Here is a 56449-nt window from a genome sequence, read left to right as displayed (position 1 = left end):
TCTATACCTCTTTACATGTTTGGAATTCGCGATCGATGTTGGAAGGCATGGTTCGGGAGCTAAGAGAACCGATCCATCGCGTAGGGACGCGGGTCTGTGAAAGAGACCCGCCCCGTCATCATTTCAGCCAACAGCCGTCCAGTAACCGGCCCCAACGTCAGACCGTGATGGTTATGACCAAATGCAAACCATAAGCCCTTATGTCGTGGCGCTTTTCCAATGATCGGACGCATGTCAGGAAGACAAGGTCTGGACCCCATCCATGGCTCCGATTCAATCCTGCCTTGGAGCGGAAAAGTTCGTCGAGCGAGCGGTTCGACAAAATCTAGTTGGGAGAAATTCGGGCGACTGTCTCGGGGCGCGAACTCAATTCCGGTGGCCAATCTAACGCCTTGGCGCATGGGCGACAGGACATAGCCTCCATCCGCGTCGAATACCGGGTGGTTTAGCATCGCGCCGTCTTTTGCCGAGTAGTGGACGTGGTAACCTCGCTTAACGACAAAAGGCAGCCGATAACCGAACCGTCGCGCCACATCGTCCGACCAAGGACCCAGCGCAACAACCACCTCCTGCGCGAACAGACCCTGGCTCTCCAGATTCAGGCGCCATCGAATCCCGTCATTCACGAGATTTGATGCGTCTGCCTTGTGGAACTTACCGCCCCGCTGGAAGAACGTCTTCGCATAGCTTTTTACCAGCCCTCCGGGATCACGCACCGATGCGGGATCGAGCCAATGGACACCTCCGACGAACTCGTTCGAAAGATGTGGCTCGCGTTCCCTCAGCGAATCCGCGTCGAGCACTTCATACCGGACGCCAAAGGGAGCGAGCTCGCCGACCGCTGCCTTGGCTTTTGCAAGTGACCCCGGCTTCCGGAAGGTTTCAATCCAACCTGAACGATGTAACTCGGAAGTCACGCCCGCTTCGGACGCCAACGCTTCATGTTCCGCCACGGAACGGCTGATCAGCGGCCACATGTCCGACGCCGCCTTCATCAACCGATTTGGAGCGGACTCGCGCCAGAACCTCCAGAGCCATGGTGCGATTTGGGGCAAATACGACCAGTCGAAACGCACGTCTGCCGAACGGTTCAAGCCATACCGGAGCAAGGTCCCAAGCTCTCGCGGCGCCCCGTAAGGCATCACACTCGAGCATTCGATCAACCCCGCGTTCCCGTAACTCGTCTCCTCCCCCGGCTCCTTCCGGTCGACCAGAACTACTGACTTGCCACGCTTTTGTAGATGCAGGGCGATGCACACCCCGACGATCCCGGCGCCGAGTACGATAATGTCTGATTGCTGTGCGGCAGATTTAACAATCACGCCATGCTCCGTAGTAAACATTGTTTTCACTTTGGCGTTCCGAGGAACGCTGAGTTCGGTTTTCAAGCCAGTCGAACAACACAGGGCGCTCCGCATGAGGGAGAGTTCGCGCCAAGACCAAGGCTGCTAACAATTTCCGGAGGCTCTTCGGAGAACTCGGTCCAGGACAGCGCCTCAGCCGCAGCTTAGCCCTGGTCGTGGGAACGTCCTCAGAACGCGTCGAGCGGGTAGATTGGGCGAGGCACATTCCGATAAGGTATCTTTGAGTAGTCCATGGTGCAGAGTGCCCCGCTGTCGCAGACGATAATCCGGCCAGCAATCTGTTCGAAATCGGCGCGAAAGTGCTGCATGGATTTGACGACGATCACCCGATAAGCTGTCGGCTCGATGCCAAAAGCTCGGAATTGCTGTTGGTCGCGCAATTGTGAGCGTTCAGTCACCACAAGTACGACGATTCCATCGATCTGGATGACGGCGGTTGGTCCGAACGAAAATTCGAGTCCACCGAGTTGTGCGCCGGTCCCTATCAGTTTTCCGTCGCTGAGGTGCAAGACTTTTGCATTCACCTCGAGCGGCGCGCCACCAAACCGGGCATCCGATTTTCCGCCAAGAAAAATTGACGCGCTATCGCCAATGTTCATCTGCGACAGGATCCGCGCCGCTTCGGGATCCACCATCGGCCCGAAGCATGCATCAGCGACCTTCGCGCTCAGCAAAGCGTCTAGGAGAGCCGTCGCATCACCGTACGCTCCAGCTCCTGGGTTGTCCGCATACTCAGCGATGATGAGCGGCTGCTCGCCCTCGTAGACCGAGGCTAACTGCGCGGCTTCTGCCGGCGTATGAAACGTGTTGAGGATGTTGGCCCGGTTGCTCCACATTTCTTCGGCAATGCGCTCAGCAAAGGCCTGGTGCGGCGCGAGGTCACCTTCGTATGTCACCAGGATGGTGGGCCCCACTTCAGCTATGTCAGCGTTCGGAAAAGCGCCATTGATGCTGGCCGCCAGCGCTCCGGGCGTTTTTTCGTGTCGTCTTGCTTCGGCAATCCACTCGATCATTGGCCCCATGTCGGTACGCCCGGCATTGGCTTCTTCCAGCATTGGGCACCGCACGAGGAGGGTCTTCGGCGTGACTACGCCTGCCATTGCTTGCTGCAATAAATCCGCCGCGTGACGAGCTGTCTCGCGCATGTCGACGTGAGGATAAGTTTTGAACGACATGAGGATATCGGCGTGCTCGCACATTTTGGCGGTCACATTCGCATGTGGATCCAGAGTGACGGCGATCGGAATTCGGCGCGGGAGTATTTGCCTCAAACGCTCCAGCAGCTCGCCCTCGCCGTCTTCCGAGAACTCGGTGACCATCGCGCCATGAAGGCCGAGCAGGATGCCATCCAGACCACTCCCGAGCTCTTTTGCCTTATCAACGATCTTGCCGGCAATATGATCGAAGGCAACTCGGGTGACAGGACCCGCAGGCTCGGCATCCGTACTGATCGTGTGCACGACGTCCCAACCATACTCGCGGCTTCGATCCAGGAAGCCGGCGAGTTCAGTGTTGGCGTCGCCACGCGCCTCGATCGCCGCGGCACCTTCATAGAGGCCATGGGCGACGAATGCGTCGAGATCGGTCTTCCTAATGTTGAACGTGTTTGTTTCATGGGCGAACTCGGCCGTCAGGACACAATAGCTCATTGTGTTCTTCTCCTTCAGAACAGGTGTGATGTCTGCTGCTACAATTCCGCTCCGCTAAGCTCCCACGAACTCCTTGTTGGCTTCACGGAAGTAGTGACAAGCAACTTGATGGTCTTCATCGAATAGCTGCAACACAGGATCGTCGCGGCCACACATTTCCGTCGCCTGCGCACAACGTGCTGCGAATGAACAGCCACGCGGTAGGTTGTAACCGCTCGGCGCTTCGCCGGTTAAACTTGAAATCTCACGCCGATTGCTTGGATCAGGCTCAAACATGCTACTCATGAGCATGCGGGTATATGGATGGGCGGGTGGGACACCCTTTGGCAAAACTTCCACGATCTGGCCTGCGTACATGACGATCGTTCGGTCGCAGAAGTAACGCACCAAATTCAGGTCATGCGATATGAAAACATAGGTCAGATTGAGATCGTTGCGCAGCCCATCGAGCAGATTAATAACCTGCGCCTGCACGGAAACGTCGAGAGAGGCAGTGGGCTCGTCGAGCACTATCAACGAAGGGTTCAGCGCGAGTGCACGGGCAATACCCACCCGCTGCTTTTGGCCGCCGGAGAGCTGATGCGGATACCGGCGGGCCAAGGACGCGTCCAACCCGACCATGTTCAGGAGCTCCGCAACACGCTTGTCCGCAGCACCTGGAGACAGCCCCTGAACCCTGTACGGCTCAAGCAAGGCGTTCTGAACGGTGAAACGCGGATCGATGGAGGAATACGGATCCTGGAAGACCATTTGCATCTTCTGACGCAGGCGCCTCATCTCACGCTTTGAGAATGAGGCCAGATCCCTTCCCTCGAAAGCAATCTCGCCGGCGCTTGGCTCCAGCAGCCTCAGGATTAGCCGGGCCAGCGTTGATTTACCGCAGCCAGACTCTCCGACGACGCCGACAATCTCACCCCGAACAACGCTGAAGCTTACATCGCGTACGGCAGAGAAAACTTCCTGCTTTCGGAAGAAGCGCTTGGTTGCGAAACGCCTGCTTAGATTTTTAACAGAGACTATTTCACTCATATTGCCCCGCCAGATGACAAGCCACGCCAACATGGCGACCGAATTGGCGAAACTCCGGTACACATTCGTGGCAGATCGTGTGAGCTTTGCTGCAACGCGGATGAAAACTACATCCCGACGGCAATGCCGCGGTGCTTGGTACCATTCCCGGAATTCCGACCAGCGTGCCCGGGCGCATGCCGTTTCTCGGAATGCAGCCGATGAGCGCTTGCGTGTAGGGATGCGCGGCCTCCGCAAACATCGAGCCCACGGATGCACGCTCAACGATCCGCCCGCTGTACATTACGGCAACATGATCGCAGGTCTGGGCAACGACGCCCATGTCATGAGTGATCAAGATCATCGCAAGCCCGCGAATCTTCACCAACTCGACGAGATTCCGGATGATCTGTGCCTGAACTGTTGCGTCCAGGGCGGTCGTGGGTTCGTCCGCGATCAACAAATCTGGCTCGCCCGCCAGAGCCATTGCGATAACTATCCGCTGTTTCATGCCACCGGACAACTGATGTGGATACAAGGTGTGAACACGTTGCGAATCCGGGATCCGCACATCCCTCATAAGATCGACGGCTTTTCTGTACGCGGCCTTCCCATCCAGCCCCATATGAATCCTTGCAGCTTGCTCGATCTGTTTGCCCACACGGATCATAGGATCCAACGAAGTCATCGGATTTTGCGTAATGAGACCAATACGCCTCCCACGCAGGCGGCGCATGTGTTCTTCCGGTAAGCCGGTAAGATCCTCGCCGTCAAACAGGATGCGCCCTCCGGCGACATGGCCATTCACGTATCCCAGCAGTCCCATTAAAGCGGTAGCGGTAAGCGATTTCCCGGACCCTGACTCGCCGACGAGGCCCAGGATTTCTCCGCGGTCGACACTGATAGTGACGTCCTTCACCGGGGCAAAGGAGCCAAACGCTATTCGCAACTTCTCCACGGAAAGCAACATCTATCCCTCCCTAGCCTTGTTGCGAAAATCCAATGAATCAATCAATGCATCGCCCACAATGTTCAGCGCGATGACCGTCAGCGCCACGGCACAACCCGGAATTATGATGACCCAGGGAGCGACGAACAGCTGCGCCGTGCCCGAGCTCATCATCGCCCCCCAGCTTGGCGTCGGCGGCTGCGCTCCAAGTCCGAAAAAGCCCAAGGTGGCTTCGAGGATGATGGCGTCACCGGTTGCCAGCATCGCTGCGACGAGAACAGGAGCTAGAGCATTGGGAAGGAGGTGCCGGAACAGAATATGGAAGTCGCTTGCCCCAAGATTCACCGCCGCATCAATGTAGGCTTCCTTCTTGAGTTGGATGACCTGGGTCCGGGTCAGCCGCGTGAATTGCGCAAGGTAGGCGATTGCGACCGCAATAATCACACCGTGCAATCCAGCGCCGACCACGGCTACGAGCATGAGTGCGATAAGGATCTCAGGAAACGACCACGTCAGATCGATCACCGTCATCAATATGCGATCGACAAGTCCACCAAAATATCCGCAAACTGAGCCCAGCACCAATCCGGTCAACACCGAAAAGCCGACTGCCGTCACGCTCACGGACAATGAGGTCTGAGCGCCGACAATTATTCGGGACAACACATCGCGGCCGAATTCGTCAGTGCCGAAGAAATGAGCGAACGACGGGGCCTCGTTCATGACCTCAATATTCTGCGCGTCGTAGGCATAGGGTGCGATCGTCGGCGCGAGCACCGCAGATACCACGAGCAGAACGATAAACAGTCCTGCTACTACCGCCGGCACGGAGACTGGCAACCGCAAACGCCGGCTCTCAGAAACAATAGTCGTCATTTCGAAGCCTCACGCTGTCGCGGATCCATTGCAGCTTGCGCGATGTCTCCGATTATCGTTCCAAGAATGACCGCCATGGACAGCATCAGGAGGCACCCCTGGACAAGTGGGTAGTCCCGCTGGTTGAGCGCGCGAATTAGCAACGAACCCAACCCAGGACGAGCGAACACGACTTCGACCGTGATGGCGCCGCCCAGAATCCAACCTATCCGTAACCCGAGAATGGAAATGACGGGAACGAGCGCATGACGGAGGATGTGCTGCAGCCTGATGCGGCTCTCGGAAACGCCCTTCGCGCGTAGCAGCGTAACGAAATCCTGCCGGCCGATCTCGATCATCGAGACTTTCGTGACCCGGGCAACAAGGGCTACGCCGCCCAGGCCGGTCGCAATGACAGGAAGCACCAGTGAAGACCAACCCCGTGCGCCCGAAACGGGCACCCAACCCAACCAAACCGCGAATACGAGGATTAGCAGCAAAGCAAGCCAGAAACTGGGTATGGTCGACCCGAGCAGAATACCGGACGTGATACTGCTATCGATGCGAGTTCCGTAGTATTTCGCCGCCAGCACGCCCGCCGCAATCCCGGCAAGGGAGGAAAACAGAAATGCCGTACCGCCCAGAGTGAGGCTTGAGGGGAGGTTCTGGGCAATCAACGCGGCGACGGGTCGCCCCTGAATGATCGACGTCCCGAAATCCAGTGTCAGGACCTTACCCATCCAGATGATGTATTGCTCGAAAAGGCTTCTATCCAATCCGTACTTCGCGGCCATCTGCTCGCGCAAAGCCGGCGAAGACCCGGCACGCATAAGACTGTCGATCGGATCTCCAGGCACGAGGTGGATCAGGAGAAAGACCGTGAGGGAAACAACGAAGAAGGTCGGGATGACGGCAAGAAGGCGTCGTAAGATGAAGGATGACATCGCCAATCTTACTGCCACCTTGTGTCTAGCAGCGTAGCGCTGCCAACGGTCGTCTCGCGGATCCGTTCCGGTATGGCTAACCTGCTGCGATTAACAGCGACCGTCTTTTCGAATTCGTGCAGGGGGACGAATACGAAATTTTCAAGCAAGTTCTCATGATATTCCTTGTACTTAGCCACGCGCTCGCGCCAATTACGAGCGCCGCTCATGGCGTCCTCACGCAGTTTTTCGGAACGCGGATTATCCCAACGCGAACTGTTCGGATGCGGGATATTCTTTGCGCTGAAGCACCAATCAAGAATATCGGCGTTGTCCCAATCGTAGTGGCTGATCACCAACTGATGGTCACCCTTTCGCAAAGCGTCCCGAAGACTGGCGCTGTCAAAAAGGGCAACTTCGGCTATCACCCCGACGGGCTTCAGCTGCGCCTGAACAATCTCCGCCATACGTTTGTAGGCGGTTTCGGAAGCCGACCAGAGGCGCACTTTCAGCGGCTGGCCGTTTTTCGTTCGGATGCCATCAGACCCAAGCAACCAACCGGCCTGGTCGAGAAGCTGCTTGGCTTTCTCGGTATCCTTGCGGATCAAAAACTCAGGTTGAACCTTCGACTCTTCGAGCGATGAAACAAGAAATTGATGGGCCGTGGCGCCTGATCCGCTGAACACGGCCTTGAGAATAGGCTCCTGATCTACGGCGTGCGCAATAGCCTGCCGCACTAGCCGGTCAGAGAACGGCGCGCTGCTTGTGTTGAACTGGAGGTAGGAGACACCGGTCGCGGGCATGTTCCGGAGCTCGACGTCGGCGTTCAAAGCAAGACGCGGCACGAACTCGGTGGGCACGCCCATCAATATGTCCGCGCCGCCGGTGTCCATTTCCAAAAAGGTTGCCGACGAATCTTGAATTTCACGGAGAACCAGCCGCTTGATCTCCGGCACCCCCTTGTTTTCGGACAGCTCACTGCCCCATGCATACTCCTCGTTGGCGACAAGGACCGTCTCCTGCCCGACAGCAAAGCTCTCCAGCTTGTACGGACCTGTCCCGACGGCTTCGATCACCCCGAAATTCCCCGCAGCGGCCTCATAGGCCTTGGGTGACGGGATCCCCATAAAGTATGAGGCGAGATTATAGAGGAGATTGGGATCCGGTCGCTTCATTTCGAAACGAACATTGTGCTCATCCACCACGACAACACGATCAATCGCGCTGCTCACATGCTGGTTCGCGCTACCTTCGAATTTCGAGATCCACCAGACGACAGTGTCGGCATTAAAGAGCTCTCCGTCATGGAAACGGACGTTCTTCTTCAGCACGAATGTCCAATTCAACCCGTCTTCGCTCTCGTCCCATGACTCCGCCAGATGCGGGTGAAATGTATGATCGTTGGACATCGCGATAAGCCGATCATAGATCAATCCGGCAGTGACGCTCAGCAAGGTTGCTCGGATCGGATCCAAATGTGGTGCGCCATTCTCGTCGCTAGATAGTACGATTGTAGCTTCCCACGGAGATGCAGCCGCTATGGCAACATTAGAAAACAAAGATGTTGAGGCGATAGCAAGAATTGACGAAGATATTAACAGTTCGCGGCGATTCATGAGTCCTCCACAAAGCTCTAAAATACTAATATTTCGCACTAGACCCGCGTTTATTGTGATTTTTGTTCTGCAATCGATAAGATGATATTTTTCTGTCGTCAACATAAATATGACAGAAAGATATCAAATCAATGAAGCGGACTCCCATTCGAGCCCGCTCAACGCGCGCAGAGGCAGTCGGCAATGATGACCTTTTTCGCAGCCGGGTTCCTTAGGGATCGTCGCGGATCCTCTTTCGGTAAAGGAGGACGAATTGGTCCGCTATTTACCCGGCCTTCCTTCAGTGGATTGTAAGCCGCGCCCCGGGGTCCACACTGGATCAGGTTTGGTCCACAGCGTTGGAAGCTGGATGAGCTTCACCAGTTCTGATGCCTGCAGATCCAGGAAGCGCTCGCCCTTCTCCGCCGTCGCGCTGCGAGGATCTCCCCATGTTCCTGAGACCGGAGCATACTCGGCAAAGGAGTAGAATCGCGTGCCGCCGAGTTGTGGGTTCAATGGATGGGTTTGCTCCGCGAACGCTTGCTCGAAACGATCTGAACGAACCGTTTCAGGAGTAATCGCCAGCATGACGGACGCTTCACCCTCGCAAGCGTGCTGAGAGCGCTTATCGACTTCAAAAATCTTCAAAGCTTCCTCTCGCGCCAATCCCCAGGGCAGACAAGAAACAATCGGGATCTCAAATTCGACCGCCAGCTCTCGCACCGAGACGGCGAGCGGCTCAACGTTACCTCCATGCCCATTTACGATCATCAGCCGAGCGAAGCCCAGTGCCTTCAGCGAGCGCACGATACACCGCAGGACCTTGTTCATTGTCTCATAGTCGACCGAGATCGTGCCACCGAAGGGAATGTGGTGCTCGCTCATTCCAAGCCACAGCCCCGGCAATACTGCGACAGCAGTCTCAGCGGCCACCCGCCGCGCGGCCCGAATGGCCGCTTCCGACGCGCTCGCTGTATCAGTAACAACGGGGAGATGCGGTCCGTGTTGCTCAAGGGAACCTATGGGAAGGATTGCGAGCGCGTTTTTCTGCATCGCGATTGCCCGCAGATCCGGGGCAGTCATGCACGTCCATTCGACTTCAATCATTCAATACCCCTCCAAAGATAAACAAGTTTGCCGGCTGCGATGCGTGCACCCTGCGTCGGGCCAGATCGAGCGCGCGCGGGATACAGGGAGAACGGACGCGTGCTGCGCCGAACACCATTCCTATAGGCAGTCGCGGTCGGGGACCCGGACGTCTCGGGAGGTCACCACCCCATGTAAGTCAGTTACGAGTGTGCCCCAGTCACCCAGCATGCAACCTTTCGGGGCCCCATCGCCACAAGGGGCGGACTGCTCTGTGTGCACTTCTCGACTTTAGAACTGCACCTAGCCGCAAAGGCGCATCCAACTTGCTTGCTCGCCAAGTTTGGCGGCCGCCCTTCGATCGGGACCAATCCGTCCGCAAGACGTTCATCAAGCGGAGGAACCGATTTTATGAGCGCCGAAGTGTAGGGATGATACGGTCTCGAAAAGATGTCCGATGTTGAACCTTCTTCGACTATACGCCCGGCGTACATGACTACCACCCGGGAGCAAAACTCCGACACCAGGGCGATATTGTGAGAAATGAAGACAATCGACGAACCGGTATCGGTGTTCATCTTTTCGAGGAGCTCGATGACCTGCGCTTGAACAGTGACATCGAGAGCCGTGGTCGGCTCGTCGGCTATGATCAATTTGGGCGTGTTCGCAGTTCCCATCGCGATGACAATACGCTGACGCATGCCCCCGGAAAACTGGTGCGGATACTGGCCGGCGCGGACGGCTGGCTCAGGAATCTTGACGGAGCGCATCATGTCGACCGCCGCGCTGGCCGAGATCTTTCTCGAGACGCCCTTATGGGCCTCGATTGTCTCGCCGACTTGGCGCCCTGCGGTCATCATCGGGTTCAGGCTCGCCGCAGGGTCCTGAAAAACCATTCCAATCTCGTTGCCGCGCAGTCGGCGCATCTCCGTTTCCGACAGCGCGAGCAGATCGGTTCCAAGAAACTGAATGCTACCACCGACGGGAGCCGCCCCCGGAGCGAGCAGTCTCATGATGGCGAGAGCCAGAGTTGACTTCCCGCATCCCGACTCTCCTACAACACCAATCCGGTCACCTGCATTGACGTGGAAGGAAACACCGCGCACGACATGAAGCACACCGCGCTTGCTTTCAATGTCTATCGACAGATTCTCAACTGACAATATCGCATCATGATCGGCAGAATGTCTGATTTGATTAAGCATTCTGGGCTCCGCGCTGTGCGTCGACATGTTCTTGAAAGTGACAGGCCGCCTGGTGGTCACCCGTGCCCGACAACATCGGGTCGACGGCGGAGCATACGTCCGGTGAACCGAGCTTTTGCCTGAGCCAGCATCGCGCTTGGAACCGACAGCCGGGTGGCAAATGCATTGGAGAAGGAGGATCGCCCGGCAGTGAGATCGGTTTGCGCTTGGCTGAAGATGTCGGCATTCTCGGCACCGCAGACAGCAAGGCTGCTGTGTAGGGATGACGCGGAGCTGCAAATATCTTATCCGCATCCGCTAGCTCGACAATTCGACCAAGGTACATGACCGCAACCCGGTCCGCCATCTGCCGAACGACCGCCAAGTCGTGGGATATGAACACGTAGGTCAGGTTTAGCTTGCGCTGCAACGATACAAGCAAATTGACGATCTGAGCCTGAACGGACACATCGAGCGCACTGACGGGCTCGTCGCAGATTATAATTTCGGGGTTTGCGGCGAGTGACCGGGCAATCCCAATTCGCTGCCGCTGCCCGCCGCTGAACTCACGAGGAAACTTCGCATACCCGGACGCTCCGATCGAAACGAGATCAAGCAGTTCATTCACCCGCGACTGCCGCTGCTTTTTGTCGACGCCGGCCAGAAGGAGTGGCTCCCCAATGATCTCGCCCGCCCGCTGCCTTGGATCAAGGCTGCTGTACGGGTCCTGGAACACCATTTGCAGGCTCTTCCTGGCCTCACGCAAGCTGCTCCCCTTCATATCGCTGATGTGCAGGCCATTAAGCGCAACGCTTCCGCCAGTCGGGGCCTCGAGCATGCACAATGTGCGCCCAAGGGTGGATTTGCCACAACCGCTCTCCCCCACGACCCCGAGCGTTTCGCCGCGATAGATCTTGAGATTGATTCCATCCACCGCCCGCACACCGGTGCCAAAAATGACATGCAGGTCTCGAGCTTCGAGGATCGTATCGCCCAGGCGAGCACCGGCATTATTTGTCGTCTCGCCGATTTGTTTCAGGAGTTCACTCATGAGGCCTCTCCGCCGCGTCTGAACGAAGGATCGAAGTGTTCGCGCAATGCGTCGCCGACGACGTTTATGGACAGCAAGGTGAGCCCCACCGCTATCGCTGGCGTTATGAGCAGATGCGGATAGGACTGCATCGACCTCAGGCCCGACGCGATCATCGCTCCCCAGCTCGGTGTGGGTGGATCGACGCCAACGCCCAGGAAGCTCAGGCCAGCTTCAAGCAGAATCGCACTTGGCACGACAAACGTCGCGGCGACGATAATCACCGGCAGGCAGTTCGGCAGAATGTGGCGCCGCATTACGAATAAGTCTGAGGCACCCGCCAATCGAGCGGCCGCAACGTATTCCGCCGATCGAAGTATGATCACCTCTGCGCGTACAATGCGGGCGCAAACCAGCCAAGAGGTAAAACTCAAAGTGAGGAAGACGCCGAACAGCCCTCCCGACATTTTATAAAGCGCCGTTATCGGTGAAAAGAAGTCAGTGGAAGACTGGCTCAACTGCCCCTTCACAACTCCGGCGATCAGAATTGCAAACAACGTGTCGGGAAATGCGTACATGCTGTCAACGAAGCGCATGCAAACACTGTCAATCCAGCCTCGCTTGTATCCTGCGATAGCGCCGACAGCGATGCCGATGAGAACTGCCGCCACGGTGGATGTCACGGCAACTACCAGTGAGACACGGGCTCCGATCGCAAGACGAGCCAGCATGTCACGTCCCAACTCGTCGGTCCCGAGTATGTGGTTCCAACTGGGGGGCGAATTTCTGTGAAGCAGATCCTGGCGATACGCGTCGTAAGGCAGGAATGAAGCGGATGCAGCAACAACGACGATCAGCACCAGGAATGCTATGGCAACGGCTAGACCGGGCTTGCTGCGGATAGATGTGGGTAGCAGTGAAACACCACGCCGCTGGATAGATGGCACTATCGTCATCGTACGTCCTCGCGGGTTCGGGGGTCGATTATGAAATGAGCGATGTCGACGAGCAGATTGCAGAGGACCACAATCACCGCGTACACGAGGGTCGTCGCAATGATGACAGGATAGTCTCTTGCCGACACCGCCAGCACGAAGTACCGCCCGAACCCAGGCACGCCGGCGATGGATTCCACGAAGAATGAACCAACGAGTACCGAGGAGGCGTATGAACCGGCAACTGTCACGACAGGAATAATGGCATTTCTCAGTATATGAACCGCGATGATGCGCCCTCGTTTCACTCCTTTCGCCCGAGCTGAACGGACAAAATCCTTGTGCATGACCTCCAGAACACAGTTTCGACAGTAACGGGCAATCGCCGCCATTGGAGCGAGAGCGAGGGAAACCACGGGAACGATGGCCGAGGTGGAAAAGAGCCCCTTCCACCCAAACGTTGGAACAAGTCCAAGTCCGACGCCCAACGTTACGATCAACACTGCAGTGATGATGTAGGTTGGTAGAGACACGCAGAAGGTACAGAAGAACAGTATAGCAGTCTCCAGAGCTCTCGAACGTGTCAGGGCCGCCAGGACGCCAAGCAGTAGCCCCATGACGATGGCGAGGGCTATCGCCATTGAGCCGAGGGCAAGCGACGTCGGAAGAAACTTCTTCACGATATCGGTGACGGATTGCGTGGGGTCACGAAACGACGGCCCAAGATCGCCTTGAACGGCACCCCAGAGATAACCGACGTACTGAATGTGCAACGGCGCATCCAGATTGTATTTCGCATCCAGGGCAGCCTTCGCGGCTGGCTCCATCGGCCGATTTGCGCTCGCGCTGTCCCATGGCGAGCCAGGCGTGAGATGGGCTATCGCGAATGTTACCGTGTAAACAACCAAGAGAGTTGGGATACTGGCAAGCACTCGCTTCAATATAAAGGAGAACATGTCTGTCCCAGCCTACCGAACGATTTCCGTATCGCGGAGGGGATAGAGTCTAAGAGTAGTGTCGGGCCGAAGGTTTTTGACATAAGGCTTCACAAGCCAGAGCGACGTTTCCCGATAAAGGGCGCTCATCGGTTGTTGCTCTTCGAAGATCTTGTTTGCTTGCCGGTAGGTCTCAATCCTCTGAGTTTCGTCCGTAGCTACCTTCGCTTGTTTGATGAGCGACGCGAAGTCCTCGTTGCGGAAATGGCTGTTGCGATAGTCGTCGGTGATCAGATCGCCATACCAATTTTCAGGATCCGCATAGTCGGATACCCAAAGAGCAGTTATCATGTCGTAGGGCGCATTCTTGCGGGCGTTCACCCAAGCGGCGAAAGCCTTCAGCTCCATGACGTTGATCGTGGCGTTGATGCCGAGATTCTCCGACCACATCTGCTGCAGCAGTTGTGCTACGATCGGCTGCGAAGCGCTATCACGTACTGTGAGGGTGAATGGAGGGAAACCGGCGCCATTCGGGTAGCCAGCCTTGGCTAGAAGCTCGCGGGCAGTCTCCACATTTCCCTTGATGGCGTCGTCCTCGTTTGCACCAGGAATACCTGGCGGAACGATCGTATTTGCCACTGCCGCGGTTCCATCGCTAATGACTGACGACAGCGCGTTCCTATCAATGGCCAGGCTCAATGCGTGCCGCACGTCCTTGTTGTCCCACGGAGCATGCGAATTATCGTACTGGACCCACCAGGTTCCGGAATCAAGATTCGTAATCAATTCTTTTGCGAGAGTGGCGTCCTGCCGAACCCGCTGAATGTCCTGTATCGGAATGCAGGTGGCGAAGTCGATCTCCTCAGCTTCATAAGCTCGAAGTTGCGCTTCGCAGATATCGCCCGACGCGACCGTCATTCTGATTGTGTCAATTGTCGGCTTCTTCCCGGCATAGAAGGAATTGACGTTCATTTCGATCGATTGATCGTTTACCCGGGCCACAAGTTTGTATGGTCCATTGGAAACGATATGTTCGGGAAGCGTCCATCGCTCGCCCCATTGAGCCACCACGGCCTGCGGAACGGGAGTAATGTAAGGGAGCGCAAGCTTCGCCAGGAATGAGGGCGCCACTCGTTCTGTTTCGATAACCAGCGTGAAATCATCCACGGCTTTGATATGGACCGCCGAGGCGTCTTTGGTCTCGCCGGAGTTGTACGCCTTGGCGCCCTTGATCTCCGTCAAAAATTGCGCGTTTCCGCTCGCGATGCTCGGATCCAGGATGCGCTTGAGAGAGTACTCCCAATCCATGGCGGTTACGGGCTCGCCATTCGACCACTTATTCTCCGGCTTCAGCTTTACGGTCCAGGTCAAACCATCGCTGGATCGCTCGATCGAATTGGCTTGCAAATAAACGAGCGTGCCGTCGTTCTGAATCTTTGCGAGCGGCTCGAAGAGCTGGGTCTGGATGGCAACCCCACCGTCGTCCACCAGATTGGGGTCCATGAAACGTGGCTCCTGGACGATCATCCGGAACGTCTGGCCCTCGTCGGCAGCGGCCGGCGTTGAAAACGTCGGAGCCGCCGACGACAAGGCAGCAAGCATCGAGGCCAGAAAGACCTTTTTCCTCATTTTAGTTCCCCTATTTTTAGCCCGTAGATCGAACTTTCTGCGACAGGCTATTTGTAAGTTCTATAAAGTCAATATGTATTTTGTAATTTAAATTTCAGTTTGACACCCTTCCAATTCGGGGCATATGAAATGTTAGAACGGCTTTCGGATGAAAGTTTCCTTTCACCGGAACGGCACGATTACGGAACTATCAAGGCTTCAAATGTCCGCGAAGACGGTAGAGCAACGCTTAAATGATTATCTTGTCACGGGGTCGAAGGCGGAGCGCCGAATAGCGACTTTCATGCTGGCAAGCATCGCTGAACTGCCGTTTGACACCGCCGCCTCAATCTCGAAGCGGATAGGTGTGAGCGAACCGACTGTGGGACGCTTTTGCCGTACTTTGGGCTATCAGAACTTCAAAGCTTTGAAGGAAGACCTCCAGCATGACATCGGTGGAGGTCCCTGGCTGCTCGGTGACCGCCTGAAGGAGTTTCATGATCGAAACAAAACCGGTGAAGACGAACCGGGACGCGGGCTCGAGTTAGAAATCGCCAGCCTCGTTCGGATCTATGAACTCGCGCGAACAGAGCAGTGGGCCCGCGCGGTGAAAAAAATTGCTCGCGACCGGCAGGTCTTTATCGCAGGCTTCCAGACGGAGCGGGGTCTTGCACACTACTTTGCCCATCAGCTCCAATATCTGCGGCCTAACGTGCATCTTGTCGATATCGCCGGCGGCAACTTCTCCGAGGCATTGTTAAATGGAGAAAAATCGACTGCGCTCGTGATCTTTGAGGCGCGAAGATACTCGCGGCTATCGGAATCATTGGCCAAGAGCGCGAAGTCGCGCGGCATCCCGCTAACGCTAATAACTGATGCCTATTGCGATTGGGGTCATGATCTTGCCGATGAAATGTTCGTCGTGCGAACGGAGTTCGATATGTTTTGGGATTCGACGGCTCATATGGCGAACCTGAGCAACCTCCTGATTAACTCGGTATTCAAGGAGCTTGGCCCACAAGTGGAGGAACGCCTCAACGCTGTAACCCGCCTACATGGCGATTTCATCGGATATGTCGGTGAAGCTGCCCGGCAGGATACCAAATCATGACCGGCGAACTTCTGAATTTGAGAATCTGTCGCAATCCAACTTGGCACTGACAGCCAAGACCGGAAGACACGAACTTACACCGAACTAGCCTGCCGCCACGCGAGGCAAAGGCCGCCCTGAGGTACTCCGGGTGTCCCTTTGGCTCGTCCGCATTTTCGTACGCAAGGGAACCCAACATGAAGATTTTCATCAGCTCGGATATCGAAGGCACTGCAGGGATTACGGCTTGGGACGAAGCCAAGAAGGGCCAGCCGGAGTACGTAGAATTCCGCGAATACATGACGAATGAACTCGTAGCCGCCTGCGAAGGAGCGCAAGCGGCCGGCGCAACGGAAATCGTCGTGAAAGACGCACATTCGTCGGCTCGCAACCTAATCCTATCAAAACTGCCGCCGTACGTGAGCGTCGTCAGGGGCTGGAGCGGGCATCCGGATGAGATGATGTTCGGCATCGATACGAGTTTTTCAGCCGCTCTCTATATCGGCTACCACAACAAGGCGGGCACCGATACGAATCCTCTCGCTCATACGCTGAGCGGAGCGGTTTCCAGACTGCTGATCAACGGCGAAGTGGCTTCGGAATTCACACTCAATGCCCTCTGTGCTTCGCGCTACGGTGTCCCCTCGGCATTTCTTTCCGGTGATGCAGGAATGTGTGCCGAAGCTGAGGTCGCGGTACCGGGCATCGCGACACTAGCCACCAGTGAAGGCTTTGGTCCGGCGACAAAATCGTTGGTCCCGGCGGCTGCGGTAATCGCGATCCGTGAAGGCGTGGAGAAGGCCCTGTCGGGAAACTACAACAACTCGCTGCCGAATCTTGCCGAAGAGTTCGAGCTCGTCGTTGAATACACCAATCCGACGGACGCCTATAGGAATAGCTGGTACCCCGGCATGGAGCATATCGCGCCACGGACGTTGCGCTTCAACGCGCAAGACTACTTCGAGATCCAACGTGCGATACGCTTCGTCGTCTAGATGCGCCGTCGCGGGATGTTCTTGTCTTCCGAATGATAACCGAGGACCCGAGTGAGGGCTAAACAGTTGAGCCGAATTGTATATCTGAATGGGGAATTTCTGGAGGAGACCGAAGCGAAAATCTCGATCTTCGACCGTGGGTTTGTCTTTGCCGATGCCGTCTACGAAGTGACCTCGGTTGTCGATGGCAAGCTGCTTGATTTCGGCGGCCATGCCGCGCGTCTTGAACGCTCGCTCGGCGAACTGGGCATTCGCCATCCGCTGTCCCAGCAAGTGCTGCTGGCCATCCACCGCGAGTTGGTCGAGCGGAACAAGATTATCGAGGGACTGGTCTACCTACAAATTTCGCGCGGCAATCCTGGCCGCCGCGATTTCGCCTTCCCTGCACCCGACGTCGAGCCGACGGTCGTGCTTTTCACCCAGACGGTTGCCAATCTCGTGGATGCCCCGCAAGCGAGGACCGGCATCAAGGTTATCTCGGTCCCAGACATCCGCTGGGGTCGTCGCGACATTAAGACGGTGCAACTCCTCTATCCTTCGATGGCGAAGATGATGGCAAAAGAGGCGGGAGCAGATGACGGTTGGTTCATACAGGACGGCTTCGTCACCGAGGGAACCGCAAACAACGCCTACATCATCAAGTCTGGCAGGATCATCACTCGAGCCTTATCGAACGACATTCTGCACGGCATCACGCGCGCCACGCTGTTGCGCTACGCCAGGGAAGCACGGATGGAAGTCGCCGAACGGGCCTTCACAATCGAGGAGGCTAAGGCTGCTGACGAGGCATTCATCACTGGGGCATCCTCCTTCGTCATGCCCGTGGTCGAAATCGACGGCGCAAGGATCGGGACAGGCCTGCCGGGACCGATCGCCACCGGCTTGCGTGAACTCTATATCGATGAGGCGCGTCGAGCGGCGATTTAATCCATAGGGCGTCTGGCGTTTAGCCAACGCCCCATATGCCCCCAATTGGTTCGTTCTAACGACGTTTTGTACGGCGGCGGATTAGCGCGACCTTGATGCGGGGAGCCGAGTTGCAAGTCGGCGAGCCAACTCGCTGTTGACCCACACATAGTATCACAACCCTCTAAGCTGCCACGGAGCAGGAGTCGAATATGGGTGAACCACTGCTATTAGACGCCAGACAGACCGCCGCAAAGCTTCCCTTCCCGGAATTGGTTGCGGCTCTTCAACGGGGCTTTGCGAAGGGATGCCAGACACCCGCGCGCCACCATCACACATTACGCAGCGAAGGCGAACCTGACGGTACGTTGCTCTTGATGCCGGCCTGGTCCAACGCCGATGACGAGGATCATTTTCTCGGCGTGAAACTGGTGACCATTATGCCGGGCAACATGAACCGTAGGCTGCCTGCTGTCGTATCGACATACATGCTCTACGACGCCATCACCGGAGAGCAGTTGGCCCTCATGGATGGAAACACGCTGACGAGCCGGCGCACTGTGGCAACCTCAGCACTTGGGGCCAAATATCTTTCTCGAGAGGACGCCTCATCGCTTGTCATTATAGGCGCGGGCCGTGTGGGAAGCCTGATCGCGGACGCCTACTCAGCTGTACGACGGCTTCGGCGCATCGTCATCTGGGACATCAATCCCGAACAAGCCGACCGCCTCGCCTCTTCCCTCCGTGACCAGGGTCTTCCCGCGAAATCCACGACAGACATTAAAACCGCAATAGAATCCGCCGACATAGTCAGCGCCGCAACGCTTGCAACCGCACCCATCATTCGAGGCGAGTGGCTGAAACCGGGCACTCACGTCGATCTCATTGGGGCGTTCACCCCGGAGATGCGAGAGGCGGATGATGAAGTGATGCGCCGCTCGTCGATCTACGTCGACACTGCGGTAGCGCTTGAGGAGGCGGGAGAGCTTATCAAGCCACTCGCCGAGGGGGTAATTGGCAAGAACGCCATTCTTGGCACTCTCACCGACCTGTGCCGAAAGGACGAATTCGCACGTGCGAACGCAGACCAGATCACTTGTTTCAAAAGTGTAGGCTCTGGGCTCGCCGACCTTACCGCGGCCCAGCTCGTCTATAGACGCATTTAAACTATCATATGCAGATTCGGAGCTCCGGCGAGCTCCGAAATGCTTTCGCAAAGCTCCAGACACGCTCTGCCACGGCGTAGCCCCCAGTAGGGCTGGATGCAAAGCGCGGTTACGCCACTATGAAATCGTAACGGCCGAATTTTCCGTCACTCGTCGTTCTGATATCGAGCAACAAGGCTGCGTTGAATATGCGGTCACGTTCATTGTCCGGCTCACCGGCAAAATACAGCTGCGTCGTCAGCACGTTCCCGCCGGGCCTTTGGACTTTCACGTGGTAATGCCGGGTGCGACCAGGATAGAGTCCAGGCACGATCGTCTCGAACCACCATTTGCCTTCTGCATCCGTGAATTGATGTCCGCGGAGTTTGTATCCGCTATTGTCGTAGGTGCCGGTCTCATCGGCGTGCCATAGCTCGATCAACGCTTTTGCTACCGGTTGGCAGTCCTTGGTTAGCACGTAGCCAACAAGTGTCATTCTTTCACCGCCCGGTGCATCGCTCGCGAAGTCCTGTTTTTCAGGGCTCTGCGGCGTAAAATACGGGCCTTCGGTCTGTGCCGGCGTCAGATGGTGGTCATCACCGCAACTAGCCGTAAGCGGCAGCTCCACGGGAGCGCCGGCTGCATGGCCGAATCTCGGCAGCACAATCGGCGTGGCGACGAAGCTGATAAGGAAATGTCGCCGGGTCGGCATGGCGTTGTATCTCCAAACATGGAAGCCAAGATCGTTGCGGGTCCATTGGGCAGAAGTGGGGCGGACATTACCAGAATTCGCGACCGGCAACTTCATCAGGCGAGGGCTGCTGCTGAAGCGTCGCCGGTCTACACGGTTTGCACGCCGGCATCTGGTGTCTGACTTGGAGCAGTAGCAATGCCGTTCCATTGACGTCGTCTGCTTTAGGTCGAAAGCTACCCAAATCTCACGCCTTGATGGGAATTGACATCCTCGACCAATCTAATCGTTTGGCCGAGATCAAAACATAACACAGGTGGGACTTGCTTGCGTGGTGCCGCACTTCAGCGCTGCGAAGGCCGTTCCGGTTCCATGCGATACATTATGAGATTTTTTTGCCCAGAACGTGAACATCTCGCAACAAGCGGTGCACGGGCTCGTGAAGAACGGTCTTCCTTCGCCCCTTGCGCGAAGGTGCCGCGGATCGCCAAATGCGCCTAGGAGCGCCGGATTGCCGCCGCTCTCGTTGCGATGCTTTATGCGTTGGGCGTTGATGCTGGCGTCGAAGTCGGCGAGAGCCAACAGGCCAAGACTGTTAAAAGCCCAACGTCGAGCGCGTGAAAGTCTGAAGATCCTCGAAGCAGCGGAAGCGCCTTTGATGCTTTTCGGCGATTTCGCCGCCAGCCGGCTCATAGGCCGCGGAGACGGTGCTGAGCGTCGCCATGGCAGCCGCAACGTCGGCAAAGGCACCGGAGGCAACGGCCCCAAGAATGGCAGAGCCGAGCAGGACCGGTTCTTCCGCGTACGGCGCAACGACAGCCTTGCCGCAGGCATCGGCAAGGAGTTGGCGAACGAAGCCGCTACGCCCCGCCCCACCGCTAATGACTACCCGCTCGACAGAGGCTCCCTCCCTAGCCTGCGCCTCGATGATCTGCCGCAATCCGTAGCCGATGCCGCATAGACCGGCGACGTAAAGCGCAACGAGGCTATCAAAATCCCGTTCCATGCCAAGACCGGCTATGACGGCCCTTGCATGCGGATCTGCAAAGGGCGCGCGATTGCCGAGGAACTCAGGCACCACATGTAGGTCGGCAGCAAGGTGCACGGCCTCAGACAACGACGGCGCCTTGGCGGAGACTGCCTCGGCCATGAGGACAGGTAGCGGAATTCCTCGCGCTTGCGCCCGCGCGGCCGCTTCCGGTGCGGCCGGATGAAAGGCAAGCAGCTGATCGATGGCAGCGCCCGCAGCGCTCTGGCCGCCTTCATTGAGCCACAGGCCGGGCACCATGGCCGAGTAATACGGACCCCAGACGCCGGGCACAAAGACAGGATCTTGCGTCGAGGTCATTGTGCATGATGAGGTGCCGAACACATAGGCTAGGTTTTCCGTCGGACGGCCGCCGATGCCGACTGTGCCAATTCCGCCTGCGTGGGCATCGATCATACCCGCCGCTACGGCCGTTCCACGTTGCATGCCCATCGCGGCAGCTGCTTCCTGCGTCAGCCCATACCCAAGCCGCGTGCCCGGCTCGACGATACGAGTGCCAATCCGGCCAAAACCTTCTTCGGCAAGCTCCCCAAGACCTATCTTCTCAAAATAGCTTGGATCCCAACGGTTCTCATGCGCGAGATAGGTCCATTTGCAGGTGACCGTGCAGGTCGAACGGGCGAGGTCACCCGTCGCTTTCCAGGTGAGAAAATCGGCAAGGTCGAAGAACTGCCAGGCGGTGGCGAAAACCTGCGGCCGGTTTTCCTTCAGCCAGAGCAGCTTCGGCGTCTGCATTTCCGGCGAGACGCGCCCGCCGACATATCGCAGCACCTCGTGGCCCACCGCGTTGATCCGCTCCGCCTGGCCGACGGCGCGGTGGTCCATCCACATGATGATGTCGCGTTCCGGTCGCTCCGACGGGCCGACCGCGAGCGGTGCCCCCCCGTCGCCGAGCACGACGAGCGAGCAGGTGGCGTCGAAGCCGAGGCCGATCACCGCGGCGGGATCGACGCCCGCGGAAGTGACCGCCTCGCGGACGCTCGAGCAGACCGCATCCCAGATCTCGGCGCTCGATTGCTCGACGATTGCACCCGCCTCACGGAACAGCAAAATGTCCCGCTTCGCGGAAGCGAGCATCGCCCCCGAAAGGTCGAACAGGCCGGCCCGTGCGCTGGCGGTGCCGACATCGACACCGACGACATAGCGGGACTTGCGATCCGGGGACGGGGTCATGAGGCCATACTCACTGAAGGTTGGATGACCGAGCTCTATCGGCCCGCCACGAATTGCGCCATGCGACGGATCAGGAAAGCGCCGACTGTCGCGCCGGCATCCTGCAAGCCGACCGTCTTCTCCTGGAACGCCGCCGCCTTGCCATGCTGCGCGAGCATGGACTTGGTGGCCTCCAGCGCATGTTCAGCCGCATCCGCCGTCAGGTTCAGCGCATCCGAAAGCGAGACACCGGCGGACGCCTGCGCTTCCAGCGTCGTCGCGATGGGGTCGAGCACGTCAAGCAGCGTCTTGTCGCCGACCTTCGCCTTGCCGCGTTCGGCAACGCCGTCACGATAGGCGCGCCAGAAGGCGGCCATGCCGGCGGTGTCCAACACATCCTTGCCTTCGACGGCCTTGCTTGCGCGCAGGAACCCGGTCGCCGTCAGCGTGCCCATGGTGGAGGGCGCTGTGCGGGCCATGGTGGCGCCGGCGGTGCGCAGCAGCTTGGCGATGCCGGGCGCTTCACCATCGGCCTCCAGCCCTTCGGCAGCAGCGGCGAAGGACTTGCTCATGGTGATGCCGAGATCGCTGTCACCCACCTTGCCGTCGAGCGCGATCAAGAAATCGCGCTGTTCGGCAAAGAGCTCCTTCCAGCTCTTGAAGAGGTCGATGAGATCGGCGGCGTTCAATGTCTGGAGCGTCATGGCATCAACCCGCGACATGCTGAAAGAAGGGCGTGTTCGCCGGAGCGGCGATCAGGCGATCCAGCTCCTCGTCGAGATGCAGGATCGAAATCGAAGCGCCGGCCATTTCCATCGAGGTGGCGAACTCTCCGACCCAGACATACTTAGCGGTAACGCCGCGCGCTTCTAGAAGCTGCGAGACACGGCGGAAGAGGATGTAGAGTTCTTCGAGCGGCGTGCCGCCGAGGCCGTTCATCAGCACTGCAACATTGTCGCCCTGCTTGTAGTCCGTTTCCGCAAAGACGCGCTCCATCATCTCGTCGACGACGGCATCGGCCGGCGCGAGCCTCTTGCGGCTGATGCCGGGCTCGCCATGGATGCCCATGCCAATCTCCATCTCGTCCTCGCCGATGGAGAAGGTGGCGTGGCCGATTTCCGGGACGACACAGCTCGAAAGCGCGACGCCCATGGTGCGGGTGCGCAGGCGTGCCTTGTCGGCAAGGCGCGCGACCTCATCCAGCGATAGGCCCTCGGCGGCGGCGGCGCCGGCGGTCTTGTAGATGAAGAAGATGCCCGCCACGCCGCGACGCTTGTGCTCTTCGCCAACAATGGACGAGGCGACGTCGTCGTTGCCGACGACCTGCTTGACGGCGATGCCGTCGAGATCGGCAAGTTCGGCCGCCATGTCGAAGTTGATGATGTCGCCGGTATAGTTGCCGTAGATGTAGAGGACGCCGGCGCCCTGATCGATGTGCTTGGTCACCTGGTACATCTGCTCGGCGCTGGGCGACTGGAAGACGCCGCCGACGGCCGCGCCGTCCAGCATGCCGTCACCGACGAAGCCGAGGAAGGTAGGCAGGTGCCCCGAACCGCCGCCGGTGGCGATGCCGACCTTGCCGCGTTTGGTCTTGGCCGTCACGAGGCAGCGCAAGTCATCGGCCGTATAGGTGACGGTGGGATGCGCCTTGTAGATGCCTTCGAGCATTTCGTCGACGAAGTTGACGGGGTCGTTCAGGAACTTCTTCATAGATTTCCTCCGGGAGTGGGGGTTATTTCCTGCGCTGGCGCGTGACGAAGAAGGCGGCGGCGAGCAGGATGAAGCTGCCGACGACGAGCCGCTGCCAGGTGCTAGGAATGCCGACCATGACGAGCACGCTGTTGAGCACGACGATCAGGAGCACGCCGAGAAGGGTGCCGAGGACCGTGCCCGTGCCGCCGGTGATGCGCGCGCCGCCGAGCACGACGGCGGCGATGACGTTGATCTCGGTGCCGACGAGATCGAAGGGATTGGCCTGCCGGTTGGCGCAAACATGGATGATGCCGGCAAGGCCCGCGAGCGCGCCCGCATAGCCGAACAGAAAAACATGCACGGTGCGCAGGCTGTAGCCGAGGCGGCTTGCGATATCGGCATTGCCGCCGACGGCGAAGATGGCGCGTCCCATCAAGGTGCGGTTGAGGATCCACCAGGTGACGAAGGCCGCAACAGGCAGCACGAGAAAGTAGAACGGCAGCGTGATCAGCGCGCCGTTGGCGGCCTCGAACTGAACGAGCGGCATGCGGCCGAAGGCGCCCATCTGCGGCGGAAGGGACATTATCCAGACCGTGCCGATGAAGGAGAGCAGAAAGCCGCGGAACAGATACTGCGTGCCGATGGTGACGATCAGCGACGGCACCTTCAGGTGATGGACCAGCAGACCGTTGATGATGCCGAGCGCCGCACCGCCGAGCGTCGCCATGAGGATGACGACGACGATGGGCAGATTCGGCAGGTAGCTCTGCACCAGTATCGTCATCGAATACATGGTGAAGGCCGCGATCGCCGTAAAGGACACGTCGATACCGCCCGCCGCCAGGATGATGAAGACGCCGAGCGCGAACAGGCCCATGACCACACTGGCGCGGCCGATGTCTATGAGCGTCGAGGGCTGGAGGAAAGCCGGGTTGACGATGGCGACGGCCACGCAGATCGCCACCAGCAGCAGGAAGGTGATGGTCTCCGGTCGGCGGCGAACGAGGTCACCGAAGCTGAAGGAACGCGACGGGTCGGCAGCGTCGCGGAATTCATCGGTCCGTGAAACGCTCATTGCACAGTCTCCGTCGTGGTCGCCAGCATCGCCTTGTAGAGTTGGTCTTCTGTTGCCTGTCCCGCATTCATCTCCGCGACCACCCGGCCGCTGTTCATGACGAGGATGCGGTCGGTGTTCTCCAGGAGCTCGGGCAGGTCGTCGCTGACGATGACGAGGCCCATGCCCGCTTCCGCAAGCATCTGGATGACGCGGTAGATCGTGTCCTTGGAGCCGACATCGACGCCGACTGTCGGCCCATGCAGCACGAGCAGCTTCGGTGCGATGCTCAGCCAGCGGCCGATCAGCACGCGCTGCTGGTTGCCGCCCGAAAGCGCGCCGACCGGCAGGTCGAGATTTTTCGTGTTGAGACGCATTTCCTCGGAAAGCCGGGCGGCGATCTTGCGCCCCTCCTCCCGGTCGACGACGCCGAGAGAATTGGCGAGGCGCGAGACGACGAGCGCGATCTCGTTCTCAAGGATCGACTTGTCAAGGAAGAGGCCTTCCGCCAGCCGGTCCTCCGGCACATAGCCGATGCCCTGCTCGATGGCTTTGGCGGGCGAGCGCACGGAGACGGTCTTGCCGTCGAGCTTGACCGCACCACCGCTCGCGGGCGCGACGCCGGTCAGGGCCATGGCGAGTTCGTTGCGGCCGGAATCGGCAAGGCCGGTGATGCCGAGAATTTCGCCCTTCTTCAGGGAAAAGCTGATCTCCCGCACACCATCGGCGACAAGGCGGTCGACCTTGAGGAGTTCGGCGTCGGAGGGTTTCCCGGTGCGGTAGCGCTGGGCATCGATGGAACGGCCGGTCATCAGTTCGGCCAGTTCCTTCTTGCTGTAATTCGCGATGGGGCCTTGCGCCACGCACTGGCCGTCGCGGAAGACGACGGCATGGCCCCCGATACGGTAACATTCGTCCAGCTTGTGGGTGACGAAGAGCACGGCGACGTTGTCCGAGCGCAGCCGCTCGACGACGCGGATGAGATTATCCACCTCGCGGCGCGTCAGAGATGTCGTCGGCTCGTCCATGATGACGAGCTTGGCGCGGGTCGCTATGGCGCGCGCGATAGCGACGAGCTGGCGCGAGGCGAGCGGCAGGTCGGAAACGATGGTGTTGAGGAAGCCGCGATCGGTTGGAAGGCCGGTGGCGGCGAGCGCGCGCTCCGCCGTCTCCCTCAACCGCTTCCGATCGAAAAGGCGCGCGAGACGGCCGTTGGCGTTCACCAACTGCTCGTTCAGCGCGACGTTTTCGGCGACGGTGAGGTTCGGCAGCAGCGACAGGTCCTGGTAGACGGTCTCGATGCCGGCAGCGAGCGACTGGATCGGCGTCAGCGACGAGAAGGTCTCGCCGCCAAGCACGATCTCGCCCGAGGTCGGCACATGCGCGCCCGACATGATCTTGATGACGGTGCTCTTGCCGCAGCCGTTTTCACCCAGAAGATGATAGGCTTCGCCCGGCTGGAGCGTCAGGTCGATGCCGCGCAGGGCATGGACGCCGCCGAACCATTTCTGGATGTTTCTAAGTTCAAGGAGCGCCGCCGATTGCTGCGCGGTATGTGCTTGTGCCGCCACGGAAATTGTCCTCATGCTGACCGGCGCGTTGCCACGCCGGACGGTTCCGGCCAGAAGGTGAACCTCCCGGCCGGCTGACGGTTTGCCGGATTAGAACAGGTGTTCCTTGTAGGTCGCCTTGTCGGCAAGGACCATGCCGTTGCCGAGAATCAGCAGACCCTTGCCCGGGCCCTGCTTGACCGAGACCTTGTTGTAGCCTTCGACGCCGAGGTCTATGCCGTCGGTGACTTCCTTCTTCGCCAGCAGCAGCTTGGCGACGGCGTTCATCGCCATGCCGGCCTTCTGCGGATCCCAGAAGCCGATCGCCGTGATGGCGCCGGATTCGAGAAGGTCGGCCGACGGGTTCGGCAGACCGGTGCCGACGAGGCAAACCTTGCCGCTCAAGCCCGCTTCGTCAATGGCGCGGCCGACGCCGAGGACGTCGTTGCCCGCCGAGGTCTGGAAGCCCTTAATATCAGGGTGCTTGCGCAGGATTTCCTTGGCCTTTTCATAGGTGCCGTTGGCGTCGTCGAAGGATTCATTGTTCGGGTCGACGAGTTCCATGCCAGCATACTTCTTGGCATTTTCCTCGCCGGCGCCGACCCACTGCATATGCGTGCGGCTGCCGAGGGAACCGACGAAGGTCGTCCACTTGCCTTCCTTGCCCATACACTCGGCCAGACGCTCGTTCAGCGCCGCGCCATAGTCGGCATTGTCGAAGGCTTCGACGTCGGCATTGGTGTTCATCTGGTTGTCGGCTTCGTGCGTCACGACCACGATGCCGCGCTCCATGGCGCGCTGGAACGTGCCTTCCAGAACAGCCGGGTCCATCGGCACGACGGCAAGGGCGTTGACGCCCTTGGCGACGAGGTCGTTGACGATCTGCAACTGCTGAGCCGAGTCCGCCGTCGCCGGACCGCTCTGGCTTGCAACGACGTCAGGATTGGCGTCCTGATAGGCGACAACGCCCGTGTTCATGCGGTCGAACCACGGAATGCCGCTGATCTTGACCACGGTAGCGATGACGGGCTTTTCCTGGGCAGCCAACACGCCGACAGAACCTGCGAGCGCGACGGCCGCAACCGTGGTTCCAGCCAGTACCTTCTTCGAAAACGACTTCATGTTTTCCTCCACGAATTTTCCCTCCTGTTTCACTTCGGCGCTTGAGGGACAGGCACCGAAGGGGTTTGCGAGCGGCGCCCCGGGGACAGGAAGCCGGCGATATCGTAGCGGCCGACGGCCAGGAACGTGAGCAGCAGCAGGCCCCAGGCAAAATCGCGCACGAAATTGGAAAGGCCGCCGAAATTGAGCAGGCTCGACATGAGCTGCAGGGCGATGGCGGAAAGCACGACACAGACGACGCGCCCGTAGCCGCCCTCCGGCTTCACGCCCGCCATCACGGCAATCAGGATAGCAATGAGCAGATAGGAGCTGCCGTAATCGAACTTTACGTTGACGTTGCGCGCCGCAATGATGACGCCGACAAGACCCGACAGCGTGCCGGAAATCGCATAGGTGGCGACGATCACGCCGTTCTTCGGAAAGCCCGCATAGACGGCGGCCTTGGGATTGGTGCCCATCAGCATCAGCCACAGGCCATAGGGCGTGAACTTCAAGAGCGCGGCGATGACGCCGGCGACCAGCACGAAGACGATGAAGCTGATCGGTACAGCGGCGATCATGTCATTGCCCACGCTGGAGAGCAGTGCCGGGCTGCCAACCGTCACGGCCTTGCCGCCGGAAACCACGACCGCGAGCCCCATGAAGGCCATCTGGGTGCCGAGCGTGCAGAGGATGGGCGTGATGTTCAGCCGCGAGATGAGAAGGCCGTTGATGGCGCCGCCGGCGAGGCCGACGAGGAGTGCGCCCGCGATGAAGGCGAGGCTGAAGGCCGTGCCGCCGTCCGTCGCCGACAGAAAGGAGGAGACGATGACAGCGGACAGCACGCCTGAGAGATTGGCAAGCGCGATGCCCGAAAGATCGATGCCGCCATTGCCGGCACACATGGCCAGCATCACGCCGATGGCCAAAAGGCCGATTTCCGGCACCTGGCTCGCCATGGACTGGAGATTGAAAACGGAAAGGAACGAGCCGCCGGAGATCAGGGCGCCCGCCACAAGCAAAAGGCCGTTTATGACAACCAGCATCGCCAGCTGCCCGCCGGTTTTTTGCATGGTCTCCTCCCATTTGTTTACTAAACAACGCATTACTTCACTAAAACGCTATCAAAGGAAATTTGTTCTGACAAGCCCCGTTTAGGCGCCAATTCGGTTGCGAACCGTGCCAAATTGCCCTACGTCTCGCAAAGTTCATCTAAATCGTTTAGTAAACTTGTTCGCAGTCGCAGCATAAAAGGCAGCCTGTCTCCGCATGAAGAAACCGGGAAAACTGACCATCAGGGACATCGCCGAGGCGGCGGGCGTATCGGCCGCGACGGTCTCGCTTGTATTGAACGGCAAGGGAGAGATTTCCGGTGTGACGCGGGCGCGGGTGCTGGAGGCGGTGGCGAGCCTCAACTACGTGCCTCGGGCAACACGCAGCAGCGCGGAACCAGGCGAAACCCTACGCTTCCTGAAGATCGCCAAGCATGGCCACACGGTCAACCGCGACCACAGCGTCTTCATCTCCGACTATATCGACGGCATGTCGGCCGAGGCGACGCGGCGCAACTACACGCTGGAAGTGGTAAGCTTCGAGGGCCAGCCGATCAGCACCGTGGCGGAATCGCTCGCCGGCGCGCCGATATCCGGCGTCATCGCACTCGGCACGGAGCTGACGGAGGCCGATATCCGCCTCATCCAGGGCCTCGGCCTGCCGACCGTCTTCATCGATACGTTCTACGACGTGCTCGACGCCAATTTCGTCGATATGAACAACGAGGACGCCGTCTATAAGGCGCTGTCGCGCTTCCGCATGCAGGGTTTCCAGCGCATCGGCTTCGTCGCTTCCCATGTCGACACGACCAACTTCCGCCTGCGCCGCGAGGCCTTCTTCAAAAACATGGCGCGGCTCGGCTTGCCGGTGAACGAGGCCGACATCCTCTCGGTGGAATCCACCTATGACGGGGCCTATACCGATACGCGCGCCCTGCTTTCCACCGGCCTCGACCTCGCGGAATGCTATTTCTGCACCAACGACATCATTGCGTACGGCTTCATCCGGGCGCTGCGCGAACACGGCGTCTCGATCCCGCAGGACGTTTCGATCATCGGCTTCGACAATCTGCCGCAGAGCGCGACCATGGAGCCGGGCCTAACGACCATCGATGTGTCGAAGCGCAAGATCGGCTACCTCGCCGTCACCGTGCTCGACGACCTGATCGCCGCCGCCGAGCCGCAGCCGCCAGTCAAGATCCTCGTGGGCGCGGAGCTTGTCCTGCGTGCCAGCCACGAGCACGGCGTATCGAACACCGCGCAGGATCGCCCACGGCGGACCGCACGGCAGCAGGCGCATTAGAAACGCAGAGGAAGACCATGGAATACAGGACACTCGGCCGCACGGGCCTCAAGGTTTCGGCCATCGCCATGGGCACCTTCTCCTTCGGCGGGGTCGGCGCGTTTTCTCGCGTGGCGAACCAGAGCGTGGCGGAAGCCCGCCGCCTCATCGACTGCTGCATCGACGGTGGCGTCAACCTTTTCGACACGGCCAACATGTATTCGCTCGGCCGCTCGGAGGAAATTCTCGGCGAGGCCCTCGGCGAAAAACGTGACAAGGTGCTAATTTCGTCCAAGGCACGCATGCGCATCGGCGACGGGCCGAACGACGAAGGCACCTCGCGCTACCACGTCATCCGCGAATGCGAGCTCAGCCTCAAGCGGCTGAAGACCGACCATATCGACATCTACTTCATGCACGAATGGGACGGCGTGACACCGGTCGAGGAAATGCTCGGCGCACTCGAAACGCTGCGCCAGCAGGGCAAGATCCGCTATATCGGCTGCTCCAACTATTCCGGCTGGCACATCATGAAGGCACTGGGCGTGGCGGAGGCGAAGAACCTGCCACGCTTCGTGACTCAGCAGATTCACTACACGCTCGAAGCGCGCGAGGCTGAATACGAGCTGCTACCGATTTCCGTCGATCAGGGCCTCGGCGTCATGGTCTGGAGCCCGCTCGCCGCCGGTCTCCTCTCCGGCGCCTTTGGCCGCGGCAGGGCGCCGGCCGATTCCCGCCAGGCTGCCGGCTGGAGCGAGCCGCCGATCCGCGACCAAGAGCGCCTGTGGACGATCGTCGATGCGCTCGAAATCATCGCAAAGGTCCGTGGCGTCACGGTGGCACAGGTCTCGCTGGCCTGGACGCTATCGCGTCCAGCAATCGCCAGCCTCGTGGTCGGCGGTCTCAGCGAAGAGCAGTTCCGCGACAATATCGCTGCCGTCAACCTAAAGCTGACAGAGGAAGAGCTGGACACGCTGAACAAGGTCAGCCGCCCGCCCTACATCTATCCGTACTGGCACCAGCACAATTTCGCCGGCGACCGTTTCGGCCCCGGCGACTGGGCGCTGCATGATAGCTACATTGACCTCGGATTGATTTAAGTGCATCGCTCAGCGGTAGAAGAAAAGTGCTCATATCGATCGACAAGACGCACACATACATATCGCCTTGATGGGAATCGGACCCGCGATCCCACCCCCACTCGAAGGGATCGTGTGCGTCTCAGTAAGAATCCGCAGGGAACTGTTAGCATAGGTCGTAAAAAGTCGAGGGTGCCTAGAATGGAAGGCAAGAGCCTACGGCTGCGAGCAAGCCGACGTCATGCGGTCGCCATATCTGAAAACGTGCGTCAGAAAGCTTCACTTTTCCCTTTCCTGCGAAATTGAAGGTGCAGGTGGAACGGAGCGATCTTGGTGTCGGCATCGTTCTCGACGCCTGCTTGGGGAATGGGAGAAGGCAATGTTTAGACAGCTACTTGCACTCGCGTTTATCTGCCCGGACTACGATCACGCACTCGACGCAAATGGCGAAGTCACGAATGGGCAGACGTTCTGGAATGCACTCGCAGCAGTTTTCAAATAGCGGGATTTCAGGCAACGTAAAACCCGGCGCTCCACAATAGAGCGCCGGGTTATTTTTTCAGCTGCGGGCACCTGTGATGTAAGAGATAATCTCATCCGTCGTCGTATGCGATGTCTGCAATTCAGCGGCGATCCGACCTCGGCGGAATACGTAAACCCGGTTGCTGAGTTCCATGACCTGCTTCATGTTGTGGCTGACGAGAAGGACAGCAACACCACGTGATTGCAGCGCCCGGATAATGTCATGAACATGGGCAGTTTCTTGAACGCCGAGCGCCGCGGTGGGCTCATCCATGATGATCAGCTGCGACCCCCATCCCGCCGCACGTGCGATCGCAACGCCTTGGCGCTGACCGCCGGACAAACCACCAACAATGTCACGCACACCCGGGACGTTTACCCCGATTTCGTTCAACAACTCTTCGGCCCGCGCGGTCATCTTGCGGCGGTTCAAAATACTGAGACCGCCGAACTTGAAGTAGAACTCCTCGCGACCGAGAAAGAGATTGGTCAGGACATCAAGGTGCTCAGCAAGTGAAAGGTCTTGATACACGGTCTCGATGCCTGCCTCGCGGGCATCGCTAGGCCGATGAAAGGTTACTTCACGCCCTGAAACGACGAGCTTGCCTTCGGTTGCGGATTGGGCACCCGAAAGGATTTTGACAAAGGTGCTCTTCCCGGCTCCGTTGTCGCCGACGATGGCGACCACCTCGCCTGGCATAACTCTAAGGTTCGCACCCGAAAGGGCGATCACGCCACCATAGTGCTTGGCGACGCCGACTGCCTCCACAATCGGGGTGGATGTCTCGGGCATAACGACAGCCTCGCTTTGGCGGACTACAGATAAGGGCATTGCACCTCTCCTAAACTAAGTTCGTCAAGTGAGAACCCGCGCCATCTTGGCGGCGCGGGTCGATCCGCATTAGTAGTCAGCCGGAACCTGCTCCACGTTGTCCTTCGTGATCAGCGTGTTCTGAATGATGATCTTGGATTCAACCTTCTCGCCGCGGATCGCCTTGTCGGCAGCTTCAACTGCGAGCTTTGAAAGCAAAGCCGGGCTCTGAGAAACCGTGGCGGTGAGAGTGCCTTCCTTGATCGCGCGACGCGCGTCCTCGGGATAGTCGACCGCAAAGAACATCACTTCATCCCGGCCCTGCGCCTTCGCATACTCGGCAGCGGCAACGAGTTCCGGGCCGTGAGCGAAGACTGCGTTCAGTTCACCCTTAGGGTACTTGGAAAGCCAATCCTGGATCAGTGCGACGGTCTTATCCGCAGCCCAATCGTTTGCCTGCTCTTCGACGATCTTGATCCCTGGTGCGGTCTTGAGCGCGTCATGCTCTCCCTTGGCTCGACCGATCTGAGGCGCAGTTCCGAGGATGCCCGTCATGATGGCGACATTGCCTTCGCCATTCAGCATCTTAACAGCCTGTTCCGCATGGAGCCGGCCGATGAATTCTTCGTCCGAGCCGACGAAAGAAGTGATCGGTGCTTCCGGAGAGATACCCATCGAATAGGAAACGACGGGAATCTTGGCATCGGTTGCCTTCAGGACGCTGCCGACAAGGCTGTCGGGATCGGCAGGCGCAACGATGATGGCGTTCACGCCTTGAATGATGAACTGCTCGATCGCGGCGTTCATCTGCGCCACGTCGTTGTGACCGTCAACCACAGTGACCTCGTATCCGAGCTTCTTGGCGTTCTCTTCCATCGCCTTGACGCCCACGTTCATCCACGGATCGACGCCGATGTTGTAGATCATCACGCCAATCTTTTTGTCTTCCGCCGTTGCCGGTGCTGCAAACGCGGTGCCCACGGCAATTGCGATGGACGCTATACCGAGCATTCGTCTTGTGAGTTTCATTGTAGTCCTCCTAGTTTTAGCAGTGTTTTCTGCCGGTTCCACTCTTAGTATTTGCGGCCGCGCCGCAGGGCTTCGTAACCAACGGCCAGGAGAACACCTGTTCCCATGAATGCCGGTTGCCAGAAGGCTGAGATGCTGTAGAGGGTCATCGCGTTGTTCAGGATCGTCAGAGCGAAGATACCGATGACCGCGGAACTGATGCCACCGACCCCGCCAGTCAGCGGCGTACCGCCGATGACGACTGCCGCGATCGAAAGGAGCGCCCAGGTGGTTCCAGCTTGCGGGCTCCCGATGCCGGCGACAGAGGTCAGCAAAAGGCCGGCGATGGCAGCGGTGAAGCCGCCGATGGCATAGGTCGCAATGAGGACGCGGTCGACATTGACACCTGCGCGGCTGGTCCCGACTTTGTTGCTGCCGACCGCACGGACATGTTGTCCATAGCTGGTGAAATGCAGCACGAGCGCCAACACCACAACAACGACGATAAACACCATGCTCGGGAAGGTCAGGCCACCGACATGGAAGAAGCCGAGCTCGCGCCACTCGCGCGGCAGCGGCGCGATCGGACGCGCTTCAGTAAGCGCGTACATCGTGCCGAGGATGATCGCTTGCGTTCCGAAAGTCGAAACAAAAGGGTTCATCCCTACCTTCGCGATCAAGCAGCCGTTGGCGATGCCGATAAGGAGGCCGAGGACCAACGCCGCGACAATCCCGGCCGGAACGCCCGCCGACAAGGATACGGTCGCGGCGAGACATCCGGCGGCCGCGGCAATCGCTCCCACAGAAAGATCGAAGCCTCCCGAGATGATCATTAGCTGCATCCCGCAAGCCACGATGCCGACCATCGACGCCTGTTGGATGATGTTCAACAGATTGGCCGGGTTCCTGAAACTCGGGTTGGCGATTGACAGGCCGATGACGCTGACCACCAAGAGCAACAGCATGACGCGTTGCACCATTACGGCAGGATGCTGCGGCGAGAGGAACCGACGCAACGGTCCCGGCTTGTCGACTACGAGCCGACCTGTGGCGACATGTGTCATTCCACTTCCCCTTTTTAACGGTTTTCTCGAAGACGCCAGCTGCTGACGTCTGTCGTATTTGACCTACGAGTGTAGCTCTGCGGGGTGCTGTGACAATTTCGCAAACAGCGGACTGATGACGCAGCTTGAAGCACTTAGCGCTTCGGATCGATCGGCACGGCACAGGATTGGAAAACGTGCGCCACACTGCTTCAGATATTCGCTCGATGCGAAGTTGATGTCCGACATCGGCGGTGAGAGTTGATCAAGTAAATGAGGAACAGGTCAGATGCCGAACTTGATTTCAGATATTCCTGCGAAGCGTCGCTTCAGCGTTGGCATGATCGGAGGAGGCCGCGGCTCGTTTTTCGCGGGTATCCACCGCGCCGCCATGCGCCTGTCCGGTTGCTTCGATGTGAAAGCTGGAGTGTTCTCTTCCGACGAGGCCGTATCCCGGGAGGCGGCAGAAGCGCTGGGCGTCGCTCGTGACCGGACCTATCGGACTTTCAGGGACATGGTTGCGGCAGAATCGAACCGCTCGGACAGCATTGACGTCGCCGTTGTCGTAACGCCCAATCATCTTCATTACGAACCTTGCAGGCTGTTTCTCGAAGCGGGAATTCCCGTCGTCTGCGACAAACCGTTGGTCAATGCCTCCGGAGAAGCCGAGGAACTGATCAGATTGGCCGCAAACAGGAATTTGTTCGCCGCCGTCACCTACACTTACACCGGCTATCCGATGGTGCGCGACGCGCGGGCTCGTGTCCGCAACGGCGAAATAGGCGAAGTGAAGTTCCTCTACGTGGAGTACCTGCTCGAGTGGTTGGCCAATGACCCTACGAAGCTCGGGAAGGGCGGCATCTGGCGGGGCGACCCTGGAAAAGCCGGATTGACCGGAGCACTCGGCGACGTCGGAACGCATGCCTTCAACATCCTCGAATTTGTCTCAGGCAGGCGGTGTGTCGCTTTGAACGCAAAGCTCTCGACTACGGTCGACGGGTTTGGGCTGGACGACACCGGCGTTGTGCAGATGGATTTCGAAGGAGGTGCCGAAGGGCTGCTGTGGTGCAGTCTGGCAGCGCCAGGGCATCGAAATGGCCTGCGTTTCAAAATCGTCGGAAGCAAGGGTACCCTTGAGTGGCGGCAGGAGCAGCCCGAAACGCTGCATCTTTCTCGTATGGGGCAGGCCGATCTCATTTACCGCAGGGGAGCGTCAGACATGACTGAGGAAGGAGCATCGTGTGTTAGCCTTCCCGCTGGAAATCCCGAAGCCTACCTGGAAGCCCTCGCCGTGCTCTACACCGACTACGCCGCCGCGCTGGAGGCCGGACCGAACTGGCGGCATGCCGGTAAGACGCCGATCTCGGACCTCAACGAAGGCTTGCGTGGCGTTCTTCTTTCGGAAATCTGCGTCCGCTCGTCGCAAACCAAAACGTGGCACCCGTTTCCAAAGTAGTTAGTTACTCGGCGCAAAAAACATAGCGCCGTGCGGCGGTCGACCATTCTCCTCCCGGTCGGCCGCCATTTTTTATCGGTTGTCCGCCAGAATCATGGCCGCGGCCTTTTCGGCAATCATCAACGTGGGAGAATTGGTGTTTCCGCTGACGATGGTGGGCATGATCGAGGCGTCGGCGATACGGAGCCTGCCCACGGCGCGCATTCTCAACCTGGTGTCCACCACCGAGGCGGGGTCATCGCCCATGCGGCAGGTGCCGACGGGGTGGAAGATCGTTGTTCCTATATCGCCCGCCGCCTTATACAGGTCATCGTCCGTACGATACTCGGGTCCAGGACGGTACTCGACCGGACGGTATTTCGTGAAAGCAGGCTGCTCCGCAATTCTGCGAGCAACCCGTATCGAGTTCGCGGCAACCTCCAGATCGCCCTTGGTCGCCAGATAATTCGGCCTGATGGCAGGTTGCGCGCGGAAATCGGCTGTTCTTACGTGGACCGTACCGCGGCTCTCAGGCCGCAAGTTGCAGACCGAAGCGGTGATTGCCGGAAACGTGTGAACCGGGTCGCCGAATTTGTCGAGCGAGACAGGCTGGACGTGAAACTCGAGGTCCGGGGTGGCCTTCTCCGGTCCCGATCGCGTGAAGATACCTACCTGGCTGGGGGCCATAGCCATGGGCCCCGACCGTCGAAATAGGTATTCCAATCCGATGGCGGCCTTCCCGTCTTTTTCGTTCAAAGTCGGGACGCCTGTTACCTTGTAGACAAGACGCAGCTGGAGATGATCCTGAAGGTTGGCTCCCACACCGGGGACTTCAGTGTTCACTTCGACACCCGCGGCGCTCAGAGCGGAGCCTTCACCAATCCCGGAGAACTCTAAGATGTGAGGCGACCCGATTGCGCCGGCTGCCAAGATTACCTCGGCCCGGGCCGTCGCAGTCCTATCTTGGCCGTTTTGCTGGAATACCACGCCCGTGACTTCGCCGTCCTGGATCACAAGTCTACGAACTTGGGCTTCGGTCTCGACGCGCAGGTTTTTTCGGTTGAGCGCCGGGCGCAAGAACCCTTTAGCGGTATTCCATCGAACGCCGGAGCGCTGGTTGACGTCGAAGTAGCCACCGCCTTCGTTAGTGCCCCGGTTGAAGTCCGGGGTCCTCGGAATTCCGGCCTGCTCAGCCGCGTCCAGAAAGGCGTCGAGAACCTTCCAACGTACGCGCGCCTTTTCAACTCTCCACTCTCCACCAGAGCCGTGATCGTCCGAAGCGCCTGCGTGAAAGTCCTCCTGCCGCTTGAAGAGAGGAAGAACGTCGTCCCAACCCCAGCCGACGCATCCGAGTTGCCGCCAGTGATCGTAGTCGGCCGCTTGGCCACGCATATAGATCATGCCGTTGATCGATGAGCAGCCCCCGAGCACCTTCCCACGTGGGTAAGACAAGCTGCGCCCGTTGAGACCGCTTTCGGCGTCGGTCTTGAAGCACCAATCTGTCCGCGGATTTGATATGCAGTAGAGATAGCCGACCGGAATGTGAATCCAGTGATAGTTATCCCTCCGGCCCGCTTCCAGGAGGAGGACGTTGTTGCGCGGATCGGCCGAGAGCCGATTTGCGAGAACGCAGCCTGCGGACCCTGCGCCCACGACGATGTAGTCGTACTCGCTCATGTCTATCCTTCATACGGTTGCAAAGGGCCTTATTGGCCATATGGCCGAAGCGCCCGATCATAGCGCTATTCGTCATTTCAAGAGCATGATCAGCAAGTTCGCACCCGTTCGATATGTGACGCACACTGACGCAAGTGGCCGGAATCTTGCTTCTCCAGATATTCCTCCAGTGTTAGAAATCCCGCAATGGATCGGGTGCACCGGGTTGGAACGGACGCTCCCGAGCAACTCATAACTCCGGGAACAACATGGAAGATTACGACGTAATCATTATCGGAAGCGGTGTTGGCGGAAGCGTAACGGCCCGTAGACTTGCTGAGAATGGAGCACGCGTTCTCATACTTGAGCGCGGCGATTTGGTGCCACGCGAGCCGGAAAACTGGAGCGTCGACACGGTCTTCTTTCAGAAGAAGTACAAGGCCAAGGACACCTGGCTCGATCGAAAGGGGAATCCCTTCGATCCCGGCGCTTGTTACAATGTCGGCGGATCGACCAAGTTCTACGGAGCAGCCCTATTCAGGCTGAGAGAGAGGGATTTCGGGACACTTGAACACAAGGGCGGCGTCTCACCGGCCTGGCCTATGAGCTATTCGGAAATGGAGTCCTATTACGACGAGGCGGAGAGAATGTTCCGCGTGCACGGGGATGACACGGGAGACAGGACCGCTCCGCACCGTAACGGGCCTTATCCGTTCGGCCCAGTGCCCTCTGAGCCAATCGTCGCAAACTTGGCGGATCGGTTCCGCAGCCAGGGTATTTCGCCGTCGGCCATGCCAAGTGGGGTGAATTCTGGAACCGCTGGAAGCTGCATTCTCTGTCGGACCTGCGACGGTTTCCCTTGCAAGATCGGACAGAAGAACGACGCGGAGACGTGCGCGCTCGAGCCCGCGCTGGCGACAGGCAGAGTCGATCTCAAGACCAATACCTTCGCACGGCGCATCATTCTGTCGGGGGACGGCAAGAAGGTCGAGGCCGTCGAGGTAGAGGAAAAGGGCGAGACAAAACGCTATTCGGCCCCGCTATTCGTGGTGTCCTGCAATGCGGTCAATTCGGCTGCGCTGCTTCTGCGCTCTTCCAGCAGCGCCGCGCCAAAGGGCGTTGCAAATAGCTCGGACGTCGTGGGCCGCCACTACATGGTCCACAACCAGACGGCGCTCATGGGCCTATCCCACCGGATCAATTCGACGAAGTTCCAAAAGACGTTGGCAATCAACGATTGGTACTTCGGCGACAAGGATTTTCCTTGGCCGATGGGACATATGCAGATGCTGGGCAAGCTCCAGGGCGGCATGCTCACAGCCAACGTGCCTTACCTGCCGAAATTCCTGGGCAATGAGATGGCCCGGCACGGCATGGACTGGATCGCGTTGTCGGAGGATTTGCCTGACCCCAACAATAGGGTCACCCTCGAGAGCGGTCAGATCAAGCTGGCGGTAACGCTCAACAATATGGAAGGCCACCTGGAGCTGGTAAAACGTATGAAGCGTGCGTTGGAGCGGGCGGGCTACCCAATCGTCGTCACAAAATCGCTCGTGGCGCATGCGACGGCTCATCAATCCGGCACCGTGAGAATGGGCAGCGACCCGGCAACATCGGCGCTCGACCAGTATTGCCGCACCTGGGATCACCCGAACCTCTTTGTGATCGACGCGTCCTTCTTCCCTTCGTCGGCGGCGGTAAATCCTGCACTCACGATCGCAGCGCAGGCGCTGCGTGCGTCTGACCACATCCTTGCGAAGGAATTCAAGAAGTCTGTTTAGTCGACCGTACTGAGATATTGCTGGACCTCGGTGGGGATCGACCGGTCCCCTTTTTCCAGCGTGGTCACCCTATCCAAGTGTTCGCGCTTTAGCAGGCCAGGCCCGCGGAAATGCATCGCGACTTTCGTCGAGTAAGGCGGGCGGAGCATGTTCTCCGCAATTCCGCTCGTGATCCCCATCAGGAAGCTCTTAGAACTCCGCTGAACCGGGGCGTAGATTCCAAACGTCATCTCGTTCTTCTGAACGGCCTCGAAATCCAGCGAGAAGAGCCGCCCGCCCAAGGGAATGGTGAAGCCGTGATACTTGAAGACGAAATCTATCTTGTCCTGGTCTTCGAGATTGGGAAAGCGCTCGATGTAGTAGTGCTGCAGGAAGTCCCGGTTCCGGTAGATGCAATAGGCCGATCGTAGCACCTTGCCCTTGTAGATCGTCGAGTACTGATACCGATCGTACACCCCCACATACTCGTCTCCGGCCGTATTGTCCGCAACCAACAGCGTATCAAGAAAAGCCGCCATCTTCTCGGAACCCCGCAAGGTATCGATGGCGTAGAAATAGTTACCCTCCATGAGCGTGCGAAACTCTTCGGGATCAGCAAATAGCACTGACCTGCTGAGCCCGAAGAAATTCGCGATCAGACGCTGGTTCTGCATCGACGGCAGGTGAAGACCAGACAGGTATTTGTTGAACTGCTGCCGGTTTATGTTGATTTTCCGACAGATGCTCGAGACCGTACCTTGGCGTTCGCATAGAAAGCGCAGGTTCGCGCCGAAATTCTGCGTCTGTAAGGAATCGATTACTTCGGTGTTCACTGATGCGCGCTCGGGGTGCTTCACTACTCCCACCGAGAATGCGTCAGTCTGCGCCAAGTTTCAAGGGCCTGCGAAATTGTCCGCGACAGATCATTCGCCCACTCTGCCCCGATCGAAATGAGCCACTCTTCCGACGATGGCGGAGGTCTCGGATCAAAAGCGGGATATTGCTATGATAAGACATCTGAAACGGCCTCTGGCCGAGGCGTCAAATTTCCATGACGAAGCCATTACGACTGCAGTCCAGAACCTTATTGCCGACGTCGAGGCTGGTGGCGACGAAGCCGTCCGGAAACTGGCTATCCGTTTCGATGGTCTCGACCGGACGAGTTATCGCCTCACGAAATCGGAGATCGACGCCTGCGTAAACGGCATCACGTCTCAGGAACGTGAGGACATCGAGTTCGCGCAGGATCAGATCAGAAATTTTGCTCAAGCCCAGCTCGACACAATGGCGGAACTGGAAGTTGAGACGATGCCGGGCGTCGTGCTCGGACACAAGCATGTTCCCGTCGACAGCGTCGGTTGCTACGTCCCCGGCGGCAAGTATCCACTGCTCGCCTCCGCTCACATGACTGTTCTGACGGCAAAGGTCGCGGGCTGTGACCGCGTTATCACCTGCGCTCCTCCATTCAAGGGCGCTCCAGCACCCCTGATCGTTGCTGCCCAGCATCTTGCGGGTGCTGACGAAATTTATGCTCTGGGTGGTGTCCAGGCCATAGCCGCCATGGCTATCGGCACGGAGACAATCAAACCCGTCAGTGTTCTCGCCGGCCCCGGCAATGCCTATGTTGCCGAGGCGAAGCGTCTCCTTTTCGGCCGCGTGGGCATCGACCTCTTCGCAGGGCCGACCGAGGTCCTCATCGTTGCCGACGACACAGTGGATGGTGAACTCGTTGCAACCGACCTGCTCGGGCAGGCGGAGCACGGAACCAACTCGCCCGCTGTCTTGATCACCAATTCCGAAAAGCTCGCGAAGGACACATTGTCTCAGATCGACCGTCTTCTGGGCATCCTTCCGACGGCGGCGATTGCCGGCGAGGCATGGCGGAACCACGGCGAAATCATTGTGTGCGACAGCCGAGAAGAAATGCTGTCGGAAGCCGATCGCGTCGCTTCCGAACACGTCCAGGTAATGACGAGCGATGACCAGTGGTTTCTGGACAACCTCAAGAACTACGGTGCTCTTTTCCTCGGCGCACGGACGACGGTCGCATATGGCGACAAGGTCATTGGAACCAATCACACGCTGCCCACCATGCGGGCGGCGCGTTACACCGGTGGGCTTTGGGTCGGGAAGTTCGTCAAGACCTGCACGTATCAGAAAATCCTGACCGACCAAGCTTCCGCACTCGTCGGAGAGTACACTTCCCGCCTCTGCATGATGGAGGGATTTGCCGGGCACGCGGAACAGGCGAACGTGCGGGTTCGTCGTTACGGGCATCGGAATGTAGACTATGCGACCGCCGTTGAGCCGATCGCAGGGCAGAAAAAACTGGAGGTATCGAAATGAAAATGGACAAAAAAATCGAAGGGGTCGATTCTTCGCGCGAGATGACTGGCGGCCAGATCATTGTTGACCATCTTATCCGCGAAGGCGTTACACATGTCTTCGGTATCCCGGGCCACGGCGACACCGCGTTGATGGACGCGTTCGTCGACCGCAAGGAGGAGATCAACCTGCTGCCGGCCATGCACGAGCAGAACGCCTCGCACATGGCGGACGGCTTCTACCGTTCGTCAGGCAAGGTCGCGGCGGTCGTGACTTCTATCGGTCCGGGTGCAACGAACACCTTGACCGGTATCGCCACGGCCTTCGCGGACTCCCTCCCGCAGCTCGTCATTACGGGTGGCGTTCACACCTACATGATGGGCCGTGGAGTGCTTCAGGAGCTCGACCGTCCCCACTCGGACAACTTCCCTCGGATGGCTGAACCGGTGGTGAAGCGGTGGTTCAACCCGAGCCACGTCGAGCAAATCCCGAACATGATGGAGCAGGCCTTCAACAGCATGCTGGAAGGCCGCATGGGTCCCGTGCTCATCAACGTGCCACAAGACATCCAGGCCGAGACCGGAAACGTGGTCATCAACGACAGCAAGAAACGCCGGACCGCAGCGCGCACCTACGGCGATCCCGCCTACATCGCCGAGGCGGTCGAGTTGCTTCTGTCGTCCGACCGTCCGGTTATTCTCGCGGGCGGCGGCGTTGTTACCGCCGAGGCGACCGAAGTCCTGCGTGAGATCGCCGAATTCCTTGGCGCGCCTGTGACCACGTCGTTCATGGGCAAGGGGTCGTTCCCGGAAGACCACGAGCTGTTCGCCTGCGCATGCGGTGACCTGGGGTCGATTCCGGGCAATGCGATGACACGCTCGGCGGACGTTCTCTTGGCGATCGGCTGCCGCTTCTCCGACCGCATCACCTCGTCCTACCAGCCGGGGGTCACGTTCGACATCCCCAAGACCAAACTCATCCAGGTCGATCTGGACGGCTTCGAGATTGGCAAGAACTATCCTGTGGAAGTCGGAATCGTTGGCGACGCCAAGGCGGTCCTGTCCGGAATCCTTGCCGGGCTCAAGGAGAAAGGCAAGTCACGGGACTATAAAAACAGCGCGCAGTTCAAGGAATTGCTGGAGCGGAAGGTGGAGTGGGAAGAATACCTCCGCCCACTTCGCACGGCCAATGTGCAGCCAATGACCGCCTCCCAAGTGCTCGTCGAAGCCCGCAAGGCACTCCCGCGCGATGCGATCGTCGTGACCGACAGCTCCAACCCGCAGAACCAGGTCTTCAATGAATTCCCGGTGTATGGCCCGCGCCAGCACATAACCCCCGGCGGTATGTCGGGCATTGGTTTCGCCCTGCCGGCGGCCATCGGCGCAAAGCTGGGGAAGCCCGAGGCTCCGGTATGCGCGGTTTTCGGCGACGGCGCGTTTCTGCAGACGGGTACCGAGCTGGCCACTGCCGCCATGCTTGGCGCCGCGGTCGTCTTTCTGGTGATCAATAACGGCGGTTGGGGCGCGATCCGCAATCTCCAACTCAACATGTTCGGCGAGGACCGTGAGATCATCACGCAATTCAAGACGCCGGACGGCGAACCTTGGATGGCTGACGCCGCGGGCGTGGCAAAGTCGTTGGGCTGCGAAGCCGAGCGGGTGACCGATCCGGCCGAAATCGGCCCGGCCATCCAGCGAGCTCTCGCGTCCGGTAAGCCCTATCTCATCGACGCTATCTGCGCGATCGAGCGTCCATACTCCAACATGCACGTGACCGGATGGTGGGACATCACCGTCCCTGCGTATCTCGGCGATCTCCGCGCCAAGTATGTCAAGGGTCGTGGCTTCTGATGAAGAAGGGCCAGCCCGCGGGGCTGGCCCGACACCTTAGCGAGGGAAAATGACGCAGGAAAATCGCACACGGCCTTTGGCTTTCGACGGCACCTTCGTAAAGGCCCACATGGTCTATGACGCCCGGAACTACACGACGACGGGCGTCGTCACCAATCTCTCGGACGAGCCGATGTACATCGCCGGCGAGCCGATTGGCGTCATTCCGCCTTGGCGTTCTGTGATCCTCAAGGACGGGATCATCACCAGTGGCAAATGCGCCTCAGTTGTACATGTCCCCAATGACATCAACCTCGGCGGCGTAGTTCTCGACGGTTGGAAATGGCTTGGCGAGACCGTGCCGGAGTTTCCGAGGCGCACACCGCTCTACATTTCGCCCAAGGACATAATCGCACGCGTCGAGCTGAACCCTTGGAAACTTTCCAACAGTCCCGAACCCAGGGACGAACTCCAGCAGTTTGACATTCAGCTGAACCTTTGGTGGGCGCCTGCGCGCACGGACGCAGTAATCCACAACACGCATTCCTTTATCGAACTGCACACGCAGATTTTCGGCCATGGACGCATCCAGTTGTTCAAGGATGAAGCAGGCAAGGAGATGTATCGCGAGATCAGCGCTTCGCCAGGGGATACCCACGATCCCATCGTTTGGGTGGTCGACAAGCGCACCTTCTCCTACCCGTGGCACCGAGGCTGGACAGATACCGACTGCATCTGGATGGCGATTGAGTTCCACCCGACGGCCTGATCGGGCCCAAGTGCGAATTCCTGGTCCTGATTAATACGACGGACACTTTTCATAGTCGGAGGGTCTAACGTGCCCATATTGGTACAGCTCTATTCGTCCCGCAACGTCCTATCCCAAACCGAGGCGCTCGACCGGATAGCCGCGGCTGGATACGACGGCGTAGAGGGCTGCTGGCTGAACTTCGAGGATCCTGTCGCTTTCCGCAAGGAACTCGACCTGCGCGGCCTGACGATGCCGCAGGCTCACGTTCCTATGGAAATGCTTGAGAATGAGTTCGATCGCGTGACCGATCTGACCAAGCATCTCGGCATCTATACTGTGATCGCACCATGGCTGCCCGAGGATAGGCGGCCATCGAGTACGGACGGCTGGCGAAACCTCGGCGAGCGCCTCGATCTTATCGAGGGCAAGCTCCGCGCCTTGGGCCTCCGGTTCGCTTGGCACAATCACGATTTCGAACTCATCTCCCTGCCAGACGGGCGCACGCCGATCGATATCCTTTTGGAAACCGCGCCGGGTATGGATTGGGAAGTGGATGTGGGCTGGATTTTACGCGCCGGCCAGGATCCCGTCCGGTGGTTGACCTCCTATGCAGGGCGGATCGTCGCCGTTCATCTCAAGGACATTCGGCCCGACACCCTCGAAGAGGGATGGGCCGACCTGGGTTTCGGTGAGAGCGATTGGTCCGATGTTTTTCGAACGCTCCGCGCCCTGCCGCGGCTGGCGGCACATGTTGCCGAGCACGATGCACCCCTCGATTTTTCTCGCTTCGTATCCCGTTGGAAGATCGCCCACGATCGCTTGTCTGTGCTTCGCCGCGACCGCTCCTTCGAGGGCTTCACCCATGTGGCGCTGAAGGTTCACGACCTCGATGCTCAACTCTCGTTCTACGAGCGCGTAATGGGTTTCCGCGAGATGTTCCGGTTGCCGAATGAAGATGGCTCAGTGTTCCTGGTCTATCTCCGCATCAACGATCGCCAATATCTGGAGCTGTTTCCTGGCGCGATCGGGGAGCACGCTCCGAACCCCGCCGCACGTGGTTATCAGCACATCTGCCTTGAGGTAGCCGATGTCGATGCCACGGTAGAGACGCTGCGCGCTCGTGGAGCGCGGATGTGCTTGTGGCGCAACGATCTATCCGGAATCTACGAAGTGAACGGAACCGCGATCACGATGGGACGGGATGGCAATCGACAGTCGTGGATCAAGGATCCGGAGGGCAACCGCATCGAACTGATGGAGTTGAACTTGGCCGGCATGCAGTACGGCGCCATGGCTGCGCGCCTGTCGTCCAGCGTGCGATGACTGATCTAACAGGGATGGGACCAGAAATGTTGTCCGAGGCCAAACCGACGCGACGTGTCCAAGATTCGCTCGGCGACATCGATATTCCTGTCGCAAGCTACTATGGCGCGCAAACGGCCCGGGCGATCGCCAACTTCCAGATATCCGGAATATCGATCGGTCATTATCCCGTCTTCATTCGTGCCATGGCGTACGTGAAGAAGGCCGCGGCTCTTGCAAATGTCGAACTCGGCGATCTCGACCTCGACAAGGGCTTGGCCATCGCCGCGGCGTGTGACGACATCGCCGACGGCATTTTGGCCGACCAATTCACTGTCGATGTGTTTCAAGGCGGCGCAGGAACCTCCACGAACATGAATCTCAATGAGGTGATCGCCAACCGCGCGCTGGAGCGACTGGGGCGTCCAAAAGGTCGGTTCGACGTCATCCATCCCAACAACGACGTCAACCTTTCGCAATCCACCAATGACGTCTATCCAACGGCCATCCGTCTTGCGCTGCTTCTCAGCTACGAAACCCTCGTATCGGCGCTCGACGAGCTTTCGACCGCATTCGAACTGAAGTCGGCCGAATTCGCCGACATTCTGAAACTCGGCAGGACGCAGCTACAGGACGCTGTGCCAATGACGCTCGGCCAGGAGTTCAAGGCATTCGCCGTAACACTGAGGGAAGATATCCAGCGCCTTAGCGAGACGTCGTGTCTTTTGAAGGAGGTCAATCTCGGCGGTACCGCGATCGGAACGGGGATCACCACCGACCCACGATACGCGGCCTTGGCGGTCGCGAAGCTCCGCGAGGTATCCGGGGTCGAATTGAAACTGGCGTCTGATTTTGTCGAAGCCTGCTGGGACACAGGCGTGTTCGTGCTTTTTTCCGGGATTTTGAAGCGAACGGCCGTCAAGCTTTCGAAGATATCGAACGACTTGCGATTGCTTTCGTCCGGGCCTCGAGGAGGACTAGGCGAAATTCATCTGCCGCCGATGCAGGCCGGATCGTCAATAATGCCGGGAAAGGTCAACCCTGTTATCCCGGAAGTGGTCAACCAGGTTGCCTTCCAGGTCATTGGCTCGGACCTCGTCGTGACACTTGCAGCCGAGGCAGGGCAGCTCCAGCTCAACGCCATGGAACCCGTCATCGTCTTCAACCTGCTGCAATCGATCTCGATCATGGCGAATGCGATTCGAACGCTCGCTTCCAAATGCGTCGTCGGCATTACGGCGAACGAAGCGCGCTGCCGGGAGCATCTCGAGTCCGGCGCCGCTCTCGCGACAGCCCTGACGCCTCTCATCGGCTACGAGAAGGCCGCGGAGATAGCCGCGGAAATCTTAAGCAGCGGCCGATCCATACGGGGGCTCCTGGAGGAGAAAACTACGCTCGCCTCCGATCTCGTTGATCGCGTGCTCGACTCCAAAGCGCTCGTCAGGCCAACTCGGTTTAGGTCGCCGACGACCGAGCGATAGCCGCGATGCGATCAAAGCGTTGGAAGGGAAGACCTTCCCGGCCGCGCCAACGACCGGGCGATGTCGATGATGTCATCCCTGGATGCCGTCGGATCTTCCTTGTTCCAGGCAACCCCAAGCCCGGTCTTGAGATCGACGCCACGCACCGGCCGAAGCTCGAAGTTGCGGTTCGGGAGCTCCTTCGTCCATTCCGGCGCAAAGCCGATGCCGAGGCCCGCCGAGACCAGCGACACCAGCGAGAAAGTGTCGTCGCAGCTATAAGCGATGTTGCCGGTTAAACCATGGGTCTCGAACATCTCGGAGAAATAGCGTTCGCTGTGAGAAAGGTTCTGGCGGGAAAAGGCGATGATCTTCTCGGAACGCAGATCCTCGATATCGACCTCGCTTCGGAGCGCCAGCGGGCTCGTCTTTTCGACGGCCAGCAGATAGCGCTCATGCGCAATCGAGAAGAAGCGCAACGAGCCGATGTTTTCGACCGGTCGGATGAAACCGAGATTGATCTGGCCGTTTTCGATCGAACGGATGATGTCGCTGGTCGAGCCGCTCCTCACATGCAAGGCGACATCGGGAAACTTCCGGCCGATGCGGGTGAGAAACGCCGGCAGCACGCCGGTCGTCGCCGGATAGACGGTTCCGATCTTGATCGTGCGTGCCGCTTTGCCGGCGACCGAGCGCGCCACCTCGGCCGACAACCCCACATCGCCAATAATCCGGACAGCGCGGTCATAGAACACCTCCCCTGCCCGCGTCAGCTCGACCCGCCTCGTCGATCGCTCAAGTAGCCTAACACCGAGCTCCTTCTCCAGCGCCTGGATGTGCGAGCTTAACGCCGGCTGGGCGATGCACATCCGCGTAGCCGCCCGATTGAAGTGAAGCTCCTCAGCCACCGCAACGAAGTACGAGAGTTGGCGTAGTTCCATGTTCGCTCTCCAATCACCGGGCACGACGCGTCGTATTCGGCAACGAAGAATGCCGCTGCAGAGCCCACGTCTCAGAAATATGTCGAATATATTCTATGGATTAACGCTACGCAAGGTGGTGGCGATGCCTTATGGACACCCGTGCGCGCATAGCCTGGAATCTCCGGCGAATTAGAACTTCGAAAAAGATCACGCAGGAGAATCTGGCCGTCGATGCGAATGTCGACCGGACGGCGATCAGCGGAATAGAGCGCAGCGAATACAACCCTTCCGTCGACCTTCTCGATCGCCTAGTAGGCGCACTAGGTATCGACATCTCGGAGCTATTTGCGGTTCCAGCGGAATCAGCCCTACCGCCGGATCCGTTGAAGGCCGGCAGGAAGCCGAAATAGCGCCTAAGTCCACGGAACCCGAGTTCCGTTGGATACATTATGCGATCATTTTGGCCCAGAGCGTGAACAACCTACCAACACGCCAGGCCCGCGATGAACAGCTCCCTTCGGCCCGAAGCGGACTGTCAATTCGTTGCGCAGGGATGGCAGCTTTGCGCGCCCTCTCGGCCATAGAGTCCGCCTAAGCCGCGTCTCCCAACCGGATAATGCAGAGCACTGGCGAGGTTCTCGGCGGCTCGGATGTGGGTTTCGAGATTCCGGGTGAAGGTGTCTTTGTTCGGCGCAATATCCCGCCCGACAAGGAGACCGGCATCGGCACCTGGAACAGCAGGGCACATCGTCAAGGCGATTCAGACCGGCGAACGGCCGGATGGCCGCATCCTTGCGCCGATCATGCCCTGGCATGCTTTCGCGGAACTCACCGAGGATGACGCTAAGGCGATTGCGGCGTTCCTGCAAAACCTGGCTCCGGTCAGCAAGGGCCGTTCATACCTGGGGACAAGGTCTCGACCGTCGCCGGGGGAGACCGCAGCAACCGCACAGAAATAGCCGGATTCAAAGCAATGCTTGTCGCTCGACTGAAAGCCGCACAAACGGACAGTCGCCCCTGAACGTCGTTCGGTCGTTCGACCTGATCGGCCCTCAAGAATACGAATTTTCCGAGGTCGTTGGAGTGAAAGTTAGGCTCGCGGCAACAGCGCCCCGTTAGCCTCAGTTCCGTTGTCGCCTTGGTCGCCGGCCGGCATCATTGCCGCCCGGCGCCGTCGCCGCCCGTCAGGTGGCCTGGCTCTCGGTCGAGTGAGGGCTCCACTTGATCAGCCGGGCCTCGGCGATGTCGAGGATGCGGTCGATGATCAACACGAACACAGCGAGGATGATGATGCCGGCGAAGACGCCGACCGCGTCGAAGTTGCCTTCGGCCTGAGCGATCAGATAACCAAGGCCGGCGGAGGAGCCGAGATACTCGCCGATAATCGCCCCGACGACGGCAAAGCCGACCGAAGTGCGCAACGAAGACAGAATCCAACTGGCCGCCGCCGGGAAATAGACGTGGGTCAGCAGGCTTGAGCGCTTGGCCCCGAGAATCCGGGCGTTCGCCAGTACCACCGGGTTGACTTCCCTCACGCCCTGCATGGCGTTGAAGAAGGTGATGAAGAAAACCAACGTCACCGACAACGCCACTTTCGACCAGAGCCCCAAGCCGAGCCAAAGCACGAAGATCGGAGCGAGCACCACGCGGGGGATGGCGTTCAGCGCCTTTATGAAGGGGTCGAGGATGCGATAGGCACCGCGGCTAAGCCCCAGCCAGACGCCGGCCGCCACGCCGAGGGCGGTACCGATCACGTATCCGAGCACCGTCTCTGTGAGCGTGATCGAAACGTGCTTATAGAAGCCTGGATCGATGATCCAGGCCACGATCTGTTTCATGATGTCGAAAGGCGCAGGGAAGAAAAAGACGTCGATCACGCCTGCTTCGACACCCAGTTGCCAGCCGCCCACAACCGTCACCAGCAGCACGGCCTGGATTAAACGTTCAGTCATGGCGTTCATAGCTTTTCTCCACTTCACCGCGCAGCGACGACCAGATGTTGCGATAAAGATCCATAAAGCGCGGATCGAGCTTGATTTCGGCGACATCGCGCGGGCGTTCGAGATCGACCGGGAAGCTGTCGATCACGCGCGAGCGTGGTCCGGCGGCAAGCACCACGACCCGATCGCCGAGAGCAATGGCCTCCTCCAGGTCGTGTGTGATCATCACCACGGCACGCCGCTCCTCTTGCCAAAGCCGCAATAGCTCATTCTGCATCAGGTGGCGGGTATGGATGTCGAGCGCCGAGAACGGCTCGTCCATCAGGATGACCTTGGGGCCAGTTATCAGCGCCTGCGCCATCTGCACGCGCTTGCGTTGACCGCCGGAAAGCTGATGCGGATAGCGATGTTCGAACCCTTTCAGTCCGACTTTCGCCAGCCATCTCATCGATTGCTCGCGACGTTCGGCAGCGCCGATACCCTTGAACATGGGACCGAGTTCCACGTTCTCGATCGCGGTCTTCCACGGAAGCAATGCATCCTGCTGGAACAGATAACCGATGTCGTTCTGGACCCCGCGCACCGGCTGACCATCAATTGATACAGTGCCACTCGCAGGTTTCAACAGGCCGGCAATCGCATTGAGTATGGTGCTCTTGCCGCATCCGGTAGGTCCGACGATGGCGAGAAACTCGCCATCGGAAACACTCAGGTTCACATCCTGCACGGCCACGTAGGCACCGAAGGACATGGTGACCGAGTCGATGGAAACCATCGGCTTTGCTTGATGGGGTCTGTCCGTCGGGGGTGCGGTATTCACTACGGCCAATGCCATGACCTCCTCCTGTCAGTTGGCGGCGACGTTCGGGACCTTGCCGACGAACTCGTTGGTGTAGGTTTTCGTAAGGTCGATTTCGGCAGCGGCGACTTTTTCGTTGAAGCTCTTCAGGACGGCGAGCGGAGTCTTGATATCCTCCTCGTTGATACGGCCGTCCTTTGAAAAGATCGCCTTCGCGTTCTCGACCGCCTTGACGTAGGTGTCACGATCGCCGGAGATGAATTCCTTCGGCAGCTTGTCGACGATCTCTTCCGCGGAGTGGCTATTCATCCACTCGAGCGCTTTGACCGTCGCATTCGTGACCTTCTGGATGGTCTCCGGATTTTCATCGATATAGCTCTGCGTGGCATAGAGGACGGAGGTTGGGTAAATCCCGCCATAGATCGCCTTGGCACCGTCGTCGCTGCGCCCGTCGATCAGGATCTTGCCGACGCCCTTGGCCTCGATGAAGGTCGCTGCCGGATCGTAGTTGACGAGGAGGTCGACCTTGCCCTGTTCAAGGCCCGCCACGGCGGCAGACCCGGAGCCGACGCCGATCAGCGAGACGTCGTCCGCGGACAAGCCGTTGCGCTGCAGGTAGTAGCGGACGAAGAAATCGGAAGACGAGCCCGGCGAAGTGATCCCGATTTTCGCGCCCTTGATCGTTTCCGGCTTTGCCGGGTCGAACGTGCTGTCCTTGCCACCAGCCAGCACCAGCCCGGAATTGCGGGCGAGCTGCACAAAGGCCACGACGGCCTTCTTCTGAGATTGCATCTGGATGGTGTGGTCGTAGAAGCCGACGGCGATATCCGTCGAGCCGGCAACGAGCGCCTGGAGCGTCTTCGAGCCGCCCGACGCAAAGTTCTCTACCGTCACCTCCAGGCCCTCCTTCTCATAAAGGCCGAGACCCTGTGCAACCGGAAAGGGAAGATTGTTGAGATTATAAGAACCGACGCTGATGCGGACGGGATCCGCGAACGCGGAACCGGCAAAGGCGACGGTTGCCGCGAGGGCGAGCATGAGCTTGCGCATGGTATTCTCCTCCTGTTGGTGGCGCCCTCCCGGCGGCCACGATCATTATGCCGCGCAACCCAGTTGCGAGACAGGTTTTGCGAAGACGTATCCTTCGAACAGCCGGCGGGCGGTGCGAAGGATGCCGGCAACGACCTTGCCGTCCCTTTCATGAAGTTTGACGTCCAGGTGGCCGCTCGGGTGTTCAATCGACAACACCACCGGCGCTTTGCGCGTGCCGACGAGAAGGGAAGCAACGGTGCCTTCATTTATGGAGGCGGTGGCAATCCCCACGGCCCCAGTCGTCGCCAGCGAAGGATGACATTGGTGCGGCATGAAATACCGTACGCTGATGTCGCCTCCCGACGTTGGCCGGGAAATGAGCACCGGCTTCGGGGTCACCTGGTTCCGCACGTCGCCAAGGCCCATCCGTTCTCCGGCAGCGATGCGCAGCTTTTCCAGCCTTTCTAGCAATTCCTTATCAGCATTGAGTTCAGCCGCTGACTCGAAGCCTGTTGCGCCGACCGCGCCTGCCTCGATCAACATCATCGGCATGGCGCAATCGATGCATGTGACAGCCACACCGTCGATGCAATCGATCGGCTTACCGGTGGGGAAAAGCTGTCCGGTACGCGCGCCGGCTGCGTCCATGAAGGTCAGGGCGATCGGCGCTGCGCTGCCCGGTACACCGTCGATCGCCGCTTCGCCGAGATAGGAGACGTTGCCATTCGGCGTGGGAACGTCGGCTTCGATCATCTTGCCGGTATTGACGTTATGGATCCGGACGAGCGTCGTTTCGCCTCGGGCCGGAACGAGACCCGCCTCGATGGCGAAAGGGCCAACCGCAGCAAGCATGTTGCCGCAGTTCGGTGACGTGTCGACGAGCTGTTGGTCGACCCGCACCTGCGCAAAGAGGTAATCCACGTCCGCACCGGGGATGGTGGCAGGTCCGACGATGGCCACTTTGCTCGTCACCGGGTTGCCGCCGCCGATGCCATCGATCTGCAACGGGTGACCCGAACCCATGACGGACAGCAGGATCTTGTCCCGCTCGCTCGCCTCCGCGGGAAGATCGTTTGCCAGGAAGAACGGACCTTTTGAAGTGCCGCCTCTCATCAGGACGCAAGGGATCGCCAGTAGGTCGTTCATCGCTTGTGCTTCCATTGGAATTATGTCATCGCCGTATCAATCCGGCCTATTTGATCCAATTATCGGAAGTACGGTTGATTTGTGAAATGCTAAGAATCGGGAAATTGATGCAAGATGAACATTAATTGCGAGATCCTTGATCTTCGAGCCTTTCTGACCGTGGTAGAGCTGGAGAGCTTTCATCGCGCCGCCGATGCGCTGCACCTGTCGCAGCCGGCGTTGAGCCGACGGATCCAGAAGCTGGAGCAGGCGATCGGAGCACCGCTCCTGGAGCGAACGACGAGGCATGTGTCGGCGACGGCCCTCGGGGCAGAACTAATTCCTCTTGTCCGACGCATGTTGGAGGAATTCGACGGCTCCTTGTTCGCCGTACGCGACGTTGGTACCAATCGAGGCGGATTGGTGACGATCGCCTGCCTCCCAACCGCAGCATTTTACTTTCTGCCCACCGTCATTCGCCAGTTCAACGAGGAATATCCCAACATCCGCTTTCGCATCCTCGACCTGCCGGCGACCGACGGCCTCCAGGCCGTGGCACGCGGCGAGGTGGAGTTCGGCATCAATATCATAGGCACATCGGATCCGGACTTGATCTTTGACCGGCTCGTGGAAGATCCTTTCGTGCTGGCAGCGCGCAAGGATCACCCTCTTGCCGCCAAACCCTCGGTCGGCTGGGCAGACCTCGAGCCTTACCATCTGATTACCGTTCATCGATCTAGCGGCAACCGAACCTTGCTCGACGCAGCACTGGCAAAATCGAATATCAAGCTGCGTTGGTTTTACGAGGTGACCCATCTGTCCACCTCCCTCGGTCTGGTGGAGGCCGGTCTCGGAATTTCGGTCCTGCCGCGCATGGCGACCCCGCAGGGTGACCATCCATTCTTGATCACACGCCCCATTGGCGATCCCGCGATATCGCGTACCATCGGGGTGGTCCGCCGTCGGGGCGGCATCCTGTCTCCGGCCGCGGAAAGGTTTCTCAAGATGCTGATGGGCGTATGGGGCAGTAATTGAAGGCGAGCCCCTTGCGGCTTAGGTGAACACCGCAGTCGTGCACCGCAGTCGTGGAGTACCTTGATCGTTCCAGCACATAATGGGACTCGCCTGGATTCGGAGCGCGAAGAAGCGCTCTGACGCAATTCGACCCCAAGCGGCCAATTCTGTACGCGATGCGGAAAGGCTGCAATGCGTTGTGGAAAGCGGTTACGTTCGCCTATCCGTTTCTGGCGCCGTTCCCTGCAAGCGCCGTCTAGCCTTTGAACTTATCCTTGTCGTGCGTGGCGAAGCCTACGCGCTGACGCCCAAGCGCGGCCAGACGCCTGCCGCAACTCTCTGCCAAAGCCCCTATGCGATACAAAACAATCTGCTTCGGGTCACGGCGAATGCGGCCACTCGTCTCCCCGCTCTCCCACTATGGTGATTGCGGTACAGGGTGGGCTGTGCCGATGCATCCCATGAAGCCAAAAATAGAGAGGTCATGCATGAAAACGCTACTGCTTAAGAAGGATGAAGTAAGGCGGCTAATCGGCATGACGGAAGTCATCGGCGCGGTGGAAGAGGCTTACAAGGCCTTCAGTAGCGATCAGGTGGAACAGCCTGACTATATCGGGATACATCTCCCCTCTCTCCGTGGGGAAATCGACTTCAAGCTTGGCTATCACAAAGTCAATGAAATCATCTCTATGAAAGCGCACTCTGGAGGGTTCACCAACAATCTGGCAGAACACGGCGTGCCGAATAGCATGGGCACTATTCTCCTGTTTGATGCCAGGAGCTGTGCGTTGATTTGCATCATGGATGGAAGCTTGATCACTGGCCTCAGAACGGGGGCGGCGGGAGCCGTCTCCGTCAAAGCACTGGCGAGAAAGAACGCCAAGACGATCGCGTCGATCGGCACAGGTAATCAAGCGAGGATGCAAATCCGGGCCATTGCGCGCGGACAAAATTGAGAAGGCCGCTGGTTGTGAGCTATATCTCAAACCGGAAACCCTGCAGATTACTGGCGCCTTCAAGATCCGCGGCGCCCTGTACAAGGCTCTCTCGCTCTCGAGAGAAGAGATCGCAAACGGCATTATCGCGACGTCGTCGGGCAATCATGCCCAAGGGCTTGCTTATGCCGCCAGGATGCTGGACGTAAAAGCGATATTGGTCCTTCCGGTCACCACGCCCAAAATCAAGATCGAAAACACAAAGGCCCTCGGGGCAGAAGTCATTCTTTTCGATGGCGACACCGCCGCCAGATGGAAAAGGGTGTATGAGATCGCTGCAGAAAACAAATACGCGGCTGTTCACGCTTTTGAGGACCCCATCGTGATGGCCGGTCAGGGAACGATCGGGTGTGAAATACTGCAGGACCTGGACGATGTAGATACGGTCATCGTTCCCATAGGCGGCGGCGGGCTAATCTCGGGTATCGCTACCGCCATCAAAGAAACGAAACCATCGGTGCGCGTTATCGGGGCAGAGCCTGCCTTGACACCGAAGTATTTTCACAGCCGGATAAACAAGGAGCGCACATCGCTTCCCTTGAAGAACACAATTGCGGATGGCTTGAGGATAAGCGTTCCGGGTCAAAACCCCTATCCGATTATCGAAAAGTATGTGGACGAGATTGTTCTTGTTGAAGACGAGCACATCATCGCCGGGATGCGTGCTCTTGCCAAGGATGCGAAATTGATCGCTGAACCAGCTGCCTCGATTGGCGTCGGAGCACTGTTGGCGGGCAGCATAGACGTCAAGCCCGATGAAAAAGTCTGCGCGGTGTTGTCTGGCGGGAATTGGGATTTACGCGACCTTGCCGAGATATACAATGTAGCGGGGTAATCAGTTCCAGCTTCGGTCAGTTCACCACCCGGCCGCAGTTAACCTTTTGCGATCCTCATCGCCAGGAATCCGCCCGTCCGGAATGCGGCCCGAACACGTCATACGGGGATCCGCTTGGCGACGACCGCTCTCCACCCGCTACCGCCGTCGAGAGCAGCGAAGCTAAAGGTCGTCTTCGGGCCAAAAGCTAAGGCTCGCCCAAGACGCGGGAACGACCGCTTTGGTAGGTCGGCTCCCAGAACCCGCCAATCCGCAACCGGCCCCAAAGTGGAAATGGTTTCCGCTTTGCGTCCCCTTGTCGGTCGTTAAGACACCCGGTTTCTCGTTCTGAGAGCTGCCGGTCGACCACGAAAGCGATAATGCCGCCTGTGAGCCGTTCAGGCGGCTAGCGTTCCCGCAATAATCGAGTGCTTTCCGTCCCATTCTCAATACTTTCAGGGCATCCAGGTGAGTTGAGCGAGGATATCGTCGACGACACTTGGGACGGTACCCGTCGTGTCGATATTGATGCCGATGGGAAGATATTCCCGGGTATGATGGTAACGGAGCACCAGCGTCCGCTCGGCCGGCTCGAAGCCCGGCTCATTTGGCCGCCCATCCAATCGTCGGTTCAAGGTCTCAACGTCTATATCGAGCACGAAAACCTTGTCGAAAAGGTCCAGGAATTTGTGGAAATTGCGCGAGCCGCCACAGAAGAAGGTGGCGGGATGGGTGGTGTCGGCAGCAATAGCGCGGACCTTGTCGACGCGCCAGATCCAGTGGGCGTATCCCCAAACAATGCGGTCCGCGCCTTCGGGTGGTCCTGCGAGTGCCTGGCCCGTCTCGGGGTCGCCGACATAGGCCAAGACCCGATCACCATGGACGACATGGTGGCCCCGCCGCTCCAGTTCGGTAGCGACAGACGTTTTCCCAGTGCCGGAACCGCC

At 58.9% G+C, this 56449-nt stretch carries 48 protein-coding genes and 2 pseudogenes (1 of these 50 cut by a window edge); 18 read left to right on the top strand and 32 right to left on the bottom strand.

Annotation, left to right across the window (positions count from 1 at the left end):
- Positions 1-59: 59 nt before the first annotated feature.
- From ACN9MO_RS34395 to ACN9MO_RS34335, 13 genes are all read right to left on the bottom strand, one after another.
- Positions 60-1343, bottom strand: coding sequence for an NAD(P)/FAD-dependent oxidoreductase (locus tag ACN9MO_RS34395; RefSeq protein WP_057248326.1), 1284 nt, complete (start codon positions 1341-1343; stop codon positions 60-62).
- A 188-nt stretch (positions 1344-1531) separates the two neighbouring features.
- On the bottom strand, positions 1532-3013 hold the full coding sequence (locus tag ACN9MO_RS34390; protein WP_425988945.1) for a M81 family metallopeptidase: 1482 nt from the start codon (positions 3011-3013) through the stop codon (positions 1532-1534).
- A gap of 54 nt (positions 3014-3067) precedes the next feature.
- Positions 3068-4042, bottom strand: coding sequence for an ABC transporter ATP-binding protein (locus ACN9MO_RS34385; protein ID WP_057248328.1), 975 nt, complete (start codon positions 4040-4042; stop codon positions 3068-3070).
- Entirely contained in the window at positions 4035-4991 is a 957-nt protein-coding gene (locus ACN9MO_RS34380; protein ID WP_057248329.1) for an ABC transporter ATP-binding protein, read from the bottom strand. Before ACN9MO_RS34380 ends, ACN9MO_RS34385 begins: the two co-directional genes overlap by 8 nt.
- Entirely contained in the window at positions 4992-5846 is an 855-nt protein-coding gene (locus tag ACN9MO_RS34375) for an ABC transporter permease (protein ID WP_057248330.1), read from the bottom strand. It abuts the gene before it with no gap.
- Complete coding sequence (locus ACN9MO_RS34370; protein ID WP_057248462.1) at positions 5843-6769, bottom strand: ABC transporter permease; 927 nt, start codon at positions 6767-6769, stop codon at positions 5843-5845. Before ACN9MO_RS34370 ends, ACN9MO_RS34375 begins: the two co-directional genes overlap by 4 nt.
- Positions 6770-6777: 8 nt before the next feature.
- Positions 6778-8364, bottom strand: a complete 1587-nt coding sequence (locus tag ACN9MO_RS34365; protein WP_425988939.1) for an ABC transporter substrate-binding protein — start codon at positions 8362-8364, stop codon at positions 6778-6780.
- A gap of 261 nt (positions 8365-8625) precedes the next feature.
- Positions 8626-9450: a creatininase family protein gene (locus tag ACN9MO_RS34360; protein ID WP_057248332.1), complete on the bottom strand. Its 825-nt coding sequence runs from the start codon at positions 9448-9450 to the stop codon at positions 8626-8628.
- A gap of 182 nt (positions 9451-9632) precedes the next feature.
- The gene (locus ACN9MO_RS34355; protein ID WP_425988936.1) at positions 9633-10634 is read right to left on the bottom strand and encodes an ABC transporter ATP-binding protein; all 1002 of its coding nucleotides are present in this window, start codon (positions 10632-10634) and stop codon (positions 9633-9635) included.
- Positions 10627-11610, bottom strand: a complete 984-nt coding sequence (locus ACN9MO_RS34350; RefSeq protein ID WP_425989413.1) for an ABC transporter ATP-binding protein — start codon at positions 11608-11610, stop codon at positions 10627-10629. The genes ACN9MO_RS34355 and ACN9MO_RS34350 overlap by 8 nt, the downstream gene beginning before the upstream one ends.
- Before the next feature lie 50 nt (positions 11611-11660).
- Positions 11661-12599 carry an ABC transporter permease gene (locus ACN9MO_RS34345; protein ID WP_425988933.1) on the bottom strand — a complete coding sequence of 313 codons (939 nt, stop codon included), beginning with the start codon at positions 12597-12599 and terminating at the stop codon, positions 11661-11663.
- Positions 12596-13534: an ABC transporter permease gene (locus ACN9MO_RS34340; protein WP_057248336.1), complete on the bottom strand. Its 939-nt coding sequence runs from the start codon at positions 13532-13534 to the stop codon at positions 12596-12598. Before ACN9MO_RS34340 ends, ACN9MO_RS34345 begins: the two co-directional genes overlap by 4 nt.
- Positions 13535-13546: 12 nt before the next feature.
- Entirely contained in the window at positions 13547-15142 is a 1596-nt protein-coding gene (locus tag ACN9MO_RS34335; protein ID WP_425988930.1) for a peptide ABC transporter substrate-binding protein, read from the bottom strand.
- A 148-nt stretch (positions 15143-15290) separates the two neighbouring features.
- Here ACN9MO_RS34335 and ACN9MO_RS34330 point away from each other — a divergent pair, with 148 nt between their 5' ends.
- From ACN9MO_RS34330 to ACN9MO_RS34315, 4 genes are all read left to right on the top strand, one after another.
- A complete protein-coding gene (locus ACN9MO_RS34330; protein WP_244495518.1) occupies positions 15291-16232 on the top strand; it encodes a MurR/RpiR family transcriptional regulator in 942 nt (313 codons plus the stop codon).
- Positions 16233-16408: 176 nt separating this feature from the next.
- Positions 16409-17206 carry a M55 family metallopeptidase gene (locus ACN9MO_RS34325; RefSeq protein WP_113133893.1) on the top strand — a complete coding sequence of 266 codons (798 nt, stop codon included), beginning with the start codon at positions 16409-16411 and terminating at the stop codon, positions 17204-17206.
- A gap of 66 nt (positions 17207-17272) precedes the next feature.
- A complete protein-coding gene (locus tag ACN9MO_RS34320) occupies positions 17273-18133 on the top strand; it encodes a D-amino-acid transaminase (protein ID WP_057248339.1) in 861 nt (286 codons plus the stop codon).
- Positions 18134-18324: 191 nt separating this feature from the next.
- Positions 18325-19278 carry an ornithine cyclodeaminase family protein gene (locus ACN9MO_RS34315; RefSeq protein WP_057248340.1) on the top strand — a complete coding sequence of 318 codons (954 nt, stop codon included), beginning with the start codon at positions 18325-18327 and terminating at the stop codon, positions 19276-19278.
- Between the two features lie 109 nt (positions 19279-19387).
- Here ACN9MO_RS34315 and ACN9MO_RS34310 read toward each other — a convergent pair whose 3' ends face one another.
- From ACN9MO_RS34310 to ACN9MO_RS34275, 8 genes are all read right to left on the bottom strand, one after another.
- Positions 19388-20065 carry an intradiol ring-cleavage dioxygenase gene (locus ACN9MO_RS34310; protein WP_309140390.1) on the bottom strand — a complete coding sequence of 226 codons (678 nt, stop codon included), beginning with the start codon at positions 20063-20065 and terminating at the stop codon, positions 19388-19390.
- Between the two features lie 478 nt (positions 20066-20543).
- On the bottom strand, positions 20544-22169 hold the full coding sequence (locus ACN9MO_RS34305; RefSeq protein WP_425988924.1) for an FGGY-family carbohydrate kinase: 1626 nt from the start codon (positions 22167-22169) through the stop codon (positions 20544-20546).
- A gap of 35 nt (positions 22170-22204) precedes the next feature.
- Positions 22205-22852 (bottom strand): dihydroxyacetone kinase family protein, encoded by a 648-nt coding sequence (locus ACN9MO_RS34300; protein ID WP_425988921.1) that lies wholly within the window; start codon positions 22850-22852, stop codon positions 22205-22207.
- Between the two features lie 4 nt (positions 22853-22856).
- Positions 22857-23858: a dihydroxyacetone kinase subunit DhaK gene (locus tag ACN9MO_RS34295; RefSeq protein WP_425988919.1), complete on the bottom strand. Its 1002-nt coding sequence runs from the start codon at positions 23856-23858 to the stop codon at positions 22857-22859.
- A gap of 22 nt (positions 23859-23880) precedes the next feature.
- Positions 23881-24915, bottom strand: a complete 1035-nt coding sequence (locus tag ACN9MO_RS34290; RefSeq protein WP_425988916.1) for an ABC transporter permease — start codon at positions 24913-24915, stop codon at positions 23881-23883.
- Positions 24912-26480 (bottom strand): sugar ABC transporter ATP-binding protein, encoded by a 1569-nt coding sequence (locus ACN9MO_RS34285; RefSeq protein WP_425988913.1) that lies wholly within the window; start codon positions 26478-26480, stop codon positions 24912-24914. Before ACN9MO_RS34285 ends, ACN9MO_RS34290 begins: the two co-directional genes overlap by 4 nt.
- 75 nt (positions 26481-26555) lie before the next feature.
- Entirely contained in the window at positions 26556-27566 is a 1011-nt protein-coding gene (locus ACN9MO_RS34280; protein ID WP_425988910.1) for a substrate-binding domain-containing protein, read from the bottom strand.
- Positions 27567-27595: 29 nt separating this feature from the next.
- Positions 27596-28618: an ABC transporter permease gene (locus ACN9MO_RS34275; protein WP_425988907.1), complete on the bottom strand. Its 1023-nt coding sequence runs from the start codon at positions 28616-28618 to the stop codon at positions 27596-27598.
- A gap of 196 nt (positions 28619-28814) precedes the next feature.
- Between ACN9MO_RS34275 and ACN9MO_RS34270 the strand changes: the two genes are divergently transcribed.
- Both ACN9MO_RS34270 and ACN9MO_RS34265 read left to right on the top strand, forming a co-directional pair.
- Positions 28815-29900 (top strand): LacI family DNA-binding transcriptional regulator, encoded by a 1086-nt coding sequence (locus tag ACN9MO_RS34270; protein ID WP_058328094.1) that lies wholly within the window; start codon positions 28815-28817, stop codon positions 29898-29900.
- A gap of 17 nt (positions 29901-29917) precedes the next feature.
- A complete protein-coding gene (locus tag ACN9MO_RS34265; protein WP_058328093.1) occupies positions 29918-30979 on the top strand; it encodes an aldo/keto reductase in 1062 nt (353 codons plus the stop codon).
- Positions 30980-31517: 538 nt separating this feature from the next.
- Here ACN9MO_RS34265 and ACN9MO_RS34260 read toward each other — a convergent pair.
- The 3 genes from ACN9MO_RS34260 to ACN9MO_RS34250 form a co-directional block, all read right to left on the bottom strand.
- A complete protein-coding gene (locus ACN9MO_RS34260; protein ID WP_425988902.1) occupies positions 31518-32312 on the bottom strand; it encodes an ATP-binding cassette domain-containing protein in 795 nt (264 codons plus the stop codon).
- Between the two features lie 69 nt (positions 32313-32381).
- Complete coding sequence (locus tag ACN9MO_RS34255) at positions 32382-33320, bottom strand: sugar ABC transporter substrate-binding protein (RefSeq protein WP_082641083.1); 939 nt, start codon at positions 33318-33320, stop codon at positions 32382-32384.
- A gap of 44 nt (positions 33321-33364) precedes the next feature.
- The gene (locus tag ACN9MO_RS34250) at positions 33365-34249 is read right to left on the bottom strand and encodes an ABC transporter permease (RefSeq protein ID WP_425989408.1); all 885 of its coding nucleotides are present in this window, start codon (positions 34247-34249) and stop codon (positions 33365-33367) included.
- A 382-nt stretch (positions 34250-34631) separates the two neighbouring features.
- Here ACN9MO_RS34250 and ACN9MO_RS34245 point away from each other — a divergent pair, with 382 nt between their 5' ends.
- Positions 34632-35798 carry a Gfo/Idh/MocA family protein gene (locus ACN9MO_RS34245; protein ID WP_425988899.1) on the top strand — a complete coding sequence of 389 codons (1167 nt, stop codon included), beginning with the start codon at positions 34632-34634 and terminating at the stop codon, positions 35796-35798.
- 72 nt (positions 35799-35870) lie between these two features.
- Here the strand turns inward: ACN9MO_RS34245 and ACN9MO_RS34240 are convergent, their stop codons facing one another.
- Positions 35871-37454, bottom strand: a complete 1584-nt coding sequence (locus ACN9MO_RS34240; protein ID WP_425988896.1) for a GMC family oxidoreductase — start codon at positions 37452-37454, stop codon at positions 35871-35873.
- Positions 37455-37702: 248 nt separating this feature from the next.
- On the opposite strand from ACN9MO_RS34240, the gene ACN9MO_RS34235 reads away from it, so the two are divergent.
- Positions 37703-39214, top strand: coding sequence for a GMC family oxidoreductase (locus ACN9MO_RS34235; protein WP_425988894.1), 1512 nt, complete (start codon positions 37703-37705; stop codon positions 39212-39214).
- On the opposite strand, the gene ACN9MO_RS34230 is transcribed toward ACN9MO_RS34235, so the two are convergent.
- On the bottom strand, positions 39211-40083 hold the full coding sequence (locus ACN9MO_RS34230) for a helix-turn-helix domain-containing protein (protein WP_425988891.1): 873 nt from the start codon (positions 40081-40083) through the stop codon (positions 39211-39213). The two genes, ACN9MO_RS34235 and ACN9MO_RS34230, sit on opposite strands and share 4 nt — an antisense overlap.
- Before the next feature lie 115 nt (positions 40084-40198).
- On the opposite strand from ACN9MO_RS34230, the gene hisD reads away from it, so the two are divergent.
- From hisD to ACN9MO_RS34205, 5 genes are all read left to right on the top strand, one after another.
- Complete coding sequence (hisD, locus tag ACN9MO_RS34225) at positions 40199-41539, top strand: histidinol dehydrogenase (protein WP_425988888.1); 1341 nt, start codon at positions 40199-40201, stop codon at positions 41537-41539.
- Positions 41536-43368 carry a thiamine pyrophosphate-binding protein gene (locus ACN9MO_RS34220; protein WP_425988885.1) on the top strand — a complete coding sequence of 611 codons (1833 nt, stop codon included), beginning with the start codon at positions 41536-41538 and terminating at the stop codon, positions 43366-43368. The genes hisD and ACN9MO_RS34220 overlap by 4 nt, the downstream gene beginning before the upstream one ends.
- 49 nt (positions 43369-43417) lie before the next feature.
- Positions 43418-44116: a hypothetical protein gene (locus tag ACN9MO_RS34215; protein WP_425988882.1), complete on the top strand. Its 699-nt coding sequence runs from the start codon at positions 43418-43420 to the stop codon at positions 44114-44116.
- 69 nt (positions 44117-44185) lie between these two features.
- Positions 44186-45421 (top strand): VOC family protein, encoded by a 1236-nt coding sequence (locus tag ACN9MO_RS34210; RefSeq protein WP_425988879.1) that lies wholly within the window; start codon positions 44186-44188, stop codon positions 45419-45421.
- Between the two features lie 26 nt (positions 45422-45447).
- Positions 45448-46881, top strand: coding sequence for an aspartate ammonia-lyase (locus ACN9MO_RS34205; protein ID WP_425989405.1), 1434 nt, complete (start codon positions 45448-45450; stop codon positions 46879-46881).
- 11 nt (positions 46882-46892) lie between these two features.
- Here the strand turns inward: ACN9MO_RS34205 and ACN9MO_RS34200 are convergent, their stop codons facing one another.
- The gene (locus ACN9MO_RS34200; RefSeq protein WP_425988876.1) at positions 46893-47801 is read right to left on the bottom strand and encodes a LysR family transcriptional regulator; all 909 of its coding nucleotides are present in this window, start codon (positions 47799-47801) and stop codon (positions 46893-46895) included.
- 131 nt (positions 47802-47932) lie between these two features.
- On the opposite strand from ACN9MO_RS34200, the gene ACN9MO_RS34195 reads away from it, so the two are divergent.
- Positions 47933-48193, top strand: coding sequence for a helix-turn-helix domain-containing protein (locus tag ACN9MO_RS34195; protein ID WP_425988873.1), 261 nt, complete (start codon positions 47933-47935; stop codon positions 48191-48193).
- A 227-nt stretch (positions 48194-48420) separates the two neighbouring features.
- Positions 48421-48742 (top strand): annotated as a pseudogene (locus tag ACN9MO_RS34190) (c-type cytochrome); the annotation flags it as partial.
- A gap of 225 nt (positions 48743-48967) precedes the next feature.
- Here ACN9MO_RS34190 and ACN9MO_RS34185 read toward each other — a convergent pair.
- From ACN9MO_RS34185 to ACN9MO_RS34170, 4 genes are read right to left on the bottom strand one after another with little or no spacing between them, the layout of a single operon-like run.
- Entirely contained in the window at positions 48968-49744 is a 777-nt protein-coding gene (locus tag ACN9MO_RS34185; protein ID WP_057248371.1) for an ABC transporter permease, read from the bottom strand.
- On the bottom strand, positions 49728-50558 hold the full coding sequence (locus ACN9MO_RS34180) for an ABC transporter ATP-binding protein (protein WP_112996349.1): 831 nt from the start codon (positions 50556-50558) through the stop codon (positions 49728-49730). Before ACN9MO_RS34180 ends, ACN9MO_RS34185 begins: the two co-directional genes overlap by 17 nt.
- A gap of 12 nt (positions 50559-50570) precedes the next feature.
- A complete protein-coding gene (locus ACN9MO_RS34175) occupies positions 50571-51572 on the bottom strand; it encodes an ABC transporter substrate-binding protein (protein ID WP_057248373.1) in 1002 nt (333 codons plus the stop codon).
- Positions 51573-51617: 45 nt separating this feature from the next.
- Positions 51618-52700, bottom strand: coding sequence for a 4-oxalomesaconate tautomerase (locus ACN9MO_RS34170; protein ID WP_425988869.1), 1083 nt, complete (start codon positions 52698-52700; stop codon positions 51618-51620).
- A 114-nt stretch (positions 52701-52814) separates the two neighbouring features.
- Between ACN9MO_RS34170 and ACN9MO_RS34165 the strand changes: the two genes are divergently transcribed.
- The 3 genes and pseudogenes from ACN9MO_RS34165 to ACN9MO_RS34155 all read left to right on the top strand — a co-directional run bounded on the left by ACN9MO_RS34165 (position 52815) and on the right by ACN9MO_RS34155 (position 55523).
- The gene (locus ACN9MO_RS34165) at positions 52815-53714 is read left to right on the top strand and encodes a LysR family transcriptional regulator (RefSeq protein WP_112996352.1); all 900 of its coding nucleotides are present in this window, start codon (positions 52815-52817) and stop codon (positions 53712-53714) included.
- A gap of 467 nt (positions 53715-54181) precedes the next feature.
- A pseudogene (locus ACN9MO_RS34160) lies at positions 54182-54631 on the top strand (ornithine cyclodeaminase family protein); the annotation flags it as partial.
- Positions 54630-55523 (top strand): threonine/serine dehydratase, encoded by an 894-nt coding sequence (locus ACN9MO_RS34155; protein ID WP_425988865.1) that lies wholly within the window; start codon positions 54630-54632, stop codon positions 55521-55523. The pseudogene ACN9MO_RS34160 and the gene ACN9MO_RS34155, both read left to right, overlap by 2 nt.
- Before the next feature lie 434 nt (positions 55524-55957).
- Here ACN9MO_RS34155 and ACN9MO_RS34150 read toward each other — a convergent pair whose 3' ends face one another.
- On the bottom strand, positions 55958-56449 hold the 3' portion of the coding sequence (locus ACN9MO_RS34150) for a nucleoside kinase (protein WP_425988863.1). The gene runs 27 nt beyond the window's last position; the window shows 492 of its 519 coding nt (coding positions 28-519); its start codon lies beyond the right edge, outside the window; it ends in the stop codon at positions 55958-55960.

This window comes from Ensifer sp. R-19 (assembly GCF_049905105.1).
Lineage (GTDB): Bacteria > Pseudomonadota > Alphaproteobacteria > Rhizobiales > Rhizobiaceae > Ensifer.
This window is presented reverse-complemented; position numbering and strand designations above follow the sequence as displayed.

Bases quoted from the DNA above. Each gene is read 5' to 3' on its own strand.
- ACN9MO_RS34335 (WP_425988930.1), bottom strand. From the start codon at position 15,142: ATGAGGAAAAAGGTCTTTCTGGCCTCGATGCTTGCTGCCTTGTCGTCG.
- ACN9MO_RS34365 (WP_425988939.1), bottom strand. From the start codon at position 8,364: ATGAATCGCCGCGAACTGTTAATATCTTCGTCAATTCTTGCTATCGCC.
- ACN9MO_RS34205 (WP_425989405.1), top strand. From the start codon at position 45,448: ATGTTGTCCGAGGCCAAACCGACGCGACGTGTCCAAGATTCGCTCGGC.
- ACN9MO_RS34285 (WP_425988913.1), bottom strand. From the start codon at position 26,480: ATGAGGACAATTTCCGTGGCGGCACAAGCACATACCGCGCAGCAATCG.
- ACN9MO_RS34200 (WP_425988876.1), bottom strand. From the start codon at position 47,801: ATGGAACTACGCCAACTCTCGTACTTCGTTGCGGTGGCTGAGGAGCTT.
- ACN9MO_RS34180 (WP_112996349.1), bottom strand. From the start codon at position 50,558: ATGGCATTGGCCGTAGTGAATACCGCACCCCCGACGGACAGACCCCAT.
- ACN9MO_RS34245 (WP_425988899.1), top strand. From the start codon at position 34,632: ATGCCGAACTTGATTTCAGATATTCCTGCGAAGCGTCGCTTCAGCGTT.
- ACN9MO_RS34260 (WP_425988902.1), bottom strand. From the start codon at position 32,312: ATGCCCTTATCTGTAGTCCGCCAAAGCGAGGCTGTCGTTATGCCCGAG.
- ACN9MO_RS34255 (WP_082641083.1), bottom strand. From the start codon at position 33,320: ATGAAACTCACAAGACGAATGCTCGGTATAGCGTCCATCGCAATTGCC.
- ACN9MO_RS34330 (WP_244495518.1), top strand. From the start codon at position 15,291: ATGAAAGTTTCCTTTCACCGGAACGGCACGATTACGGAACTATCAAGG.
- ACN9MO_RS34220 (WP_425988885.1), top strand. From the start codon at position 41,536: ATGAAAATGGACAAAAAAATCGAAGGGGTCGATTCTTCGCGCGAGATG.
- ACN9MO_RS34305 (WP_425988924.1), bottom strand. From the start codon at position 22,169: ATGACCCCGTCCCCGGATCGCAAGTCCCGCTATGTCGTCGGTGTCGAT.
- ACN9MO_RS34275 (WP_425988907.1), bottom strand. From the start codon at position 28,618: ATGCAAAAAACCGGCGGGCAGCTGGCGATGCTGGTTGTCATAAACGGC.
- ACN9MO_RS34390 (WP_425988945.1), bottom strand. From the start codon at position 3,013: ATGAGCTATTGTGTCCTGACGGCCGAGTTCGCCCATGAAACAAACACG.
- ACN9MO_RS34235 (WP_425988894.1), top strand. From the start codon at position 37,703: ATGGAAGATTACGACGTAATCATTATCGGAAGCGGTGTTGGCGGAAGC.
- ACN9MO_RS34215 (WP_425988882.1), top strand. From the start codon at position 43,418: ATGACGCAGGAAAATCGCACACGGCCTTTGGCTTTCGACGGCACCTTC.
- ACN9MO_RS34385 (WP_057248328.1), bottom strand. From the start codon at position 4,042: ATGAGTGAAATAGTCTCTGTTAAAAATCTAAGCAGGCGTTTCGCAACC.
- ACN9MO_RS34170 (WP_425988869.1), bottom strand. From the start codon at position 52,700: ATGAACGACCTACTGGCGATCCCTTGCGTCCTGATGAGAGGCGGCACT.
- ACN9MO_RS34185 (WP_057248371.1), bottom strand. From the start codon at position 49,744: ATGAACGCCATGACTGAACGTTTAATCCAGGCCGTGCTGCTGGTGACG.
- ACN9MO_RS34165 (WP_112996352.1), top strand. From the start codon at position 52,815: ATGAACATTAATTGCGAGATCCTTGATCTTCGAGCCTTTCTGACCGTG.
- ACN9MO_RS34310 (WP_309140390.1), bottom strand. From the start codon at position 20,065: ATGAAGTTGCCGGTCGCGAATTCTGGTAATGTCCGCCCCACTTCTGCC.
- ACN9MO_RS34280 (WP_425988910.1), bottom strand. From the start codon at position 27,566: ATGAAGTCGTTTTCGAAGAAGGTACTGGCTGGAACCACGGTTGCGGCC.
- hisD (WP_425988888.1), top strand. From the start codon at position 40,199: ATGATAAGACATCTGAAACGGCCTCTGGCCGAGGCGTCAAATTTCCAT.
- ACN9MO_RS34195 (WP_425988873.1), top strand. From the start codon at position 47,933: ATGGACACCCGTGCGCGCATAGCCTGGAATCTCCGGCGAATTAGAACT.
- ACN9MO_RS34360 (WP_057248332.1), bottom strand. From the start codon at position 9,450: ATGATTGAAGTCGAATGGACGTGCATGACTGCCCCGGATCTGCGGGCA.
- ACN9MO_RS34370 (WP_057248462.1), bottom strand. From the start codon at position 6,769: ATGTCATCCTTCATCTTACGACGCCTTCTTGCCGTCATCCCGACCTTC.
- ACN9MO_RS34295 (WP_425988919.1), bottom strand. From the start codon at position 23,858: ATGAAGAAGTTCCTGAACGACCCCGTCAACTTCGTCGACGAAATGCTC.
- ACN9MO_RS34325 (WP_113133893.1), top strand. From the start codon at position 16,409: ATGAAGATTTTCATCAGCTCGGATATCGAAGGCACTGCAGGGATTACG.
- ACN9MO_RS34375 (WP_057248330.1), bottom strand. From the start codon at position 5,846: ATGACGACTATTGTTTCTGAGAGCCGGCGTTTGCGGTTGCCAGTCTCC.
- ACN9MO_RS34315 (WP_057248340.1), top strand. From the start codon at position 18,325: ATGGGTGAACCACTGCTATTAGACGCCAGACAGACCGCCGCAAAGCTT.
- ACN9MO_RS34300 (WP_425988921.1), bottom strand. From the start codon at position 22,852: ATGACGCTCCAGACATTGAACGCCGCCGATCTCATCGACCTCTTCAAG.
- ACN9MO_RS34270 (WP_058328094.1), top strand. From the start codon at position 28,815: ATGAAGAAACCGGGAAAACTGACCATCAGGGACATCGCCGAGGCGGCG.
- ACN9MO_RS34355 (WP_425988936.1), bottom strand. From the start codon at position 10,634: ATGCTTAATCAAATCAGACATTCTGCCGATCATGATGCGATATTGTCA.
- ACN9MO_RS34380 (WP_057248329.1), bottom strand. From the start codon at position 4,991: ATGTTGCTTTCCGTGGAGAAGTTGCGAATAGCGTTTGGCTCCTTTGCC.
- ACN9MO_RS34265 (WP_058328093.1), top strand. From the start codon at position 29,918: ATGGAATACAGGACACTCGGCCGCACGGGCCTCAAGGTTTCGGCCATC.
- ACN9MO_RS34240 (WP_425988896.1), bottom strand. From the start codon at position 37,454: ATGAGCGAGTACGACTACATCGTCGTGGGCGCAGGGTCCGCAGGCTGC.
- ACN9MO_RS34290 (WP_425988916.1), bottom strand. From the start codon at position 24,915: ATGAGCGTTTCACGGACCGATGAATTCCGCGACGCTGCCGACCCGTCG.
- ACN9MO_RS34345 (WP_425988933.1), bottom strand. From the start codon at position 12,599: ATGACGATAGTGCCATCTATCCAGCGGCGTGGTGTTTCACTGCTACCC.
- ACN9MO_RS34395 (WP_057248326.1), bottom strand. From the start codon at position 1,343: ATGTTTACTACGGAGCATGGCGTGATTGTTAAATCTGCCGCACAGCAA.
- ACN9MO_RS34340 (WP_057248336.1), bottom strand. From the start codon at position 13,534: ATGTTCTCCTTTATATTGAAGCGAGTGCTTGCCAGTATCCCAACTCTC.
- ACN9MO_RS34175 (WP_057248373.1), bottom strand. From the start codon at position 51,572: ATGCGCAAGCTCATGCTCGCCCTCGCGGCAACCGTCGCCTTTGCCGGT.